Annotated in this window: 41 protein-coding genes and 1 pseudogene (2 of these 42 running past the window's edge); 21 read left to right on the top strand and 21 right to left on the bottom strand. The window is 63.1% G+C overall.

Annotation, left to right across the window (positions count from 1 at the left end):
• On the bottom strand, positions 1-912 hold the beginning of the coding sequence (locus tag GGD61_RS21745; protein WP_092261591.1) for a diguanylate cyclase. 993 nt of this gene lie to the left of the window's left edge; 912 of the gene's 1905 nt are visible here — the first part of the coding sequence; the start codon lies at positions 910-912; the stop codon falls past the left edge of the window.
• A gap of 172 nt (positions 913-1084) precedes the next feature.
• Positions 1085-1300: a hypothetical protein gene (locus tag GGD61_RS21750; RefSeq protein ID WP_177237414.1), complete on the bottom strand. Its 216-nt coding sequence runs from the start codon at positions 1298-1300 to the stop codon at positions 1085-1087.
• A gap of 106 nt (positions 1301-1406) precedes the next feature.
• On the opposite strand from GGD61_RS21750, the gene hemE reads away from it, so the two are divergent.
• A complete protein-coding gene (gene hemE, locus GGD61_RS21755) occupies positions 1407-2441 on the top strand; it encodes a uroporphyrinogen decarboxylase (protein WP_092261592.1) in 1035 nt (344 codons plus the stop codon).
• A 164-nt stretch (positions 2442-2605) separates the two neighbouring features.
• Here the strand turns inward: hemE and hemC are convergent, their stop codons facing one another.
• From hemC to GGD61_RS21770, 3 genes are read right to left on the bottom strand one after another with little or no spacing between them, the layout of a single operon-like run.
• Complete coding sequence (gene hemC / locus GGD61_RS21760) at positions 2606-3586, bottom strand: hydroxymethylbilane synthase (RefSeq protein ID WP_092261593.1); 981 nt, start codon at positions 3584-3586, stop codon at positions 2606-2608.
• A gap of 25 nt (positions 3587-3611) precedes the next feature.
• Positions 3612-5237, bottom strand: a complete 1626-nt coding sequence (locus tag GGD61_RS21765) for a GMC family oxidoreductase (RefSeq protein WP_183231098.1) — start codon at positions 5235-5237, stop codon at positions 3612-3614.
• 55 nt (positions 5238-5292) lie between these two features.
• The gene (locus GGD61_RS21770; RefSeq protein ID WP_092261595.1) at positions 5293-5883 is read right to left on the bottom strand and encodes a TetR/AcrR family transcriptional regulator; all 591 of its coding nucleotides are present in this window, start codon (positions 5881-5883) and stop codon (positions 5293-5295) included.
• A 100-nt stretch (positions 5884-5983) separates the two neighbouring features.
• Between GGD61_RS21770 and GGD61_RS21775 the strand changes: the two genes are divergently transcribed.
• Together GGD61_RS21775 and GGD61_RS21780 are read left to right on the top strand one after the other, a co-directional pair.
• Positions 5984-6349: a nuclear transport factor 2 family protein gene (locus GGD61_RS21775; protein WP_092261596.1), complete on the top strand. Its 366-nt coding sequence runs from the start codon at positions 5984-5986 to the stop codon at positions 6347-6349.
• A 327-nt stretch (positions 6350-6676) separates the two neighbouring features.
• Positions 6677-8638: a bifunctional diguanylate cyclase/phosphodiesterase gene (locus GGD61_RS21780; protein WP_092261597.1), complete on the top strand. Its 1962-nt coding sequence runs from the start codon at positions 6677-6679 to the stop codon at positions 8636-8638.
• 103 nt (positions 8639-8741) lie between these two features.
• On the opposite strand, the gene GGD61_RS21785 is transcribed toward GGD61_RS21780, so the two are convergent.
• From GGD61_RS21785 to pgm, 4 genes are all read right to left on the bottom strand, one after another.
• Positions 8742-9722, bottom strand: a complete 981-nt coding sequence (locus GGD61_RS21785) for a PDR/VanB family oxidoreductase (protein WP_018323222.1) — start codon at positions 9720-9722, stop codon at positions 8742-8744.
• 11 nt (positions 9723-9733) lie between these two features.
• Positions 9734-10486 (bottom strand): GntR family transcriptional regulator, encoded by a 753-nt coding sequence (locus tag GGD61_RS21790; RefSeq protein ID WP_092261598.1) that lies wholly within the window; start codon positions 10484-10486, stop codon positions 9734-9736.
• Positions 10487-10489: 3 nt separating this feature from the next.
• Positions 10490-11539: an aromatic ring-hydroxylating dioxygenase subunit alpha gene (locus GGD61_RS21795; RefSeq protein ID WP_092261599.1), complete on the bottom strand. Its 1050-nt coding sequence runs from the start codon at positions 11537-11539 to the stop codon at positions 10490-10492.
• A 315-nt stretch (positions 11540-11854) separates the two neighbouring features.
• Complete coding sequence (gene pgm, locus GGD61_RS21800) at positions 11855-13501, bottom strand: phosphoglucomutase (alpha-D-glucose-1,6-bisphosphate-dependent) (protein ID WP_183231099.1); 1647 nt, start codon at positions 13499-13501, stop codon at positions 11855-11857.
• A 128-nt stretch (positions 13502-13629) separates the two neighbouring features.
• Between pgm and GGD61_RS21805 the strand changes: the two genes are divergently transcribed.
• From GGD61_RS21805 to GGD61_RS21815, 3 genes and pseudogenes are all read left to right on the top strand, one after another.
• Entirely contained in the window at positions 13630-13833 is a 204-nt protein-coding gene (locus GGD61_RS21805) for a hypothetical protein (protein WP_143109112.1), read from the top strand.
• Positions 13834-13918: 85 nt separating this feature from the next.
• A pseudogene (locus GGD61_RS21810) lies at positions 13919-15063 on the top strand (alpha/beta hydrolase family protein).
• 50 nt (positions 15064-15113) lie between these two features.
• Positions 15114-15920 carry a lytic transglycosylase domain-containing protein gene (locus GGD61_RS21815; protein WP_177237415.1) on the top strand — a complete coding sequence of 269 codons (807 nt, stop codon included), beginning with the start codon at positions 15114-15116 and terminating at the stop codon, positions 15918-15920.
• 11 nt (positions 15921-15931) lie between these two features.
• Here GGD61_RS21815 and GGD61_RS21820 read toward each other — a convergent pair whose 3' ends face one another.
• A complete protein-coding gene (locus GGD61_RS21820; RefSeq protein ID WP_092261602.1) occupies positions 15932-16747 on the bottom strand; it encodes a response regulator transcription factor in 816 nt (271 codons plus the stop codon).
• Positions 16748-17042: 295 nt separating this feature from the next.
• Between GGD61_RS21820 and GGD61_RS21825 the strand changes: the two genes are divergently transcribed.
• Both GGD61_RS21825 and GGD61_RS21830 read left to right on the top strand, forming a co-directional pair.
• Entirely contained in the window at positions 17043-18200 is a 1158-nt protein-coding gene (locus GGD61_RS21825; RefSeq protein ID WP_092261628.1) for an acyltransferase, read from the top strand.
• 91 nt (positions 18201-18291) lie between these two features.
• Complete coding sequence (locus GGD61_RS21830) at positions 18292-19140, top strand: MBL fold metallo-hydrolase (RefSeq protein WP_092261603.1); 849 nt, start codon at positions 18292-18294, stop codon at positions 19138-19140.
• A 28-nt stretch (positions 19141-19168) separates the two neighbouring features.
• Here the strand turns inward: GGD61_RS21830 and GGD61_RS21835 are convergent, their stop codons facing one another.
• Positions 19169-20044: an aldose 1-epimerase family protein gene (locus GGD61_RS21835; protein WP_092261629.1), complete on the bottom strand. Its 876-nt coding sequence runs from the start codon at positions 20042-20044 to the stop codon at positions 19169-19171.
• A 179-nt stretch (positions 20045-20223) separates the two neighbouring features.
• Between GGD61_RS21835 and GGD61_RS21840 the strand changes: the two genes are divergently transcribed.
• The 5 genes from GGD61_RS21840 to GGD61_RS21860 all read left to right on the top strand — a co-directional run bounded on the left by GGD61_RS21840 (position 20224) and on the right by GGD61_RS21860 (position 26879).
• Positions 20224-21327, top strand: coding sequence for a glycosyltransferase family 1 protein (locus GGD61_RS21840; RefSeq protein WP_092261630.1), 1104 nt, complete (start codon positions 20224-20226; stop codon positions 21325-21327).
• A gap of 274 nt (positions 21328-21601) precedes the next feature.
• Complete coding sequence (locus GGD61_RS21845; protein ID WP_092261604.1) at positions 21602-22741, top strand: glycosyltransferase; 1140 nt, start codon at positions 21602-21604, stop codon at positions 22739-22741.
• 161 nt (positions 22742-22902) lie between these two features.
• Positions 22903-24183 (top strand): hypothetical protein, encoded by a 1281-nt coding sequence (locus tag GGD61_RS21850; protein ID WP_244550778.1) that lies wholly within the window; start codon positions 22903-22905, stop codon positions 24181-24183.
• Positions 24184-24213: 30 nt separating this feature from the next.
• Positions 24214-25491 carry a glycosyltransferase family 4 protein gene (locus GGD61_RS21855; protein WP_018323207.1) on the top strand — a complete coding sequence of 426 codons (1278 nt, stop codon included), beginning with the start codon at positions 24214-24216 and terminating at the stop codon, positions 25489-25491.
• Positions 25488-26879: a hypothetical protein gene (locus GGD61_RS21860; protein ID WP_092261606.1), complete on the top strand. Its 1392-nt coding sequence runs from the start codon at positions 25488-25490 to the stop codon at positions 26877-26879. The genes GGD61_RS21855 and GGD61_RS21860 overlap by 4 nt, the downstream gene beginning before the upstream one ends.
• A gap of 128 nt (positions 26880-27007) precedes the next feature.
• Here the strand turns inward: GGD61_RS21860 and GGD61_RS21865 are convergent, their stop codons facing one another.
• A complete protein-coding gene (locus tag GGD61_RS21865) occupies positions 27008-27211 on the bottom strand; it encodes a hypothetical protein (RefSeq protein ID WP_092261607.1) in 204 nt (67 codons plus the stop codon).
• Positions 27212-27438: 227 nt separating this feature from the next.
• On the opposite strand from GGD61_RS21865, the gene GGD61_RS21870 reads away from it, so the two are divergent.
• Positions 27439-31347 carry an RHS repeat protein gene (locus tag GGD61_RS21870; protein WP_183231100.1) on the top strand — a complete coding sequence of 1303 codons (3909 nt, stop codon included), beginning with the start codon at positions 27439-27441 and terminating at the stop codon, positions 31345-31347.
• Positions 31348-31609: 262 nt separating this feature from the next.
• Positions 31610-32731 carry an acyltransferase gene (locus GGD61_RS21875; protein ID WP_018323203.1) on the top strand — a complete coding sequence of 374 codons (1122 nt, stop codon included), beginning with the start codon at positions 31610-31612 and terminating at the stop codon, positions 32729-32731.
• A 24-nt stretch (positions 32732-32755) separates the two neighbouring features.
• Here the strand turns inward: GGD61_RS21875 and GGD61_RS21880 are convergent, their stop codons facing one another.
• Both GGD61_RS21880 and GGD61_RS21885 read right to left on the bottom strand, forming a co-directional pair.
• Positions 32756-34117 carry a polysaccharide pyruvyl transferase family protein gene (locus GGD61_RS21880; RefSeq protein ID WP_312012689.1) on the bottom strand — a complete coding sequence of 454 codons (1362 nt, stop codon included), beginning with the start codon at positions 34115-34117 and terminating at the stop codon, positions 32756-32758.
• Positions 34118-34136: 19 nt separating this feature from the next.
• Positions 34137-35594, bottom strand: a complete 1458-nt coding sequence (locus GGD61_RS21885) for a lipopolysaccharide biosynthesis protein (RefSeq protein WP_183231102.1) — start codon at positions 35592-35594, stop codon at positions 34137-34139.
• Positions 35595-35862: 268 nt separating this feature from the next.
• Between GGD61_RS21885 and GGD61_RS21890 the strand changes: the two genes are divergently transcribed.
• Positions 35863-36960, top strand: coding sequence for a glycosyltransferase (locus GGD61_RS21890; RefSeq protein ID WP_312009961.1), 1098 nt, complete (start codon positions 35863-35865; stop codon positions 36958-36960).
• 21 nt (positions 36961-36981) lie between these two features.
• Here the strand turns inward: GGD61_RS21890 and GGD61_RS21895 are convergent, their stop codons facing one another.
• The 4 genes from GGD61_RS21895 to GGD61_RS21910 are packed head-to-tail and all read right to left on the bottom strand — an operon-like array spanning position 36982 to position 41733.
• Positions 36982-38073 (bottom strand): acyltransferase, encoded by a 1092-nt coding sequence (locus GGD61_RS21895; protein ID WP_183231104.1) that lies wholly within the window; start codon positions 38071-38073, stop codon positions 36982-36984.
• A complete protein-coding gene (locus GGD61_RS21900; protein ID WP_183231105.1) occupies positions 38070-39176 on the bottom strand; it encodes an acyltransferase in 1107 nt (368 codons plus the stop codon). Before GGD61_RS21900 ends, GGD61_RS21895 begins: the two co-directional genes overlap by 4 nt.
• Positions 39177-39185: 9 nt before the next feature.
• Positions 39186-40523 (bottom strand): hypothetical protein, encoded by a 1338-nt coding sequence (locus tag GGD61_RS21905; protein WP_020508829.1) that lies wholly within the window; start codon positions 40521-40523, stop codon positions 39186-39188.
• Positions 40524-40530: 7 nt separating this feature from the next.
• Positions 40531-41733 carry an acyltransferase gene (locus tag GGD61_RS21910; RefSeq protein ID WP_183231167.1) on the bottom strand — a complete coding sequence of 401 codons (1203 nt, stop codon included), beginning with the start codon at positions 41731-41733 and terminating at the stop codon, positions 40531-40533.
• A 702-nt stretch (positions 41734-42435) separates the two neighbouring features.
• Here GGD61_RS21910 and GGD61_RS21915 point away from each other — a divergent pair.
• From GGD61_RS21915 to GGD61_RS21925, 3 genes are all read left to right on the top strand, one after another.
• Entirely contained in the window at positions 42436-42930 is a 495-nt protein-coding gene (locus GGD61_RS21915; RefSeq protein ID WP_018323195.1) for a hypothetical protein, read from the top strand.
• 32 nt (positions 42931-42962) lie between these two features.
• The gene (locus tag GGD61_RS21920) at positions 42963-45194 is read left to right on the top strand and encodes a Wzz/FepE/Etk N-terminal domain-containing protein (RefSeq protein WP_092261617.1); all 2232 of its coding nucleotides are present in this window, start codon (positions 42963-42965) and stop codon (positions 45192-45194) included.
• Between the two features lie 402 nt (positions 45195-45596).
• Positions 45597-45884: a hypothetical protein gene (locus GGD61_RS21925; protein ID WP_028141809.1), complete on the top strand. Its 288-nt coding sequence runs from the start codon at positions 45597-45599 to the stop codon at positions 45882-45884.
• 42 nt (positions 45885-45926) lie between these two features.
• On the opposite strand, the gene GGD61_RS21930 is transcribed toward GGD61_RS21925, so the two are convergent.
• Positions 45927-47357, bottom strand: coding sequence for an undecaprenyl-phosphate glucose phosphotransferase (locus GGD61_RS21930; protein WP_018323192.1), 1431 nt, complete (start codon positions 47355-47357; stop codon positions 45927-45929).
• 615 nt (positions 47358-47972) lie between these two features.
• Between GGD61_RS21930 and GGD61_RS21935 the strand changes: the two genes are divergently transcribed.
• Positions 47973-48710, top strand: coding sequence for a metallophosphoesterase family protein (locus tag GGD61_RS21935; RefSeq protein ID WP_092261618.1), 738 nt, complete (start codon positions 47973-47975; stop codon positions 48708-48710).
• 60 nt (positions 48711-48770) lie between these two features.
• Here GGD61_RS21935 and GGD61_RS21940 read toward each other — a convergent pair whose 3' ends face one another.
• Positions 48771-49049 (bottom strand): hypothetical protein, encoded by a 279-nt coding sequence (locus GGD61_RS21940; protein ID WP_177237416.1) that lies wholly within the window; start codon positions 49047-49049, stop codon positions 48771-48773.
• Positions 49050-49621: 572 nt separating this feature from the next.
• On the opposite strand from GGD61_RS21940, the gene GGD61_RS21945 reads away from it, so the two are divergent.
• Positions 49622-49888 carry a hypothetical protein gene (locus GGD61_RS21945; protein WP_092261620.1) on the top strand — a complete coding sequence of 89 codons (267 nt, stop codon included), beginning with the start codon at positions 49622-49624 and terminating at the stop codon, positions 49886-49888.
• Positions 49889-50066: 178 nt separating this feature from the next.
• Here GGD61_RS21945 and GGD61_RS41265 read toward each other — a convergent pair whose 3' ends face one another.
• Positions 50067-57671 carry the 3' portion of a VCBS domain-containing protein gene (locus GGD61_RS41265; RefSeq protein WP_183231106.1) on the bottom strand. It continues 5823 nt past the right edge of the window, so only the last 7605 of its 13428 coding nucleotides appear in the window; its start codon lies off the right edge, out of view — the gene reads right to left on this strand; it ends in the stop codon at positions 50067-50069.

Genomic DNA, 57671 nt, shown 5'->3' on the forward strand with positions numbered 1-57671 from the left:
GACCGCAATCAGCATCACTAGCGCGGTGACGTAGAGCATGCGGGAGATTGCCGCGGCGCGCCAGGGCGCGAGCAACTCGTCCTTGTCGACTGTGGCAAGCAGAAGGAGCGGGAAACGGCCGCTGCGCTTGAAGAAGCTGACGCGCTCGGCGCCGTCCAGGGGAGACTTGAAATAATAGGCCCCGCTCGGCCGTTGCAGGCTCGCGTCGCGGAATAACGGCTTGTCGGAAACGCTGCGTCCGACAAATGTCTCGTTGCTGGGGTTGCGAGCGATGATCAGGCCATCGCCATGCGTGAGCGACACCGAGCTGTTGCGGCCGATCTCGAACTGCTCGTAGAAATGCGAAAGATATTTTGAGCTGATGGTCGCGAGCACTACCCCGCCGAAGCTGCCGTCGGGCTTGTTGAAGCGGCGCGACAGGGTGACGACCCATTCGCCGTCCAGGAGGCTCTTTACGGGACGGCCGACATAGGGCTCTCGTTTCGGGGAGAGCTGATGATAACGGAAAAACGCATCGTCGCTGAGCGTTGAGCCGATCGTGCCGGGCGCGGTCAGCCAGTTGCCTTGGTCGTCGATGATGGCGAGGCTGTGAACGCGCTCGATGGCCTTTTTGCGTACTTCCAGCAGGGTGCGCAGTTTGGCGATCGTGGCCGGTGCAGTGCCGTCCATCTCGAGCCGGCTGACGACGCCGACGACGCCGGAATCCAGCAGATCGAGGCTGTCCTCGGCATGCTGGGTCAGCGAGCGGGCGACGTTCGCCATCTCGGTCTCGGCACCCCTGAGCACCGCGTCGCGCGCAGCCCATTCGCGCCAGCCACTGACGCCGAGGATGGTCGCGCAGGTCAGCACGACGAACGCCGCCGCGCGCAGCGGCAGGCGGCTCCATCCGGCTCTTTGGGTCGCAAGGCTCATGCGGCAGAATTCTCCGATCGTCGGAAACTCTGCTGCTTCTATTATTGAACTCTGAAATCACTACTGGAATACGCGGCCATCTCCCCGGTTTCCAGTAGTCCTACGGACACCGCGATCAGCACATCGCTAACAAGGTATTAGCAAGCCGATCGGAATCGGGCCTCGCCTGCCCTTAGCTGAATATCGCCTTGACCTTGTCCCAGAGCGAGGGGCTGTCGGCTTCCGCATCAGCCTTCGTGGGTGTTGGCTGGGTGGCGCTTACGGGATCAGACGCTGGGAACGTGTCCTTTAGCCCGGCGTCGAGCTTGGATTGCCGATCAGCGGCGAGCGCCTCGTGCGGATCGACGGCGTGCTTGTCGTGCGGGGCGGGATTGAATCTCTCAGCCATGATCTCCTCCATCGGCTGGACAACGCGGCCCTCTTGCGCTGGTTCCCCTGTTCCGCTGAGGGCCGGAGCGGTGTATCAGAGGCCATAACCTTGCTCAGGACCATTCGTGCCCCAATCTGCGACGAAACCTTTCATCGACGTGCTCTCCGGCCAGCGCCAGAGCATCCCGCCCATGTGGATGATGCGGCAGGCCGGCCGCTATCTGCCGGAATATCGCGAGGTCCGCGCCAAGGCCGGCGGCTTCCTCGACCTGTGCTTCAACCCGGAGCTTGCGGCCGAGGTGACGCTGCAACCGATCCGCAGGTTCGGCTTCGATGCGGCGATCATCTTCTCGGACATTCTCGTGATCCCCTACGCGCTCGGACGCTCGGTGCGGTTCGAGGTCGGCGAGGGCCCGCGGCTGGATCCGCTGGATGATCCTGCGAAGGTCGCAACGCTTGCCGCGCGCGCCGACTTTGGCAAGCTCGAGCCGGTGTTCGAGGCGCTCAGGATCGTGCGCGGCACGCTCGATCAAAAGGTCGCGCTGATCGGCTTCTGCGGCGCGCCGTGGACGGTCGCGACCTACATGGTCGCGGGCCAGGGCACGCCCGACCAGGCGCCGGCGCGGATGATGGCCTACCGGCATCCGGAGGCGTTCGCTGAAATCATCGACGTGCTGGTCGAGAACTCGATTCAATATCTGCTGGCGCAGCTCGCCGCCGGCGCCAATGCCTTGCAGATCTTCGACACCTGGGCCGGCGTGCTGCCGTCGGCCGAGTTCGCGCGCTGGTCGGTCGAGCCGACGCGCCGCATCGTCGAGGGCGTGCGGGCCAAGGTGCCGGATGCGAAGATCATCGGCTTCCCCCGCGGCGCCGGTGCGCAATTGCCGGGCTATGTCGAGGCGACCGGCGTCAATGCGGTCAGCATCGACTGGACCGCGGAGCCCGGTTTCATTCGCGAGCGCGTGCAAAGCAAGGTCGCCGTGCAGGGCAATCTCGATCCGCTGGTGCTGATCACGGGCGGCGCCGCGCTCGACCGCGCGGTCGACAACACGCTGGCCAATTTTGCCCAAGGACGGCTGATCTTCAACCTCGGGCACGGCATCCAGCCGGAAACGCCGATCGCCCATGTCGAGCGGATGATCAAGCGCGTGCGGGGCTAGTTCGCCCGCCCCCAACGGGGCGGAAACAAAAAACGCGAAAACAACCCCATGCACAGTAGACAAGTCATTGAAAAAGCTGGGCCGGCAAGATCCGACTCACCAGCCGCGTTTGACACGTCGGGCAAAACAGGCGCACGGCCGCATGATCTCGTGATCGCGGCAGCCTAGCGCGGCCGGCTGCGCTCGATGATCTCGGCGGCCCCCTTCGTCAGCAGATCCAGACCCACGGCACGGCCGAGCTCGCGCGGGCGATTGGCGGGGCCTGCGCGCGAAGCCTCGATAATGATGTTGCCGGAAAGATCGAGCACGGATGCGGTGAGCGACATCTGATCGCCCGTGATGGTCGAGAAGCCCGCCACCGGCGAATTGCAGTGGCCGTTCAGCACCCACAGCACCTCGCGCTCGGCGTCCGCGCTGGCGTGCGCGGCGGGATCGTCGATCGACGACAGGATCTGCCGCGTTTGCCAGTCCTGCGCGGCGCATTCGACCGCAACGATGCCCTGCCCCGCCGCGGGCAGCATCTCGGCCGCGGTGAACTCATAGGCGATGCGGCCGGCGAGGCCGACACGGTCGAGCCCCGAACGCGCCATGATCAGCGCATCGGCCGGTCCCACCGTGCCGCCATCCGGCAGGCGCTGCTTCTCGCCATTGTCGAGCTTTCGCACGCGCGTGTCGGCGGCGCCGCGGAAGTGGATCACGTCTACATCCGGAAACAGGCGTCGCGCGTAAGCGGCGCGACGGACCGCATTGGTGCCGATTTTGAAACCCTTGCCGCGGGACTGGCGCAGCGCCTCCAGCGTCACGCCGTCGCGCAGCACCAGCGCGTCGCTCGGCGGATCGCGGGACAGCGTGGCGCCGATGACGAGGCCGGGCGTGTCCTCATTGCCCGGCATGTCCTTCAGCGAGTGCATCGCCGCCTGCAATTCGCCCGACAGCACGGCGGCGCGGATCTGCGCCACAAAGGCGCCGCCCTTGCCGCCATGGGGCAGCAGCTTGCTGGTCTGATCGAGATCGCCCGTGGTGTCGAACTTGACGATCTCGACGTCGAGACCGGGCACGGCGGCGGTCAGGCGGCGCGCGATCTCTTCCGTCTGTGCCAGCGCCATTGTGCTCTTGCGTGTGCCGATCCGAAATCGAGTAGCCAAGTCCAAACCCTCTCAAGACGCGAATTTATCGCGCATCCTCCAATATCATGTCGGAGGCCTTTTCGGCGATCATGATGATCGGCGCGTTGGTGTTCCCCGAGACGAGGTCCGGCATGACCGAGCCGTCGACGACGCGAAGGCCTTCGAGCCCCCTCACCTTCAGCCGCTGGTCGACCACCGCGAGCGCATCATTGCCCATACGACAGGTCGAGGTCGGATGGTAGATGGTGCTGCCGCGCTCGCGGCAATATTCCAGCAGCTCGGCGTCCGTGGATACCTTCGCCCCGGGATCGTACTCATTGACCACGAATGGCTTCAGCGCCGGCGCATTCAAGATCTTGCGCAGGATCTTCAGACCTTCGACGTTGGTGGTGCGGTCGGTCTCGGTCGACATGTAGTTGATGCGGATCTCCGGCGGCACCGTCGGATCGGGGCTTCGGATGCGCAAGGTCCCGCGGCTTTCAGGACGGAGCTGGCACACAGAGGCGGTGAAGCCGGAGAAATCGTGCAGCTTCTCGCCCATCTTGTCGGTCGAGAACGGCAGGAAGTGCACCTGGATGTCGGGCGAGGCCAGCCGCGGGCTGGTCTTGAAGAACGCGCCCGCCGTGCCTGCCGCAATCGTCAGCCACCCCTTGCGAAACAGCGCATAGCGCGCGCCGGCCATGGTGCGCCGGAGCGGATGATTGACGGTGTCGTTGAGCGTGATCTTCTGCGAGCAGCGCATCACGATGCGGACCTGCATGTGGTCCTGGAGGTCGTGACCGACGCCCGGCGCGTCCAGCACGACATCAATGCCGTGCTTGCGCAGGAGATCGCCAGGGCCGACGCCGGAGAGCTGCAGCAGTTGCGGCGAGTTGTAGGCGCCGCTCGACAGCACGATCTCTCTTCGCGCGCGGGCCCGGCGCAGAGCTGCGCCTTGCCGATATTCGACGCCGACGGCGCGGCGGCCCTCGAACAGCACGCGCTGGCCGAGCGCGGAGGTTTCCACCTTGAGATTGCTGCGGGTCCTTGCCGGGCCGAGATAGGCCACCGAAGTCGAGGCGCGCCGGCCGTTGCGCGTCGTGGTCTGGAACAGGCCGACGCCTTCCTGCGTGGCGCCGTTGAAATCAGGATTGTAGGGCAGACCGGTCTCGACCGCGGCGTCGATGAAGGCCTTTGACAGTGGATCGGTCACGACCATGTTGGAGACAGGCAGGGGCCCGCCGCTGCCATGATATTGGTCGGCCCCCCGCGACTGATTTTCGGCCTTCTTGAAATAGGGCAGCACGTCGTCGTAGCCCCAGCCGGTGTTGCCGAGCTGGCGCCAGCGGTCGTAGTCTTCGTGCTGACCGCGGACGTAGAGCAGGCCGTTGATCGAGCTCGATCCGCCCAGCGTCTTACCGCGCGGCTGGAACACCTGGCGTCCCTTCAGCTCGGGCTCCGGCTCGGTCTGGTACATCCAGTTGACAGACTTCTCCTTGAACAGCTTGCCGTAGCCGAGCGGCACGTGGATCCAGATGTTGGAATCCTTCGGGCCGGCCTCGAGCAGCAGCACGCTGTGCTTGCCGTTCGCCGAGAGCCTGTCGGCGAGCACGCAGCCGGCGGAGCCGGCGCCGACGATGATGTAGTCGAATTCGGGATCGGACGGCGCGAGGGAGGAGTTTAGGGTCATGTCTTGTCAGTCTTCTTGTTGGTTGGGGCGTTTCCGTCTGCGTGGCTTAGCACAATCATTCCCGCAGGCGCAGCGCCTCGACCAGCGACTTGAACGCACGGGCATATTCCGCGCCTGCCCTTGCGATATCAGCGCGTCCGGCGCAGGCGACCGCGGCCTCCGTCACCGCGCCGAGCAATAGCCGCGCCAGCGGCTCGACCGGTTGCTTTGCGATCAGGCCAGCCTCCATCGCCGCCGCAATCGCGCGCGGCAGCTTGCCGCCAAAATGCTGCGCGTCGATCTCGCGCCAGCGCTCCCAGCCGAGCACGGCCGGGCCGTCGCGCAGGATGATCTGGCCGGTCGGGCCCTTGGCGGTCGCCGCGAAATAATGCTGCGTGCCGGCGACCATCGCTGCGAGCACGTCCTTCTCGGCGCGAGCCGTGCCATCGATCTCGACGACGAGGTCGCGCGAGACCTGGTCGAACACGGCTTCGAACACCGCCTCCTTGGTCTTGAAGTGATGATAGACCGCGCCCTTGGCGACGTGGGCTGCTTCCGCGATCTCGTCCATGGTGGTAGCGGCAAAGCCTTGCGTCCCGAACAGGCGGCGCGCCGCCGACAAGATCGCTTCCGATGTCGCCGCCCGCCGCTCCGCCTGTTTCGCCATGAGTCTCGTCTAGTCGAATTCGGCAGGGGCGGCCAGTTGACTTTTTGACCCTCGGTCGGTATTTACCGACTATCAGTCGGTTTTAATCGCGAGGTTTGCCATGCCGAGCCGTGACGTCATCGAAGCTTTTGCGCAGCGGTTGGAGGCCGGGGATTTCATCGGCGCAATCGAGCAGTTCTGCACGCCCGACGCCGCGACCTATGAGAACAACGGCGCCCCGACGATCGGCCGTGACAAGCTCGTCGCCAAGGAGCGTGCCGTGCTGGCGGCCTCGAAAGAGGTCAGGGCCGTCCGCATCGGACCGAGCCTGATCGACGGCGACCATGTGGCGACGCGCTGGACGTTCAGCTTCACCAACGCAGAGGGTGTCTCACGGACGCTGGACGAGATCGCGTGGCAAACCTGGCGCGGCGACCAGCTCATCGAAGAGCGGTTCTACTACGATCCGAAGCAGCTGGGGCGGTGACGACGTCTCTCCACACAGGTGTCATCGCCCGGCTTGACCGGGCGATCGAGTATTCCAGAAACGGTTGGGATTCCTCGATAGGCCGCGGCGTACTGGATGCCCCGGTCAAGCCGGGGCATGACGGCGAGCTAGTGGGGAGCCCCTGCTCTCATTACAGCCGTAATCCGAAGTCTGCATTTGTATCGATTTGTTATCGATATCACGTCACGAACACGCAGAAGTGGTCGCGGCGAGCGCCGCAGTCAGGGATAATTCATAGTTCGTCAAAGGTTTGCGGCGAATTTCCCTGAAGGAGCCGACCAACGGCCCGTCCTGCTAGGCTCTGAAATGCGGACTCAAACGACCAGCTATGTCGCGCGGCTGTTCGCGGGCGATTTATCGGCCTTTGGCGGTCCCGCAACCGACGAAGCCGTGGCCGGCCATATCCGCGCCGAGCAGATGTCGATGGTGCTCGGCTATTCAGTCGGCATCATGCTCGCCAATGCCTGCAACGCCATCGTGCTCGCCATTGCGCTTTGGCAATCGCCGGACAGGATAGCCGCCCTCATCTGGGCCGCCGCCGTCGCCAGCGCAGCGATCGCATTCGGCCTGCAATCCCGCGCGGCCCGCCGCATCACCAAGCCGCAATTCGTCTCGCGCCGCGCCATGCACCGGCTGGTGCGCAACGCCTTCGTCCTCGGCACCGCCTGGGGCATCGTCCCCGTCGCCTTCTTCGACAATGCTTCGACCGGCGGCCAGCTCGTCATCACCTGCCTGTGCTCGGGCATGCTGGCCGGCGGCGCGCTCGCCTTCGCCACCATCCCGATCGCAGCGATCGCCTTCACCGCCCCGATCTTCGTCGGGATCGCGATCTGCCTCGGCAGGAACGGCGATCTGGCCTTTCTGCTGATCGCCTTCCTCGTCGTGGTCTATGGCAGCGTGCTGATCCGCGGCGTGTTCGTCAATTCCTTCTCGTTCGCGCGGCGCGTGATGCGGCAGATCGAGGCGGAGCGCACGGTGCGGCTGGATCCTCTGACCCACCTGCCCAACCGCGTCGCCTTCAACGAGACGCTCGAGGCCGCGCTCAAGCGACTGGCATTGTCCGGCGAGGAGTTTGCGGTGCTGCTGCTCGATCTCGATCGCTTCAAGGAGGTCAACGACAAGTTCGGCCATCCCGCCGGCGACGAATTCCTGGTCCAGGTCGCAAGCCGCCTGCGACGCTGCACGCGCGCCGCCGAGCATGTCGCGCGCATCGGCGGCGACGAGTTCGCGCTGGTGATGGCCAATCTGGCGCGTCCCGAGGATGCCCTCGAAATCGCCGAACGCTTCGTCGCGGCCTTCACTGAACCGTTCCGCATCGAGGGCCGCCAGATCGGGGGCGCGACCAGCGTCGGCATCGTGCTGGCGCCGCGCGACGGCACTACACCGCTTGACGTCATGAAGAATGCCGATGCCGCACTCTACCGCGCCAAGAAGGTGGGACCTGGCACGATCCGCTTCTTTGACGCCAGCGACGACAGGGTGTCACGCGATCGCAAGGCGCTGCAATCCGACCTCGAGGGCGCGATCGCGCGAGACGAGCTGTTGCTCGTGTTCCAGCCGTTCCTCGATCTCGACCAAAGCCGGATCACCGGTTTCGAGGCGCTGCTGCGCTGGCAACATCCTGAGCGCGGACTGGTGCCGCCGAGCGAATTCATCCCGATTGCGGAAGAGACCGGGCTGATCCACGAGATCGGCGAATGGGTCGTCCGCCGCGCCTGCGCGACGGTTGCCGAGTGGCCGGACGAGATCAGGGTCGCCGTCAACTTCTCGGCCGCGCAGTTTCATAACGCCGGCATCCTCCAGATCATCGTGCAGGCGCTGGCGGACGCGAAGATCGCGCCGCACCGGCTCGAGATCGAGATCACGGAATCGATGCTGCTGTCGAAATACGGCTCGGCCGAGCCGGTTCTGAACGCGCTGCTGCAGCTCGGCGTCACGGTCGCGCTGGACGATTTCGGGACGGGTTTCTCGTCCCTCACCTATTTGCGCAAGTTGCCGTTCAGCCGCATCAAGATCGACCAGTCCTTCATCCGCGACATGCTGGTGCAGCCGGACTGTGCCGCCATCGTCAAGTCGGTGATCTCGCTCGCGCGCGACCTGCGCATCGCCGTCGTCGCAGAAGGCGTCGAGACTGCCGACCAGCTCGACTATCTCAGGCAGATCAGTTGCGACGAGGTCCAGGGCTATCTGATCAGCCGGCCGGTGTCGGTGGATGGCGTGCTGGCGCTGCTGGACAGGAAGAAGCTTCGGGCGACGTTTGCGGCGTAGTTTGCGGTAGATCCTGAGTGCAGGCAATGAGGGAGGTGAGCCCCCTCCCCCGCAAGCGGGAGAGGTTGGGGAGCCTGCCGCCCGACTTCCCTAAGCCATTCCCTCAGATCGCATCCGCCCGCAGCAACGTATCCACCGTGATCGTGCCCCGCGCGCGGGAGACGCAGGCGCAGATCTTCTGGTTGCTTTGCTTCTGATGGTCGCTGAAGAAGACGTCGCGATGGTCGATCTCGCCGTCGACCTCGACCACGTCGATGGCGCACAGGCCGCATTCGCCGCGCTTGCAGTCGTACATCACGTCGTGACCGCTGGCGTTGAGCACGTCCAGCATCGAGCGCTCGCGCGGGATTTCGAGCTCGACATCGGAGCCCTTCAGGCGCACGCGAAACGTCTCGGTCGGCAGCGTGCCGCTGGAGCCGAAGGTCTCGTAGCGGAGATCGGGCAGCGGATGGCCCGCGCCGATCCAGGCGTGGCGTGCGGCATCGAGCATGCGCATCGGGCCGCAGAACAGCGACAGCGTGCCTTGCGGCAATGACGCGAACACCGCATCGAGGTCGAGCCGTTTGCCTTCATCGCTGGCATGAACGACCAGGCGATCGCCGAGAATTCCGGCGAGATCGTCGAGATAGGCAGCCTCGCCGCGCGAGCGCACCGCATAATGCAGCGTGACGTCAGCCCCGCGCCGCGCCAGCGCCTGCGCGGCGCCGAGGATCGGCGTGATGCCGATGCCGCCGGCGATCAGGCAATAATTTTCACGGGACCAGTCCACCGCAAGCAGCGAAGCGGGCTGCGTGATGTCGAGCCGCGCGCCCGGCGCGAGCTGCCACATGTAGCGCGAGCCGCCGCGGGAATCATCGGCACGGCGCACCGCGATCTTGAAGCCGGTCGAGATGGCTTCGCCGACCAGCGAATAGGACCGCGTCTCCGGCAGGCCGTCGATGGTCACGCTGACATTGATGTGGCTGCCGACCGGATAGGCGGCGGCGTCGAACTGATCCGGCCGGATCAGGAATTCGCGGATGCCGGGGGCAAGATCGCGCGTCGAAACGAGCGTTGCCGGAATCCAGGTTTCGATGAAGCGCATGATGATTGCCCTCAATCGGTTGTGGTCTTGATCAGTGCGAGCGCCGGCAAGAGGTCGAGATGGGTGCGGTTGCGCAGCGCGAGGCGCAGATTGCGCACCGCCAGCCGCGCATGCTCGCGCATGACGGCTTCGGCACGCGCGCCTTCGCGGTTCTCGATGGCGTCGATCACGACACGGTGGTGCTCCTGCCCGATGATCAGGATCTGCTGCGCCTCGGGCAGCGCCGATTGCGCCATCACGAAGCCGCTTGGGGATGCGAACGGCAGCGCCGAGGCGCGGTCGATCTGGCGGATCAAGGGTGGGCTGCGCGACAATTCCGTGAGCAGGGCGTGAAAGCGCGCGTTCAGCGTGACATAGGACGAGAACGCTTCGATCGAGATCGGCACCTGCCGCAGCAGTTCGTCGATCGCGGCAAGGCACTCCTTGAGCGGCTCCAGCTCGCGCGCGGAGACGCCGCGCTCGGCGGCGAAGCGCGCAGCGAGCCCTTCCAGCGTGCCGCGCAGCTCGATGGAATCGGAGATGTCGCGCTCCGAAAACGCCTTCACCATGAAGCCGCCGGACGGGATCGCCTCCAGCAGGCCTTCCTCCTCCAGTCGCACCAGCGCCATGCGCACGGGGGTGCGCGAGGCCCCGGTGGTCTCTACCGCCTGGAGCTCGGAGATGCGCTCGCCCGGACGTAGGGAGCCGGACAGGATCTGGTCGCGCAGCGCAAGCTGCGCCTTGACGGTCTGCGAGACGGAGCGGTCGACCTCACGTTCGGCCATGATCTACTCCGCCGCCTGAAGGTGCTGCGGCCCGTTTTCCTTGGCCACCATCCTGTCGATCAGCTTGCGCGTCCACATCGCGCCGGCGTCGATGTTGAGGTTATAGAAGATGCGATCGGGGTTCTCGTCCATGGCGCGCTGCTGCGCCTCGAGGATCAGCTCGTCCTCGTGGAAGATGCCGGAAACGCCCTCGCGGATCTCGGAGGTGATGCGCTGCTCACCGAGCTGATAGTTGCGCACGAAGGCCCAGAAATAATGGCAGGTCTTCTCGGTCTCCGGCGTGATGGTGTTGAGCACGAAGCCGTTGACGCCCTGCGAGCGGTCGCCTTCCGGCGCGCCGGTGCCTGTGGGCGCCACGCCGACGTCGATCGCGATGGTGCAGGGAGCCTCGAAACGGATGATCTGCCAGCGATCGACGGGACCGGACTTGCCGAGTTGTTTCGCCCAGAACGGCGGCGGCTCGATGTTCCGCATCCAGCGCGTCACCGTGACCGTCTTCTCACCATGGGTGACGTCGAACGGCGCCTCCGCCACCGCCTCGTTGCCGATGGAGGAGCCGTGCACGAAGGTCTCGTGGGTGAGATCCATGAGATTGTCGAGCACGAGGCGATAGTCGCATTTGACGTGGATGGTCTTGCCGTCGCCGGCCCAGGCCGGATCGTGATTCCAGTGCATGTCGGGGACGAGCGCGGGATCGGCCAGCGCGGGATCGCCCATCCAGAGCCAGATGTAGCGGTGGCGCTCGACCACGGGATAGGCGCGGACGCAGGCCGACGGATTGATGGTCTCCTGCGAGGGCATGAAGGTGCAGCGTCCCTGTGCATTGTATTTCAGGCCGTGGTAGCCGCAGACGACGGTGTCGCCTTCGAGCCGGCCCTTGGACAGCGGCACCAGGCGGTGCCAGCAGGCATCCTCCAGCGCGGCGACCGAACCGTCGGCCTTGCGATACATCACGACATGCTTGCCGCAGATCGTCCGCGGCATCAGCGCAGCTTTCACGTCCGCGTCCCAGGCCGCGGCGTACCAGGCGTTCATCGGGAAGGGCTTTGTCATTGTCTCACTCCCACGGCTTGTGAATACGTTATGTATACAATAGCGGAGGCAAAGAAAGGTTCAAGTGGCAATTTAGCTGTACTATAATACCTTTATGTATTTTGATGTATACACACCAAGGTGGCGGGTCATTCCCCGCGAAAGCGGGGAATCCAGTACTCCGCAGCGGGCATGAGACTCACACAACTGGAGCCGCGGCGTACTGGATCACCCGCTTTCGCGGGTGATGACAGCGGTGGATGCGGCAAGCGGTCCGCTTCTGAGCGGCAGAGGTATCCCTGCGGGCAGCAGCGAGAGCCGTAAGCGTTCGGACCCTTAAGCCCCGAATACCTTGGCCAGGCCTGCCTTGGCCTCTTCCTGAATCCGCGTCAGGTGCTCGGTACTGCGGAAACTCTCGGCGTAGATCTTGTAGACATCCTCGGTCCCTGACGGCCGCGCGGCGAACCAGCCGTAGTCAGTCTCGACCTTGATGCCGCCAAACGGCTGGCCGTTGCCGGGCGCCTTGCTCAGCGTTGAGCGGACGGGGTCGCCGGCGAGATCCTTCAGGCCGAGCTGCTCGGGCGTGACGGACTTCAAGATATTCTTCTGCGGCCCGGTCGCGGCGACGTCGATACGCGCGTAATGCGGAACGCCGAACTCGGCGGTGAGATCATTGAAGAGCTGGCTGGGATCGCGGCCGGTCTTGGCCATGATCTCCGCTGCGAGCAGGCCAAGGATGACGCCGTCCTTGTCGGTGGTCCACACCCCGCCATCGCGGCGCAGGAACGAGGCCCCTGCACTCTCCTCGCCGCCGAAGCCGAAGCCGCCGGTGAGGAGGCCGTCGACGAACCATTTGAAGCCGACCGGCGTCTCGACCAGCTTGCGGCCGAGCTTCTTGGCGACGCGGTCGATGATCGAGCTCGACACCACGGTCTTGCCGATCGCGGCATCCCGGCTCCAGTTCGGGCGGTGCGCGAACAGATAGGAGATCGCGGTCGCCAGATAATGGTTCGGATTCATCAGGCCGCCGGTGCGCGTCACGATGCCGTGGCGATCGGCGTCGGTGTCGTTGGCAAAGGCGACGTCGAAGCGGTCGCGCATCCCTATCAGGCTCGCCATCGCATAAGGCGATGAGCAGTCCATGCGGATCTTGCCATCCCAGTCCACCGTCATGAAACGGAAGGTCGGGTCGATCGCCTCGTTCACCACGGTGGCCTTCAGGCCGTAGCGCTCGATGATCGGATGCCAGTAATGCACGGCGGCGCCGCCGAGCGGATCGATGCCGATCTTGATGCCGGCGGATTTGACGAGGTCGAGATCGACGACATTGCCGAGATCGGCGACGTAGGGCGTGACGAAGTCATAGGCATGGACGTTCGAAGACTTCAGCGCCTTGGCATAGTCGATGCGCTTCACGCCCTTGAGGCCGTCGGCGAGATAGGCATTGGCGCGCTTCTCGACGACACCAGTCACATCGGTGTCGGCCGGGCCGCCATGCGTCGGATTGTATTTGTAGCCGCCATCCTCCGGCGGATTGTGCGAGGGCGTGATGACGACGCCGTCGGCGAGACCGCTGGTACGGCCCTTGTTGTAGGTGAGGATCGCGTGAGAGATGACCGGCGTCGGCGTGTAGCCGCCGTCCTTATCGATCATGATGTCGATGCCGTTGGCGGCGAACACCTCGACGGCGCTGACCAGTGCCGGCTCGGCCAGCGCGTGAGTGTCGATGCCGATGAACAGCGGTCCGGTCAGCCCCTTTTCCCGCCTGTAGTCGCAGATCGCCTGCGTGGTCGCGAGGATGTGGCCCTCGTTGAAAGTGTTCTTGAACGAGGTGCCGCGATGGCCGGAGGTGCCGAACGCTACGCGCTGCGCGGGATCTGTGACATCGGGCTTGCCGGCAAAATAGGCCGTCACCAGCCGCGGAATATTGGTGAGCGCGTCCGGCGAAGCCTGCTTGCCCGCCGCGGGATGAACATCAGCCACTGAACTATCCTCGTCGTTGTCAAATTGAGGCCCTGCCGCACCATAGCATTGGGCTTGCACACGCCAACTCAAAAGCCATCGGCCGACGCCGGCAACAAATGGCCGCATTTGGGTCCATGAATGGGGACATGACCATTCTCGCAACGGCCCTGCTGCTCGCCAGTTCCTTGGTGCTATCGTCTCCCGGATACGTCGAGCAAACCGGCGTCGAACGCAACCCGATGCTGCGCAACGCAGCCGTGGATCATGACCTCGCCAAGGTGAGGCGCCGGTTCGAGCGGGAGCTCCGTAGCGACACCACGGACACCTCTGGCGCATCCACCGGGCGCTAGCGCCGCGCGTCGTGCACGTAGGCACCGCAATGCAAATTGCGGGATCGTGCTATGGTCGAGGCCTTCCGGCTGTTCGAATCGCCTCATGGCTGTCCTGCGCAAGCTGCTCCCTCTGCTGATCGCCTGGCTGATCCCGGCGGACGGGCCGTCGTCTGCGGTGGCCGCGGAGTTCTACACCGAGGATCTCCGCATCCCCATGGCGGAGGCCGGGCCGCAGGGGCTCGAGGCCTTCCTGGTCCGCCCGGCCGGGACGAAGCGCTATCCGCTGGCGCTGCTCAGCCACGGCTCGCCGCGCAGCTTCGACGACCGCGCGACGATGTCCGCGCACAAATATTACGGCATTGCGCTGGAATATGCCCGGCGCGGCTTTGCCGCGCTGATCGTGATGCGGCGCGGCTACGGCAGCTCGCCCGGCGGACGCGTCGACAGCGTCGGCGGCTGCGCGAAAGCCGCTTATCTGCCCGCAGTCGCGGTCGCGGTTGCCGACTTACGGGCCGCGATCGATGCGATGGCGCGCCGCCCTGACGTCACAACGACGGGCATGATCGCGGCCGGCCATTCCGCCGGCGGGCTCGCCACGATCGCGCTCTCTGCGCAGGCGCCGTCCGGTCTCGTCGCCGCGATCAACTTCGCCGGCGGCCGCGGCTCGCGCGACGACGACGACGTCTGCAATCCCGATGGGCTGGTGCAGGCCTTCGCCACCTTCGGCAAGACCTCGCGCGTACCGACGCTGTGGGTCTATGCGACCAACGATTCCTATTTCGGCCCCGACCTCGCGCGCCGCCTCCATGACGGATTTCGCACCAGTGGCGGCAATGCAAAATTCATCGCGGCGCCGCCGTTCGGTGACGACGGCCACTACATCTATGCGGTGGCGAGCCGTGCGCAATGGACGCCCTATGTCGACGCTTTCCTGCGCGAGCGCGGCCTCGTCAGCCGCGACATCCTGAGCCCGCCCGATCCGCTGCCGCCGCCGCGCCAGCTCAATGAGGCCGCGCGGGCCGAGTTCGCGCGCTATCTCGCCAGCATGCTGCCGCACAAGGCGTTCGCGGTGTCGCCGAATGGCGGCTACGGCTGGCGCTCGGGGCACATCACGGCCGACGACGCCGGCGCGAGTCACTGGCGGCCTGCATGAAATGGTCGCCGACCTGCACGCTCTATGCGATCGACGACCGGCTGGCTGAACCTGCGCAAGCGACGTCCACCGATCAGAGCGCCCGCGCGCGCTAGTTGCCGCAGCGGAGGCCGGTTTATTAACTCCGGAGCTCTATGACGGACCGATGCTGTGGGATCGGGCAGGCTTCAATCTCGGCGCGACGTGGAGACACCTGGCGGTCGTCCTGCTGTTGTCGGCCCCGATCTGCGCGCACGCCGGAGACGCCGAGATGGACGGGCCGCACGCGACGTCGGCGATCTCCACCGGCAGGACGGAGCTCGGCGCCGGCGAAACGCCGTCATCCCGGGCCATGATCCGGAAGATCATCGAGCGAGAAACCGCAAACACCAATTTACCGGCCGATGTCGCCGAAGCGGTCGTGTTCGTCGAAAGCGGCTACAATTCGGCCGTCATCGGCAGCGTCGGCGAGATCGGCCTGATGCAGGTGCGGCCCGAGACGGCGGCGATGCTGGGCTTCCGGGGCAGCGATGCGGAACTCACCGAACCCGACATCAACATCCATTACGGGGTGCTTTATCTCAGCCGGGCCTGGCGCCTCGCCGGCGGGGATCTCTGCCGGGCCCTCATGAAGTATCGGGCAGGCCATGGCGAAGAAGATATGACCGCGCGGTCGCAGGTCTATTGCAATCGGGCCCGCAACCGTCTTGCCGCCATGAATTCGAAGGCTCTTGAGACCGAGGTTGCGGCCGCTCCGAATCCGGCGCCCCGGCCCACTCCCGCAGCACCTACGGCAGCTCCGGCAAATCCGGCGAGCCGCCCGAAGATGGCTGCGCAACCCAAAGCCGTCTATGCCCGCTATCGTCAAGGCACCGCGGCCGCCAGCCGCGCCTATTGGGCCGCGCACGAGGCCAGGGTCAGCCAGATCAAGGCTCGCATCGCAGCGCGATGGAAGCGCGTCGCATCGCGCTGACGACAAGTGCCCTAGAGCCGCTCGCTGAGCGCGAGCTTGTAGCCGACGCCGGTGACGGTCGCGATCACGGGCGTGCCGCTGCCGACGAGCTTGCGGCGCAGCCGCGCCACCAGCGCATCGACCGTGCGGATGTCGACCTCGGCCTGGCGGTTGCTGACGACCTCGATCAGATAGTCGCGGCTGAGCGGCCGTCCGTCGGCACCGACCAGCGCCGCGAGCAGGTCGAATTCGGCGCGCGTCAGCGCCACCGGCTTGCCGTCGCTGCCGAGCAATTCACGCCGGGTGAGGTCGATGATCCAGTCGCCGAAGGCGATCGAATTGTGGTTGCGCGCCGCCTTGCGGTCGAGCGAGCGCCGCCGCAGCACGCTGCGTGCGCGCGCCAGCAGGTCGCGCAGATTGATCGGCTTGGTGACGTAGTGGTCGCCGGCGATCTCGAGGCCGAGGATGCGATCGACGTCGGTGTCGCGGCGCGTCACGAAGATGATGCCCGCGTTGCTGGTCGCCTGGATCTCCTTGGCGAGCTCGAAGCCGTCACCATCGGGCAGTTGCACATCGAGGAAAATGAGATCGGTTCGGGCGCGCAACGCCTGGCGGCACTCCGCGCAGGAGCTGGCGCCGACCACGTCGAAATTGTTCTCGCTGAAATAGCCGACCAGCATGGTCCGCGTCACCGAATCGTCCTCGACGACGATCAGCCGCTCGCGGCCGGCGGGACGCAATTCCTTAAGTGCGGGATCAACCACTGTCTTGGATGTCCTGTGTGCCTGGGACCCGACCTGGAAATTCAAGTCACCGCGCAATGCGCTGTCATGTGAACGGACATTCACGACTTGTTCGAGCCCCCGAAATTGCTTGCTGGAATATTAGGCGCGTTGCGACGCGCAAACAATATTGCTCATGGTCTCCAGGGATTAAGTATGAATTGGCCCACAATTCTCATTCCGCGCATCGTACCGCAGGATGGCCCCTGGGAGGCCTTACGCCGGCCCCGGGGCCGGCGACCCCACACATTCAGCTTTGGACTCAACCGGCGGTTAACGTAAAGACAGCCTTCGGCTTCGGAAAGCCCACCTGCGCCTCTATTGTCCCGCCTGCACAATACGAAACCACGGAGCAGGCGTGATGCAGGGGCAGGCCCGGTTGGCTGCCGGTCGAATCGAGCAAGGCATAGCGCCGTTCGGCCGCTCGCACACGCTCGATGTCCTGCGCGGCCTGGCCATCGCCGGCGTGATGGCCATCCACGTCTCGCAGTCGTTTCCATCAAATATCCACGCCGTCGATTACGCCTTCATGTGCGGCTGGACCGGCGTCAACGTCTTCTACTTCGTCAGCGCCATGACGATGTGCCTGATGTGGACGCAGCGTGTCGAAACCAGTCCGACGCGCAAGTTCTACATCCGCCGCTTCCTGCGCATCGCGCCGCTGTTCTGGCTCGCGATCCCGATCTACCTCGTCATCAACGGCACCGGCCCGAGCGCCAATGCGCCTGGCGGCATCGGGCCAGCTCAAGTGATCCTCACCGCGACGTTCCTGCACGGCTTCTGGCCGGACAGCGTCAACAGCGTCGTGCCCGGCGACTGGTCGATCGCGGCCGAGATGACCTTCTATCTCGTCTTCCCGCTTCTGATCACCGCGTTCGGTTCGCGCCGCCATCTCTATCTCGCGCTGGCGATCGTGCTGCATCTCGTCAATGTCTGCCTGTTCAAGCCGTGGGCTTTCGCGCTGTTCTCCGCCTATTACGGCCCCGGTCACGAGGCATTCGTTTGGACCACGCTGCACATCAGCTTCCTGAACCAGCTTCCGGTCTTCCTGGTGGGATGCGCGCTGTTCTTCGCGCTGCGCGACAGATTTGCCAAGTCGGACGCTGCGATCTACGCGGTCTTCATTGCGCTGTCCTTCGCCGCCGACCGCGTCACCGGCTCGCACGAATTCAACTATCTCATGATCAACCTCGTGCTCGGCGCGCTGGTTACAGGTTGCATCAAGCTTGCCATCCGCTTCCAGCCGCTCGAGGCGCTCGGCCGCAATTCCTATTCGATGTACCTGTCGCACTTCGCGGTGATCTACGGCCTGCATCAGCTCTGGCCGCTCGCCGATGGACTGGTCTCGCTGCTCATTGCCTACGTCGTCACTGCCGTGCTGAGCTATCTCGTCGCGCGCGCGACCTGGCATCTGGTCGAACGGCACGCGCAGGATCTGGCGCATCGCCTAACGAAGGCAGGACCGGACCGGTCAAGCCTCCGGCCAGCCGTCGCCGCCACCGCGGCCAGCATCCCCTAAGTCCCCCGCTGCATGCTCCGGGCCTGATGCGGCTTGCCTCGCTGCCGCCTCCGAATCTACTGTGGAGACTCTTCACGCTGGAGAAGGCTCCATGGAGGTCATACTGCTCGGCACCGGCGGCCCGCGGCCGGACCCGCGCCGCATGGCGACGACCACCCTGATCAGGCTCGGCGACGAGAACATCCTGTTCGACGCCGGCCGCGGCGTCGTGGTGCAGCTCAGCAAGGCCGGCGTTCCGCTCGGCTCCATCAACACGGTCTTCCTCACCCATCACCATTTCGACCACATCGGCGATCTCTACGATGTGATGCTGAATTCATGGATGCATGGTCGCAAGGACGATCTGCGCATCTATGGACCGCCGGACACCGAACGGCTTGTCAACACGCTGGTCACGCAGGTCTACGACAAGGACATCGCCTGGCGCGATCAGGGCGAGCCGACCTTCGGCGGCTGGAAACCGGTCGTGGCGACGGACATCATTCCCGGACCCGTGCTCGACACCGCCCGCTGGAAGATCAGCGCCGAGCTCGTCTCGCACGGCGACGGCCTCGACATGTCGCCGGCGTTCCTGGCGCGCTGGATGTGTCTCGGCTACCGCTTCGAGGCGGAGGGGAAGGTCATCGCGATCTCCGGCGACACGGTCCCCTGCCCCGGTCTCGAGCGGCTGGCCGAGGGCGCCGATTTGCTTGTCCAGTGCTGTTTTCTCGCAACGCCGGAGATCAACAACGAGCACCTCCGCCGCCTTGCGAAATTCACGATCGCCTGCGGCGACACCGTCGGCAAGGTTGCGGCCAAGGCCGGCGTCAAAAAGCTCGCGCTGACTCATCACCGGCCGCGCGCCGACGATGCCATGCTGAAAGCGCTGCTTGCGGATGTCAGGCAGGATTATGCGGGGCCGGTCGTGCTCGGCGAGGATCTCACGCGCATCGAGATCTGAGGGCCGACGCTCGGCTCGCCCTTCGGCTTCAGGACGATCCGACCTCGATCCGGAACGACAAGCGCTCTTCCGCACCCGGCGCGATATGCATCAGCCCCGGCTTGTCCGCGAATTCGCCGTCAAAGCCGGCGGGACTGGCATAGCCGCGCCAGGGCTCGATGCAGAGGAACGGCGCGCCCGACGGTTTCGACCAGACGCCGAGTTCGCGAAAGCCGCGCCAGGACATTTTGAGCCAGGGGCCGCTGGACGCGGCATAGCGGACCGCGTCGCTTTCGATTCGGTCGAAGATGACGGCGTCATCGACGAACAGGGATTCCGACAGGGGGAGCGCGGCACCTTTGACTGGGCTCGGCTCCGTTGCCGGGCGCAGCAGCCCGCCATCGAGTCGGCGGACGGGAGAGGATTCCACCTTCGCAAAAGCCAGCGCGTAGTCCTCTTTCGCGCTTCCGAGCCGGAGCGGCCAGTTGAAGGCGGGATGACCGCCGATCGAGGCCGGCAAAGTCTCCTTGCCGGTGTTGGCGATCGTGAGCGTCAGGTCGAGGCCGGCCTCATCGAGGACATACGCGGCCGTCAGACGGAACGCGAACGGATAGAGCGCGCGGGTCGTCTCGCTGTCTTCGAGCACCAGCGTGCAGCGGCTCTCGCCGCGCTCCGCCCATGCAAAGCGGCTGTCTCGCGCAAAGCCGTGCTGGGTCATCCGGTATGTCTTGCCCCGGTGCCGCAATTCGTCCCCGGCGAGGCGCCCCACGATCGGAAACAGCAGCGGCGCATGGCGCGGCCATTCTGGCCCGGCCTGCCAGACGAATTCGGTGACATTGTCCTTCAACGAGCACAGCTCGGCGCCGTGCGCCTTGATGGTCGCGGTGAGCCCCCCGCTGCGGAGGGAGTGGGTGTCGTCACTCATGGCGGACATCTACACCGCGACCTCACACGCAGCAAGGCAACGTCAGCCATGCAGGCGGAACGTCTCCACCGTGCAGGGCTACGTCATATTTCTGTACCTAACGGTTGCTCCTTTGCGGTTCGTCCCCCGCCAGCTTGCTGCAGGGCGGCCCGGACTCCGATCAACACTATGGTAGCCAATTGAAATTCTTCATCAACGGTCGTTTTCTGTCGCAAAAGCTCACCGGCGTTCAGCGTTATGCCGCCGAGATCGTCAAGGCGATCGACGTGCTTTTGGCGTCGGAGCAAACTCCCGCCTCGCTGCGGAACGCAGACTGGCAGTTGCTGACGCCCGTGGATGCAAGCGAGCAGCTCCAGCTGGAGCGAATCAAGATTCGCGCCGTCGGCCGCTTGCGCGGGCACGCCTGGGATCAAATCGACCTGGCGCGCGCCGCTGCGGGTGGCCGCTTGATCAGTCTCGCCAATTCCGGCCCCGTGTTCCATCGCGACCACATTGTGGTGATCCATGACGCACAGGTCTTTCGCAGGCCCGACTTCTTCAACTGGCGCTATCTGGCAGTTCACCGAACCATGGGCCGGCTGCTCGCCCGGCACGCAAGCATCGCAACCGTATCGGCCTTTTCGCGCAAAGAGCTTGCCGAGGTGCTGAATCTGTCAGCAACGGCGATCCCGGTTTTCCCCAATAGCGCCGAACACTTTGCCAGGACGAAGCCGGATCCCGACATCATTGCCCGGCTCGGCGTTCAGCCGCAAAAGTTCTTCCTCTTCGTGGGCTCAAAGACCAAGAACAAGAATCTCTCCATCGCGATCCGCGCTGTCCAGCTGCTCGATCGAGCCGACGTTCCCCTGGTCATCGTCGGAGGGGATAATAGCAAGGTCTTTCAAGACAATTCGGGCGACGGGGTTTCCGGCCTGCTGCTCGCCGGGCGTCTGACGGACGGCGAGATCGCCGCTCTCTACGCGCATGCATCGGCATTCGTGTTTCCCTCGCTGTACGAGGGCTTCGGCGTGCCGCCACTCGAAGCCATGATCTTCGGTTGCCCAGTCATTGCCTCGACGGCCGATGCGGTCGTGGAGACGTGTGCCGACGCCGCTGCGTATTTTGACGCCAATGATGCCGAATCGTTGAAGCAGCTGATGCTCGAAAGATTGGCAATCGGCGCCATCTCCGATCAGGAACGGCGGCGGCAGCAGGAACGCGTTGCGTTCTTTTCGTGGCAAAAGTCGGCGAAGTCGTTGCTCGATCATCTCGCACCATCGGCAAACGTTGCCAGCGCTGCTTGAAGTTCGATGCACTTCGCTTATCCCGCGCATCGGTTTTCGCACAAACAATTTGCAACTGGCTGCAACTCGCACACCTGCGCATGGTTCCACGAAAAGTTTTCGTTCTTCCCATGACAATCACGCGCACAAAGAGCTTGGCGCAACATCACCACATCGCTGCCCCAATATCGCTACGTATTCGAGGAACTGTCTCTCGCACTAGCGAACACTAGCGAACTCAGAACAGGGATACAGGATGTCCGGCTCTCCAACGCGGCCCTACGGAAGGCAAACGATGAAAGTGCTGCACATCGCCGAGACGATCCGGGGCGGGATTGCCAGCTACCTGAACGAGTTGCACCCACAGCAACAGGCGAGCTTCGGCACCGGGAACGTGCACTACGTCGTGCCGTCGGATCATCGCCGCGATCTTCCGGCGATCAATGACAACCAGATTACGACGTTCGAACGATCCGGTCGCGGCATCTCTGGGCTATTCCAGATGCTGCGCGCAAGCATGCAGGCGCTGGATGCCTTTCGCCCTGATGTCGTTCACCTGCATTCCTCGTTTGCGGGCCTGGTGCTGCGCCCGGCGCTGGCGGCCCGCTCCGACGGTCCGCGCGTCGTCTATTGCCCGCACGGCTGGGCGTTTTCACGCGAGACCGGCCGCCTCAGTCATCTCGTGACGAAAGCGGCGGAGAACCTCCTTGCCCGCACGTCGGACCGAATCATCTGCATCTCGAGCGACGAGTTCAACGAAGCCGTCCGCGCCGGGATTCCCGCCGAGCGCCTCACCCTCGTCCATAACGGCATCTCGAAGAGCCGCACACCGCAGCCTGTCGCGGCCGACTGGACGTCCGAAAAGGTCAAGGTCCTGTTCATCGGACGGCTGGACCGCCAGAAGGGCTTTGATCTCCTGATCGAAGCGGCACGCTCGCTCGAGGACGTGCTGGAGATCCGCATGATCGGCGCCTCCGTCGTCAACAAGTACGAAGGCCCGAGCGTCCCGTCCAACGTGTCCCTGCTGGGCTGGCTCGATCGCCCGACCATTGAGACCCAACTCGAGGCCGCCGACCTCGTCGTGATCCCGTCACGATGGGAAGCCTTCGGCCTCGTTGCCCTGGAAGCGATGCGCGCGGCCAAACCCATCCTGGCGTTCCGCAGCGGAGCATTGCCCGAGATCGTCGTCGATGGCGTGACCGGCGTGCTTTGCGAGCCCGTCGCGGTCCAGCCACTCGTCGACGGTTTCCGGCGAGCACTCGATCTCGACCTCAAGGTGCTCGGACAGCGCGGTTACGACCGGTTCAAGCAGTTTTATGACGTTCAGAAGACGCATGGGCAATTGCAGCAGGTCTATGCCGAGCTGCTCCATGACGACCGGACACCGATCGACGCGAAGGCGGGGCTGCAGTCGGACCTCTCCAAGAATTTCTGATGGCTCGACGTTCACACTTGCCCTCGCAGATGCAGGAGATCGCGATGGCGATGTCATGGACCGGACTGGGTGTCACCGCGAACGCAGCACGCGCGAGCATGAACTAGCCGATGATATTCTCACGCACCTTGGTTCGCGGCAGCTTCCGCCTCGCGGGCATCATGGCATCGATTTTTCTGCCGGTCTCCGTCTGCGCACAGCAGGCGCAACCGCTCGATGCCCGATTCCTGCTGGGCGTCGGCACCCATCAGGGGCTGGGTGGCCCGGTGAGCGCGCGCGGATACGTTCCTTCGGAAAACGTCGCGCAGATCAAGCAGCTCGGCCTCAACGCCTTCCGCGATGACTTTCCCTGGTCCGATTTCGAGGTCGGGGGACGCCGGATGGGCTTCACGCCCAGGCTCGGCCGGCTCGAAGCGCAAGTCAAATCCGGCGTCGCGCGCCCCCTCCTGATCCTCGCCTTCGGCCATCATCTGGTTCCGAATTCCTCACCGCCGACCACCGATGAGGCCCGGCAGCGGTTCGCCGATTATGCCGCGGCGGCGGCGCAATCGGTCGTGGCGCAGCATCCGGTCTTCGAACTCTGGAACGAATGGAATCTGGCGGCGAAGAAGGATCCGGCGTTCTCACCGGAGAACTATCTGGCGCTCGCGCAAGTCGCGCGGCCGGCGGTCAAGCGCGTTGCACCGCATGCGCCTTTCCTGGTCGGAGCTCTCGGCGACGATCCGGGCTGGACATGGACGGAGAAGATGCTGCGAACCGGCATTCTTCAGCATGCGGACGGTGCTTCGATCCATCTCTACAATTTCTGCATGGGCCCGAGCAAACGCACGTCGGCCGAGATCATCGACCGGCTCACGGCGTTTCACCGTCTCGTCGGCCAGGCCAGCGGAAATCCTGACTTCCCGATCTACGTCACCGAGACGGGCTGGACCACGGCCACCAACAAGTGCGGCGTCAGCGAGCAGGCCCAGGCCGACAATACGGCTCAGCTCATCCTGTGGGCGTCGACCGCGACACGCTGGCTCAAGGGCATGTGGCTCTACGAGCTCAAGGACAGCGGAAAGAACCCGTCGGAGCTGGAGGATAATTTCGGGCTCTATCGTTTCGATAATTCGCCAAAGCCGGTTGCCTGCGCGGCCCAGGGGGCCTGGGCCTTCATTCGCCCCAGCCTGAGTGCCGAGCGCCGCGAACTCGCTAGCGGTGTCGTGTCGATCAATGCATCGACGGCTTCCGGCGGCAGAGTTGCAGTCTGGTCCGAGGCCCCGGACCGACGTTACGAGATCCGGCTCAAGGGCGATCAACAAGGCGCAAGCTTTGCGATGCCGTGCGACCAGGCGGCAAGGCCTGCGTCCGGGGTCTGGATCCCGGTTTCGAGCACACCGGTTTTGATTGCAGCCAATGACAGTGCCGTTCCCGCCCTGGAGATAAGGCCGGCGCGGTAGACGCGATTTTGCAGATATGAGGTTGATGCGATGAAAGTTCTTTTGACGTCCACGCTTTATCCGACGCCTCAGGCCCCAAAGATCGTCGGCGGCGCGGAGATTTTCGCCCGTCGTTTCGCCGAAGGTCTGGTGCAGCGCGGTGATGAGGTGGAAGTGATCCGGGCCGCATCCACGCCTCATCAGGCTCCGGAAACCTGCGACGGCATCAACGTCTACTCCGCTCCGGTGCGGAACGTGTATCTGCCCTTCACGGAGCAGAAGAACGTCGCGCTCCGCAGCATCTGGCACGCGGTGGACGACTGGCAGATGCAGGCCCCCCTGATCGCGGAGCGCATCCGGGCCTTCAAGCCGGACGTGCTGCACTCCAACAATCTGTCGGGCCTCACCACCGCGATCTGGCGCGTTGCCGCCCAGCTCGGCGTTCCCGTGCTCCATACGCTTCACGACTATTATCTGACTTGCCCGCGCTGCTCCCGCTTCAACAATGGGCGATCCTGCGAGCACACCTGCACGAGCTGCGGAATTCTGAGCTTTCATCGCAAGCGCGCCACGCATTGGCTCAGCGCCGTGGTCGGCGTGAGCGAGCGCGTCCTGTCCATTCATACCGACATGGGCATGTTCTCGGAGACGCCGATCCGCACCGTGATCCGCAACGCCTCGACCGAGCCGCCGCGCGAGCCCTACCCTCGGCCGGTCTGCACCACGGAAGTGACGTTCGGGTTCATCGGCCGCCTCACGGAGGAAAAGGGCATCGACAATTTGATGCAGGCCCTTGCTCAGCTGCCCCGTGATCGGATTCGAATGATGATCGCCGGACGGGTCAGCGAGGAGGAGCAACGGCGCCTCAGGGCGCTCGCGCCCGATGCGCGAATCGAGTTCATGGGCTTCGTGGTGCCGGACGATTTCTACAAGCAGGTCGACGTCGTGATCGCGCCCTCCATCTGGCACGACCCCGGTCCGCTCGTCGTCGCAGATGCCAAGGCTGCGGGCAGGCCGCTGCTCGGCACGCGCTTTGGCGGCATGCCCGAGGTCATCGAGCACGGCGTGACCGGCTGGCTGACCGAAGCCGATCCGCAATCCCTGGCCAGGAGCATGCTCGCGGTCGCAGCCGATCCGCACAAGATCGACGAGATCAGCCGGCGCCTGATCGCAGATACCAACAAATGGATATTCTCCGACGTGCTGTCTTCATACAAGAACCTGTATGAACAATTGCGCGAGCAGCGGATGTCGCACGTGCGCGCAGCAACGGCCGAAGCGTCGCAGGGGCCATCGATCGTCGGCAAGGAGCGCCTCATTCCGCGATGACACGCCTCCTCGCGATGGCGGGCTACGTCTATCAGAGCGCCGCGGCGATCATCCTGATCTTCGCGATCAGCCATCTGTTGCCCGCCGCCGACTACACCAACTTTTCCCTCGCGCTGGCCTCGAGCCAATTGCTCTGCGTCCTGATGTTCGAGTGGCTGCAGCTGGCCGGACTGCGGTTTCTGGCGGCAGCCAAGGAAAACGAGGCGGCGCGGCTGAGGTGGTCGCTATTTGCCGCCGGCCTGTCGAGCGCAGCCGCGCTCGTCGTGGTCGGGAGCTGCGCGTCTGTGGCCAGCGTGCTCCCGACCGGGATCGTCGCGTTGGGTCTCGGCATATCCGTGCTCCAGGGCTTGACGGATCTTTACTTCCTGTCGGTCCGCCTGTCCGACCGGCTGGGCATCGCATCCTTTCTGCTCGCGCTGCGTGCCACCGCCCTTCTGATTGGAGCCGCCGCGGGCGCGATGATCTCGGGGACGGCCGAAGCGGCGCTGCTCGGCATTGCCTTGGGTCACGCCCTCGGCCTCCTCGCCGGCCTTGTCGCCTATCGCACGCCGATGGAGCGCGTGTCGCCGCAAACGATGCTGGCCGACTGGAAGGAGTTCTCCCGCTACGGCATGCTCGCGGCAGGCGCGTCCGTCATCCATCTGTCGGTGCCGGTGCTGCTCCGTGTCATCGTCGTCGGCCAGCTGGGTGCGACCGGGGCCGGGGCTGGATTTTCGATTGCGCTCGACCTCCTGCAACGTCCCTTCTGGGTTCTCAATGCGGCGATCCACACCGTGAGCTATCCGGAAGTGGTCAACGACTTCGAACACGGAGGCAGCGCAAAGTCAGTGCAGTCGGCGCGGCGGATGTTCGAATTCATGATCTGCACGACCCTCGTGCTGCTCGGTGGTCTGATTGGATTCATTCCAGATGCCGCCCGTATCCTGGTGCCGCAGGCGAGCCTGGATGGCTTTCTCGAGACGGCACCAACGGTCGCCGCCTTCTATTTCCTGCACACCCATCTGCAGGCGACGATCGCGGTCGTTCCCCACCTCGAGAAGCTGGCGACCAGGCTCGTCGTCGTCGCGGCCTGCCAGCTCGCCATCGTTGTGTCCCTCTCCCTGGTCGCGGTATCGGCCGGCCTGTCGCCGCGGGGGGCGGTCGGCTGCGCTGCGGTCGCCACGCTCGCGACGATCCTGGTCGCACTCGGTCCCACGCTGCGGTTCGAGGCGTTCCCGCGCTGGCCGTTGGTCATGCAGGCGGTCGTGGCCGCAATCCTGATCGGATCGCTCGGTTCGATACCGACGGAGCCCGCGGCATGGCTGGCCGGCAAGATCGCGGTCGCCGCGATGGCAACGGCGGTCATCGGATGGCGCGGAGACTTTCTGATGCTGGCCCGGCGCAGCTGATTGGCTGCATCAGCGGTGTGCGAAGCAGATCTGGTTCCGATACGGAACCGGGTCTTCATCAGCGGTTTCCGCGGCGAAAGCTGCACCATCCCTGAGCAGCCACAACCATTGCGAGTAAATCGATTGGTTTAACCGCCCATGGAAGCGGCATCTGCGAACTTCCCGTGCAGGAAGGCGCGAGTAGCGCGAAGGAATGAGACGAAGATGCTTTGATCCACGGCCAGCGAGAAAATGTCTTGCTGCTCCTTGCCGACCTCGCGCGCCGCGCGCGCGCCAACCGCTCTTTCAAAATCTGTCATATAAAATCCAATTCGCGCGATCTGCGCATACATTCAGCAGTGCAAATCACGAAAATCTTGAAAGCGCCTTCCTCACGCCATGCTGCCCGGGCATCGCATGAATATTCTGCTGCAACACAGAGCAAGTCTGTTCCTGCACAAGGAACCTCGTTTCGCTCGCGATTTGTAGCTTCCATTTTTATCTGAAATTCACACTCGACAGAGAAGCTTGAACGCAATCCCTGCGAGCAATTTCGTTCGCGCTGAAACTCGAGTGTGAAATGTCCGATCAAACCATCCTATCCGCCAGCGGCTTCATCGACTCTATCGGCGTCAACACGCACGCCGGCTTCGGCTGGACCGGCTACAACAATCTCGCGCTGATGGTCGATGACCTCGAGTATCTCGGCGTCACCCATCTCCGCGACGCCATGGGGACCAGCCCGGCCGCGCAACCCGTCGTCGACGGTCTGGCCGCTGCCGGCTACAAGTTCGACTTCCTGGTGTCATCCGCGCTGCCCCAGACCGGCACAACCGGGCTGCAGAACTACATCGCCTCGCTCCAGAAGTTCGTGACGAGCCACCCGGGCAGCATCAGCGCCATCGAAGGGCTCAACGAGGCCAATCACCAGCCCTTCAGCTACAACGGCAGCTCGAGCCTTACCGCCGCAGCTCAGTTCCAGAGCGCGCTCTATCAGGCCGTGAACGCCAACGCCGCGCTCGGCAGCATCCCCGTCTACAATCTGTCACTGGCCTACAACGATCCGCAAGGCTACAGCCAGCTCGGCGACATGTCGGGCTCGGTCGACTACGCCAACGCCCACGCCTATGTCAGCACCAGCCTGACGACCGGCAGCTCGATTTCGGCAACGCTGAGCGCCGTCATGGCCGCGGCACCGGGCAAGCCTGTCGTCATCACCGAGACCGGCTACACCACGCAAGCCAACACCCAATATCTCGGCGTCAACGAGACGGTGCAGGCCAAATCGATCCTGAACACCCTGGTCGATGCCTACAAGGCCGGCGTGAGCGCGACTTATCTCTACGAGCTGTTCGACCGCGATTCTTCCGCCGGCAATACCAATCCCGAGGCCAATTTCGGACTGTTCAATTCCGACGGGACGCCGAAGCTCGCCGCCACCGCCATTCACAATTTGACGACCATTCTGGCCGACGACGGCAAGGGCGGCCTGCAGCCGACTGATCCGTTGAACTACACCCTGAGCAACATGCCAGCCACAGGCAACAGCATGGTGCTCGGCAAGAGCAACGGCGCTTACGAGCTCGTCGTTTGGGCGGAGCCGAAGCTCTGGAAGGACTCGAACGACACCGAGATTTCCAATCCGACCGAGACCGTCACGGTGAACCTGGGCGGCGTGCATCATTCGGTGAAGGTGTACGACACGCTGACAGGGACCACGGCGATCGCCAGCTACACCGACGTCAGCACGATCACGATCCCGGTCAGCGATCACCCGCTGATCATCGAGATCGACGCGCCTCCGACCACCACGACTCCGCCGGACACAAGGACCACTGTCAGCGGCACCGCCGCCGAGATCGTGCCGCAACTGTCCGACCTCAGCGACTCCACGGCCCTGCAGACCATCACGCTGACCGATTCGCACGTCCTGCCGGTCGCCTCGAAGGCGACCATGGACTACATGATCGCCCACTACGGCAGCGCCCTCTCCAAGATCCAGGGCGGTTACTCGTTCTCGGTGACGAACTCGGCTGCGACCTGGAGCAGCACGAAGACCTATAATTCCAGCGGAACGCTTGTGTCGAAGTCGGACACCGGCCTGAATGCAAGCGGACAGCCGACCTCGACCACCGTCGCCTACACCGACGGTTCCAAGGACCTGATCAGCTACACCGGCGGCGTGAAGACGAAGTTCGTTCATGTCGGCACCGACGCAACCAGGACGACCGACACCTACAACACGGCCGGAACCCTTCTGAGCGAAGTCGTCCAGAAGTCGGACGGCTATTACTCCACCACGCTCTACACGAGCGGCGTGAAGACGGCCGCCTACGTCAAGAATGCCGACGGCTCGCAGGACAATTACACCTACGGCATCACGGGTAAGAGCTTCACGACCCAGGTTCAGCATCTCGATGCATCCGGAAAGGTCACCTCGGTGACCCGCAGCCATGCCGACGGCTCGCTGGACTCGACGCAGGTCTACAACGCCGACGGCAGCAGCGTGATCACCACCTACAGCGCCACCGGCGTCAAGCTGGTCGAGACCGCCTATCATGCCGATCACAGCAAGGATGTCTGGACCTACAACATCACAGGCCAGAACTACACGACCGAGCACGACGTCTACAATTCGACCGGCTTCCTCACCAGCCTGACGCGGCTGCACAGCGACGGCAGCCTCGCCTTCAAGCTTACTCAGACGACCGACGGCACCAAGACGACCGATTGGTACAATGCCGCCGGCAGCCTCACCAGCGAGGTGGTCCAGAAGGCCGACGGCTTCTCCTCGACCACGCTCTACAGCAACGGGGTCAAGACCAACGCCTATGTGAAGAATGCCGACGGCAGCCAGGATAATTATGCCTACGGCATCACCGGCCAGAGCTACACCACGCTGATCCAGCACGTTGATCCCACGGGCAAGGTCACCGCCGTGACCCGCAAGCATGCCGACGGCACGCTCGACTATACCCAGGTGATCAACAGCGACGGCAGCAGCGTCGTCACCAATTATGATGCCGCGGGAACGCGAACCAAGGAAACCGACTATCACGCCGACGGCAGCAAGGACGTTTTCCTCTTCAACATCACCGGCCAGACTTACACGACCGAACACGACATCTACGACGCGACCGGCTTCCTCACCACGCTGATTCGCAAGCACGCTGACGGCAGCATGGCGTTCAAGCTGGTGCAGAGCGCCGATGGGGCCAAGACCACGGACTGGTACGACGCCAGCGGCGTGCTGACCAGCGAGGTGGTCCAGAAGCCGAGCGGTTACAGCTCGACCACGGTGTACACCAATGGCGTGAAGACCGCGGCGTACATCACCAACGCGGACATGAGTCACGACAACTACAGCTACAACATCACCGGGCAGAGCTATACCACGCAGTACCAGCACCTCGATCCATCCGGCCAGACCACCGAGGTGACCCGCTGGCATGCCGACAACTCGCTCGACTACACCCAGATCGTCAACAGCGACGGCAGCAGCGTGGTGACCAACTACGATGCATCAGGTGTCAAGAAGACGGAAACCGACTACCACGCCGACGGATCGAAGGACGTCTTCCAGTTCAACGTCGTCGGCCAGAACTACACGAACGAGCACGACAGCTACGATTCGACCGGCTTCCTCACCAACATCGTGCGCACCCATGCGGACGACAGCCTGGCCTTCACGCTGGTGCAGAGCGCCGACGGCACCAAGACCTCCGACTGGTACGATGCCAACGGCGTCATCACCAGCGAAGTGACCACCAAGAGCGATGGTTACAGCTCCACGACCGTCTATACCGGCGGCGTGAAGAGCGCTGCCTACATCAAGAACGCCGACGGCACATCCGACAACTGGAATTACAACATCACCGGGCAGTCCTACACGACCCAGCATCAGCACCTCGATGCCTCGGGCAAGTTGGTCGAGCTCACCCGAACCCACGCCGACGGCACCCTGGACTATACCCAGGTCATCCATGACGACGGCAGCAAGCTGACCGACATCTACAACAGCTCCGGGACCAAGACCCAGGAGATCGCCAACAACGTTGACGGCTCGAAGGACGTCTTCCTGTTCAACTTCAACGGACAGACCGGTACGACGCAGCACGAGAACTACAACTCCGCCAGCGCGCTGCAATTCTTCGATCAAACCAAGGCCGACGGCACCCACAATGTCACAGCCGTCGCCGGCGGCGTGACGATCCAGGGCGGGGCCGGCAATGACGTGTTCTCGGCCGCGCCAAACTCGACCACGGTTGCCTACGATCACGGCCAGGACCAGATCCTCAACTTCCAGGCTGGTGACGGCACAACCCACGACGTCGTCCAGATCTCGAAGCTCCTGGCCGCGGACTACAGTCACCTGCAGATCACGCAATCCGGGACGAATGCGCTCATCACGTTCTCGGCCAATGATTCGATCCTGCTGAAGAACGTGTATGTCAGCAGCCTGACGAGCCACGATTTCTTGTTCGTCTGAGCAAGGCGAGCTGACGACAAGTCCGCATCAACGTTGACACGGGCCGGGACCAGCCAAGGTCCCGGCCCGCTCGTTAGGCGTCTGCCTCATCAGAAGGCAGAGTTGGGACGATGAAGACGTTCACTTCCCCGGCAAGATGGTTTCGAGGAACTCGAGGCCGACCGATCCGCGATCACGCCACCTTCCCCGCTCCATCCAGCGAACTTGCGTCACAATTCGTCTCTAGAAGCGAGACGAAACCGCGCAAGGACTCTGAGGCCCGATGGAAGCCAGTGAAGCAAGACGTTTTGTCGTTCTCGACTTCTACCGCTTCGTCGCTGCGCTCGGGGTCTTCATCTTTCACCTGAAGCTGATCGACACGGGCATTTCGCCGGCCTGGAACGGATCCTACGGCCTGTTCGTGGACATGTTCTTCATCCTGTCCGGCTTCGTGATCTCCTATTCCTACCCGTCCGACGCACGTGGCGTGGCGGCCTATTCCCGGTTCATGATCCGTCGCATCGCGCGGATCTATCCGCTACATCTGTTGAGCTTGCTCATCTTCGTGGTGCTCATCGGCGTCGGCCTGGAGCGCACGGCCCGCTCGACCTCGCTGGACTTCCTGTACAATCTTCTGCTGCTCCAGGCCTGGGGCGTCACCGACCATCTCAGCTTCAACTCGCCGTCCTGGTCGATCAGCGCGGAGTTCTTCTGCTATCTGATCTTTCCGCTGCTGATGCTGCTTGCACGCAAGGTGCAACCGTTCGTGCTCGGCGCGATCGTCGCCGCGCTCTATCTGGTCCTTGCTCACGGCCATTTGCCGATCTGGCAGGAACGGTCGCAGATGTATGGCGCCAATTTCGACTACGGGATGCTCCGCGCGCTGCCGAGCTTTTTGAACGGTATCCTGCTCGCCATTCTATTCCGGATGTCGCATCCCTACCGGCACAAGCGGATGATCTTCGCCGGCATCGGCATGTTCGGCCTCTCCGTGCTCGTCCTCAACGTCTTCGCCAAGCCGGACCTCGCCATCCTGCTGTTCTCATGCGCCATCCTGCTCACGGCGGTCGGCGAGAGCGCCTTCAAGGAGTTTCCGGGCGCCCGCCTGCTCGGACGGCTCGGCAACACCTCATATGCGATCTACATGCTGCACGATGCCATTCTCATTGCCGTGTTCAAGCCGCTGTGGATTTGGCTCGGACTGCGTCCTGATCAGTTCGGCCTGTTCGCTCTGGCGTGCTGCGCGGTCCTGACCATCGCCGCGGACCGCACCTACGCCTATTTCGAAAATCCGGCGCGGCGCTTCATCAACCGCTGGGCCGACATTGGTGCCACGTCCTCGCGCAAGCCGGCCGCAGCCGACACCTCCGTGCGCTTTGACAACACCGAGCGGGCGGTCAACTGACGCCTGCCGGCGACGTGAGGGCGTTCAGGCGACCTTGCCGCCGGCCTGCTGCACCGTCCGCATCGCACTGTCGCCCAGCAACGGTGCGATGTTGGCGCGGGACAGCTCCATGACATCCGGCAGCATCTGTCGTACCTTCTCACCGGCGGCTTCGTGTGCGCCAAGGAACTGCAGCACAAACTTCTCAAAGCTGTCGTCGACCAGGAACTGGGCCGGCGACAGCAACAACGATTCGCTGACGCCAAAGTGCGCGAACAGGCCCTGGAACTTGTCCTGATAGGTAATCGCCGCGACAGGCGTTCCCTGCCCCAGCGCCGCAATCGCGAGATGCATGCGGCCGGTGATCACACCGTCGACCAGACCGACAACGGCCTTGATCTCGCCCGCCGACAGCGCCTGATCGACATGATGCACGTGATCGACGAGCGTGGGCTTCAGGCGGTCGGCCAGCGGCCGAAGGCAATTGTCGTCGGCGATCTCTGGGCGGTAGTCATGAGCGAGCAACAACCAGCTTGCATTGTGCTCGCGAGACAGCCGCTCCATGGCGCCCGCGGCGAGCTCTATCATTTGCCGCAGCTTGGCCGGCTCCGGCTTCCTGAACAACATCGGATGAATGTTGAAGACGAAGACCTTGCGACCCTGCTCGCGTTGTCGCGCGATCGTGGCCGCGATCTGCTTCACTGCGGCCGTATCCGCCCGCGGGGTCAGCATGAACGCCGCGTCGGCGACCAAATGGGCACGTTTCCGCGCGAAATCGTCGAAACGCTGAAGAGATATTGCATCACGCAGATTCAGCACCACGCCCGGGTCCAGCAGCCGGAACACCTCGCGCAGCGCTTTCGCCGGGCGGGAGTTGAAACTGAAGCCGAGCACGCTGACCTTGGCGCCGAACGCAGCCATCAGATCGGCCACGAGCAGCATGCGCGCGGCATCCACCGGCGAATAGTAGCCATCGAGCACGTCGGCCCCCAGGACCAGCCCGAAATCCGGCCTGGTGAGCGACAGCTCCTGCGCGACCGTCTCGTATGAGAACGGCTGTCTCCAGAGTTCGAGCGGCTTGAAGCCCATCGCGCGCACGTCCGCGCTGGCCGTTGGCGTCGCGGTGACAATGTAGACCTCAAGGTTCGGATAGGTCTTCTTCACCTCCCCAGTGGCCGCTTCGATCATCGCCTCATCGCCGCGCGATTGACGAACGCTCCAGGGATCGGAGGGGAGCACGACGAGCCGGCGCGGAGTGTTGCGCGGCGCGGCGTTGACGCCGACGTCCCTCCTGGCGATCTGCCATCTGCGCAGCTCGAGCAGGTCGAGCGCCAACGGCGTATTCTTCGCGCTGTTGAGCCAGCCTCGGAGCTGCCTGCGTACGGGCACCGGGATCAGTTGCTTCACGACATCCTCCTCGTCTTCATCAAGCGGTCGCACCGCGCTTCACGACGAAATCAATCAGGGAAAGGAGCTGCTTCCGCCAGAACAGCAGAATGCCCGTCAGATAAGTCGCGCCAAAACAGGACGACAGCAGTCCAATCCGCAAATAGGGATTCATGCCCGGCGTCGCCTCCCGGCACAGCACGACTGCGCCGTAGGCCAGAGCGATGGCGCAAAGACATCCCGCAATAGGGCGCAGAAACTGGCTCCAGCTCAAGCCGAGCAGCCGGAGCGCCAGCGCAAACGTGACGGGGGTCACCACGAGCTGCGAGAACGCGAAGATCGTGGCCAGTTGACCAATGTCGCGCGAGGGAAGCAGGAACATCGCCGGCACGACCGTACAGAATTTGAGGATGTTGAGCAGAAAGACGTAGTTCGGTTTGCCCAGAGCACCAAAATAGGCGCTGTTGACGAACTGCACCGTCTGGACCGCGCCAATCAGCATCAGCGGCCGCATCACCGCCTCGCTGCCACCCCACTTCGCGCCGAACAGCAGCAGCGAGAACTCCGGCGCGATTGCCGCGAGGAGCACGAAGACCGGAGATCCGATCAGTGCGCCGAGACTGACGCTGCGCAAATATGCACCTGCGATGCGGTCCCGCTCGTGCGCGATTTTGGACAAGGCGCTCAGCGCCACGTCCATGACCGCCTGCGTGAGCAACTGCATCAGGATGATGTAGACCCTCGCCCCGACCGTATAGATGCCAAGCGCGGCGACGCCATAGAGCGACAGGATGATCATGTCGATCGTCCGAACGATGGCGAAGTCCAGCAGCCTGTTCAGCATGACGTGGATGCTGTAGCCGGAGAGCTCGCGAAAGCTCTTCAGATCGTAGCCGCGCATCGGCAACCATCGCGGCTGGCTCCAGAGCCACAAGCCGCTGATCGCGCTCTGAACGACCACCTGGATCACCAGGCTGAGGGCGCCGAACCCTGCATAGGCACAGGCGATCCCCACGACGCCGGAGACGGCTGTCGCCACCATGGTCCTGACCGCGAGCACCCGAAAATCCATCTGGCGCTTGTAGAGCGCCTCCTGGAACAGCGTCGCGGTGCCGATCGGAAGCGAGAGACTGGCGGCCGTCAGCAGCGGCGCCAGCCCCTTCACGTCGAACCAATGCTCGATATGTGTCGCGAGCAATGCGATCAGAACGGCCAGGAGCGCTGAGGCTGCAAACGAGCAGAAGAACGGCAGCGTCACATCGGCGGGCTCGAGCGTCCGCCGCTGGATCAACGCATCACCGAAGCCGAATTCCGCGATGGAGCTCAAAAGCAGCAGGATAAAGGCGACCAGCGCCGCAAGACCGAAATCGGCGGGATCGAGCAGCCGTGCCAGCACCAGGAACAGCACGAACGACAATGCGCGGCCGCCCCAATTCTGCGCGAGCGACCAGAACAGCGCCACCACGACCTGATGTTGCCTGCCTCGAGTGACGTTCATCAACAATTCGACCCAATTCCGATCCAGACGACGCGGCAATGATGAGGACACGCCACCGCTTGTCGCCGCTCACAACGGCGACTGATTGCTCGCTACAATACGACGGAGTGATGGCAATCAGATGAGCGCCATCACGATTCCGATTTAGAGTGGAAGTGAGTTCAAATCGTGGACTACACTCCCATCGCTCTCTGCGATGTGATGCAAAATGGATGCCTTGATGAATTCGCCGGCCCCGCGTTCTTTTCCCAATTCCAGGCGCTTGCGTGTGGCGATCTACGCCCCGCATTTTGCGGAATATTCCTACCGGCTCGCTTCGGGATTGGCTCACCATTGCGACGTCAGGCTCGTGCTCAACCGCAAGGACGCCAACCAGCAATGGGAACTTGCCGACATCGCCGTGGCGGCTCCCTTCGAGACCCGGATTCGCGATCTGAGCCTGCGCCGCGGCGGCGTGATCGGTATCCCGGCTTCTTTTCTCGACATAATTTCGTTTCGTCCGGACGTCGTTCATTGTCACGAAGTTCCGGAGATCTATACGTCCAAGCTGATCCAGTTCCTTCGTCCACTCGGCATTCCCCTGGTGCTGACCGTTCACGATGCTATCCCGCATTCGGAAGGCGGCTCCGGCACCTCGCCACGTGAAGACGGTTGGCGCGGGCACATGCGTGCCGCCGCGTCGATCGTCACGACGCATGGCGAGAGCTGTATTGCCGATTTTCGTCGCGCCTCGCCCGACTTCAAGGGCGGAACGGTCTCCAGCATGCACGGCGTGCTCATGGTTCCACCGGCCCGACATGCGGTCACCGCGCCCGAAGCCGCACGCATCCTGTTTTTTGGACGAATGTGGGCCTACAAGGGCCTCGACGTCTTCATCGACGCGATCGACATGTTGGCCCGGCGCGGTGTGGCGCATGAGGCGATCGTCGCCGGGCGCGGTCCCGAGATGACACGGCTCGGCGCGCGGATGGAAGCGATGCCGACGGTCAAGACCATCAACGCTTACATTTCGCCTGCGGACACCGGACAGCTGTTTCAATCCGCCACCGTGGTCGCCTTGCCGTACAAGGATGCAACACAGAGCGGCGTGCTTGCCTCCGCTTACGGCAATTCTCGTCCCGTCGTTGCCAGCGCCACCGGGGGCATTCCCGATGTCGTCACCGACGGAGTCAACGGGCTGCTGGTTCCTCCCGGGGATGCCACTGCATTGGCCGATGCACTCGAACGCGTGCTGACCTCCAAGCCACTCGCCGCGACATTGACCGATGGCGCACGGCAGACCGCGGCCGGCATTTTGAACTGGGACCACATCGCCGAACAGCTGCTGGGGTCCTATCACAAGCTCGTCGGCCGTACCGTGAGCTGACCGCGACGGGCACGCGGCCGCTCAAACCGATTGCCCGACCTTCAGCGGTCGAAAGAACGTGCCGCGGATCGCGCCGTCCAGCAGGCGCCTGAGCCTGACCTCGATCAACTCATAACTGATCGCGCTTGCGACCAATGACATCACCAGCCCGAGCACGATGAAGGCGGCCCACAGCAGCCAGCGGTCGACGCCGGCGGCGACCAGCTTCAGGCCGATCACCTGCAACGGAAAGAGCACAAAGGGATGCACGAGATAGAGGCTGTAGCTGATTTTGCCGACATATTGCAGGGCCGGGGCACTCAGAGCCCTGCCAAGGCCGGATTCCGGGGCAAGCACCATGCCGAACAGCAGGAATCCGGGAAGGAGCCCCACGAACGGGTGAAACAGCACGAGGCTCGCATACAGCGCGGCTCCGCAGGCGAGGCCCGCGAGTAGGCCGACCCGTCCGGGGATGGAGATGCGAAACCCGGTGGCGCTGAACAGCATGCCGATGCAGAAGAACGCCGTGATCGGCCAGTGCATCAGGCAGGCCAGACCCAGCAGGATCAGGGGCGCCGCCAGCAGCTTGCCCCCGCCGCGCCACATCGAGAATGTCAACGCAAACCAGATGTAGAACGCCCACTCATAGGTCAGTGTCCAGGCATTCTGCTGGGCAATGGGCACGCCAAGCGCGTCCTGCACGAAGAACAGATTGGCCGCGAAAATCCCGAGATAGCTCGTCAGATCGATCCCACGGAAGAACTTGTAGCCGACGATCGGACCTATCGCGAACAGCGCAAGATGCAGCACGACGAACACCGGCATGATGCGCAGGACGCGGTCGAAGAAGAACCGCGGCAGCGAGCCGTGCCGCACCAGGCTCGCCGGAATCAGGAAGCCGCTGATCATGAAGAACAGCTCGACGCCATGCCCGCCGACATTGATCACCGATTGCAGCCAGAGCCAGAGCGGCGGCAGGAAGCCGGGATCCGGGATGTCGTACATGCCTCCCTTTGGCATGTCGTAGAAATGATCCATCAGCACGCTCAGCGCCGCAATTCCCCGAAGCCCCTGGACCGAGGGAACGAACGATCCGTCGTAGGCGGCGCCCGGCTGGTGCAGCGCGCCACTCACTCTGCAGCACCCTGAGTACTGAGGGCGGGCTCGAGAACGACCTTCTTTCTCCGTGCCGAACGGAACCTTTGTCCGAAGGCGATGCTGGGCTTCTCGACGAATGTAAACGTCATCCAGCTGACGAGGATCGACAACGCCAGGATCAGGGCCATGAAGATCGACCATCCGAGCGGCCCGTCGCCGAACCAGACGAGGCGGTGGATGAAGACGAGCACGAACGGCGACATCAGGTAGACCGAATAGCTGATCACGCCGACGAACGCCATCGGGCGCCACGCCATTCTCTCACCGAACACGGCAAAGCCGATGAAGACGATCGCCGCGCAGACATAGGCCGATGCGATCGAATAGCTGTAGAAGAAGTTCTCGTGGTAAACGCCTCCGAACCGCCGGTCGGCCAGGGTGATGGCGAAGATCGCATACAAGAGCGTGCAGACCGCCACGTGAGACCATCGCAGCTTTCCGCCGATGACGGTGTCGCGGATGATCTTGCCCAGGAACATCGCCGACAGGTTCAGCCCGACCTCCATCACCGAGGAAACCGCCCTGTTCTCCACCAGGAGCGCGGCGGTGGTGCCGACCAGCGCGGCCGCAACGACGATCATCACCGCCGTGAAGCGCCGATTCAGCAGCCCCATCGCAAACAGAATGGTGCATCCGACATAGAACAACAGCTCGATCGCCAGCGTCCAATAGAACACCCAGAGATTCGGGACGTTCACGAAGGTCTGCAACATCGTCACGTTCGCGGCGATCTGTCCGAGCGGATAGATCTTCGAATCCAGCAGCTGCATCGTCACGAGCCCGACCACGAGCGAGGTCCAGTAGGCCGGGTAGAGCCGGAAGAAGCGGCTGATCGAAAAATCCCGCACGGGCGTGGCGCTGTCCGGGAAGCTGAACGGAATGACGAAGCCGCTGACGAAGAAGAACAGCACCACGCCGAACCGGCCAAAGTTCATGTAGTAGCCGAACAAATCGTGGATGGGCCAGTAATAGGCGCCCGTCGGGTGCTTCTCGACGATCACCTCGAACACATGCTGGACCAGGACCGACAACACGGCAATGCCGCGCAGCGTGTCGATGAATGCGAGCCGTTTATGCATTATTCGTTCTCACCTGCTTCCGCTCGCCGCCGGCATGTCCGGGCGGAAGCCTTCCAATGACGGCATCGGCGGCCGCATGACAATCGGCACGGCGTCGCCCGCCCGTGCAGAGGCCGCGCGGCGCGAAAACACGTCGCTGAAGCTCAATGCGATGATCAGGAGGCCGGACGCCGGGCCGTAGTTCAACACCGTGATCGTGAACAGGTTGACGACGAAGATCAGCGTCAGCTTGTACACGTCGGTCGCGCCGAATGTCGCCCTGAATACCATCACCATGAACGCCACGAACGGCAGACCGAACATCAGGTAGGTCCCGATGTAGAAATTGTCGACGGGCACCCAGAAGTGCGCGAGCGGCGAGAACAGCTTCTGCGGATAGTTGAAGCAGCCCGCGCCGCAGCCCGTCACCAGACCGATCGGCATGAGCTGATTCATGTAGACGAACGGCAACTGCCAGCTGTTGTTGATGCGATCGACGATGCTGAACAGGGTCGAGTGCGGGACGGCGGCGGTGCCGGAAGCGATCACGATCATGAAGAACGGAACGAAGATCGCGGCAAAGGACCATTGCGCAATGCCCCTGATTGCGGGAAAGCGCGACTTCTCCGGCAGCATACGCACGAACACGAGCAGGAGCAGATAGAGCACGAGGACGATCATCGTCGTCTTGCTCGTGGTCAGCTTGATGACATAGACCGCGAGCGAGCCGAACAGAAGGCACCACGTCGTGCTCTTGCGAATCGAGGTGATCGCAAACGACACGAGAATGAAGAAGGCGGCCATGGTGTTGTCGGCCGCAAAACCCATGAGGCGCTGGTCGTCGCCGCCATAGGCCCACCACAGCCGGCCCGCCTCTCGAACTGCGCCGAAGGACTCGTATTTATACCCGACCCAGGGCATGAGGTAGAACTTCGTCAGCAGCACCCCGATGACCGAGAGGTAGAAGGTCACGGCGATGACCGACAGCAGCTTTTTGTACGAGCCGAGACTCGAATCACAGAAGCAGAAGCCGACGAACACCGGCAGCATCATCTTGAAGGACGAGATCGCCGCGTTTGCCGTTCCCATCATGAAATAGCCAAGCACGAGCGACAGCATGATCTGGACCAACACCAACAGGGCCAGGGTGCTGCGATTGCGCAGGATGCAATGCACGATGAACTGGATCAGGCACGCAAGCGCGACCGCATCGGGCAGATACCAGAGCGCATCCATGTGATAGATGCTGGTATAATAGCGGATCACGCCGCCAAAGGCGTCGCGGACCAGATAGACCCCGAGCGCGATCGCCTCGATGCTGAGGCTGATCAGGATCAGACGCGGCCGTTGCATTGCGAGGATGCTCATGCCCGACTCAGTTCGTCAGCCGCGCCGACGGCGCGGGGGATGGCGCGAAATCCCGACGGCTTCCCAGCACATTTCGCATGAACTTGCCGCCGGGAATTTCGATGTAGAGATAAGTGAAGTGCGAGACCGCTAGCACGGCGGCCAGCGAAACGACGAGATTCAGCGTCGCCGGCAGGCCTGCCCAGACCGAATCCAGGGCGGCGATCCGCCCCGCCCCCACTGCCCGCACGAAATATTCAGCGAGCAGCACCACGAGCGCGTGCACCATGTAGATGGAGTAGGAACGTTTCCCGAGCCAGACCAGCGGCCCCGCCACCAGCATCCGCGGCACCAGCAGCGCATCTGGAAAGGCCAGCAAGCTGCCGAGGAAGATCGCGAACGTCACCGGCGCGAGGAAGGTTGCCGCGGGATTGGTCTCCGCCAGGGACACCAGAACGATGCTGGCGATCATGGCGGCGAACTGCAGTACGCCCTGCGCGGCAGGGCCCGGCTTGGCCGGCAGGCGATCGACGATCCTGACCGTCAGCACGCCGAGAAAGAAGCTCACGAAGCAGCGCAGGATGCCGAAGTCGGTCTGAAGCCCGAGGCTCCTCTTGTCGAGCACGAAAATGATGACGACCAGACTTCCCACCGCGAGCAGCCCGCAGAGAACGTAGAACCACAACAGGGAACGCATGCGCTGGGCCAGCAGCACGATCAGGCCAAATACCAGATATGTGTAGAACTCGACGCTGATGCTCCAGCTCGGCGCATTCCAGCTGAGATAGTCGATGAATCCCATCGAATGCAGCAGCAGGACGTTGAGACCGAAGGAATAGACATTGTTCACTTCGAACGCCGCCGGCGCGGCCACCACGACACCGGCCATGACCAGACCGATCCGCAGGAGGCGAAACAGAAGATTTGCCATCAGCATGACGATGTGCAGCGGATAGACCCGCGCCAGGCGCCGCACCATGAACTCGCGCAGCGAGAAGCGCCCGAAGTCGCTCTCGACGTAGCTGAGCGACATGACGATCCCGCTGAGAACGAAGAACAAGTCGACCAGCAGCCAGGAGCTTCTGAAGAACGAGCAATTGATCCACGCATTGCGCGGGAACGCCGCGAGGAAAGTCGGCATCAGCAGGAGATGGTGAATCACCACCGACGTCGCGGCGATCCCCCGAATGCTATCGAGCGGCAGGACATGCGCCTTCTCACGATGGACCATCTCCGTCACATCAACATTCCGTAGCTATTGCACCGCAGCAGTGTGTATCAGGTCTTGCGCGTGTTCAATCTCTGCGATCGCGGACTCGCATTCGACGCATGAGGGTCGACGATAATTTCAACGCTCGCAGATCATTCGGACATGCGAGCGCCAAGATCACGCCACTTTTTGCCTGAGATCGACATGCGTCGGCGCGCAAATCAATTCGGTCGTGATGATTGCGAGTATTTGCGTGGAAAGTGTGCGCGAAATTCGGCGCTGTTGCGATCAAGCCGACCGCGAAGACGTCGATCTCTTCGCATGCAGGATGCCTGCACATATCGCACTGATAATTTTTCGCAAGCGGGGAACAATGAGTCGCGTGACGACTTGTGTCGGTTTTGCGACGCATGCTCGCGACACTTCGACGTTCAACGCCTCTTATGTTTTCAGTTTGCAACATTCCTAGGCGCCAGCGTGCCGATCTCGCAGGCATTGCATATCTTCATTTTGCAACCGACCGGGAAACAGACAATGCACGCGTTGTCTCGCCGAGTACTCGCACGCAGCTTTTGCATCGCACAAAAATTGACACAGTTGCATGCCAGGTTTCGCGTGTTCTCCTATTGCAACAGGGAGCAAGGGACACGGATGGGTTGCGGACTAACACGTCGTCTTGCGAGATCGCGATGGCTACCGATCATCTTGGCAGGTTCTGTCTTGATGGTGTCGAGCATCGATGCTTGCCGCGCCCAGTGCGTCGAATTTACGGATCGTGCCTCGCAGCTCCAACTCGACACGTTCGTAAAATCGCCGTCCTCGCTTCTGGAGCAGCTGCGCAATGACAAGGAGAAGCTGAGATATCGGCTCGCCACATTTATCGCCACGAACCCGTCGGTGTTGCCGTCCGTGCAGACCCTCATCTCGGCGTCGACTTCAACCGACCGTTCAGCCATTGGCGCCGCGTTGAGGATCGCCGAAGGGCGGTGCACGTCGACGAAGCCAGACGCTGCGCGCAAGATCAGGGATTTCACGCAGCGGATCGGCGATCTCAACGTGCAAGCAGGTTATTCTGCCGCCGGAGAGGACGCCTCCGGCGCCCAGGCCCAATCGCAAGACAAGGGCCGTGCGCAACCGCCCCGAGGCGGGGCGCTGCTCGACGGCGAGTGGAAGACCAAGCTGGCCAACCCGTTCAAACCCGTCCCCCTTCCGAATTGATCAGCGATCGTCAAAAGGCAGCGAATTAACAGATGTATCAGCCTAGAGAACATTTCCCGTCGGGCCACAGATTCGGCATCGAATTCGGCGGAGCGGTCCTGAGCTTCGAACGCGTAGCCGATGTCCTGCGCCGGCAATGGCCGATCATCGCGGTGTGCACCGGCGCTTCGCTGGCGCTGGTGATCGTCTATCTGATCATGGCGCAACCCATGTACACGGCGAATGCCCGCATCATGATGGATACCCGTCAGGCGCAGGTGCTGGACAAGGACAGCAACGCCAACAGCGCCCTCATCGATACCGGATACGTCGATAGCCAGGTCGAGGTCATCAACTCGGACGACCTGATTCTCTCGGTCGTCCGCCGCCTGAAGCTGACGGACGATCCGGAGTTCAATGGCTCCAATCCGGGTTTGCTCTCCATCGTCCTCGGCAAGTTCATGGCGTTGTTCAGCTCCGGAGAACCGGCGTCGCAGGAACGACTCGAGCACGCCGTGGTCGAGCAGGTTCAGAAGAACCTGAGGACGGAACGCGTCCTGACGACCTATGTCTTGTCGCTGAACTATCGCTCGCGAAGCCCTGACAAGGCCGCCAAGATCGTCAACGCCATCGCCAGCGCCTACCTTGTCGGCGCCCTGGAAGCCAAATATCAGTCCACCAAGCGGGCGACCGAATGGCTTCAGCAGCGCAGCATCGAGCTGAGCGAGCAGGCAACGGCCAGCGACCGCGCCGTGCAGACCTTCAAGGCCGAAAACAACATCGTCGGAACCAGCCGCGGCCTGATGTCCGAACAGCAATTGTCGGACCTCAACACCCAGCTGGTTCAAGCGCGGGCGTCGACGGCCGAAGCCAAGGCCCGGCTCGACCGGATCACCGCAATTTCGGACCAGGACGTCGCACAATCGACGGTGACCGATGCTCTCAACAACTCGGTCATCACCCGCCTGCGCGCGCAATATCTGGACCTCCAGGCCCAGTATGCCGACTGGTCGAGGCGCTATGGCAAGCAACATCTTGCTGCGGTCAATCTGGCCAACAAGATGGAGGAGCTGCGCAAGAACATCGCCGACGAGTTGCATCGGATCGGCGACGCCTATCGCAGCGACTATGAGATCGCAAAGAGCCGAGAAGCCTCGCTCGAGAAGAACGTAAAGGAACTCGTCGCCCAGGCCGGCGATACCGGCCAGGCTGCAGTCAAGCTGCGCGATCTCGAAAGCGCCGCCGACACCTACCGCAACCTCTACAACAACTTCCTCGAGAAGCTGCAGAGCGCGACGCAAAATCAGAGCTTTCCGCTCAGCGAGGCGCGCCTCATCAGCACCGCCACCAAGCCGGATCGCAAGAGCTCGCCGCGCACGGTCCTGGCGCTGGTGGGAGGCCTGGTGGGCGGCCTGTGCCTCGGCTTCGGCGCCGCCTTCGCCCGCGAGCTGCTCAGCGACGTGTTGCGGACTCCCGGCGAGGTCGAGGACGAGCTCGGCGTGAAGTGCCTCGGGGTCCTGCCGGACATTCGTCCGCCGACGAAGACCGGCGCGTTGCTTTCGACGTCCGCGAAGACAGGTCCACCCGATCTGTCCCGCTACGTCGTCGATCATCCATTCTCGCGGTTTGCCGAGACGTTGCGCAACATCAAGGTATCGATCGACGTTGCGCGCCTGACCCGCGAGATCAAGGTGATTGGCATCGTGTCGTCCCTTCCCAAGGAAGGAAAGACGACGGTGGCGGCCAACTTCGCCCAGTTGATCGCCCTCACCGGACATCGCACGGTGCTGATCGACGGCGATCTGCACACGCGTTCGCTCACGCGAGAGCTCGCGCCGAACGCCAAGAGCGGACTGGTAGAGGCGCTCAGCGATCCAGCCAGCCTCGGCTACCATGTGCAGCGAAGCAAGGAGACAGGGCTGGATTTCCTGCCGTCCGTCGTGGCCTCCCGCATGGTCAATTCGGCAGACGTCATTGGATCGAAGGCGATGGCCGATCTGCTCAAGGTGCTGAAGGAGCACTACGAGTATATCGTGATCGATCTTGCCCCGGTGATGCCGGTGGCGGATTCAAAGGCCGTCAGCTTCCTGATCGATGCCATGGTCTATGTAATCGAGTGGGGGCAGACGACACGAAGCGCCCTTCAGGAGTCGGTTTCCGGGTCGGAAGTCCTGCAGAAGAAATTGCTCGGCGCCGTGCTCAACCGCGCCAATCCGAAGATGCTCAAGCGCATCGAGGCGTACAAGGGCAAGCACCACAACAGCTATTACGTCGAGCATGCCTAAAAGGCAGAGGCGCGGCGCCGCGCCCAGCCGAATTGTAAAGACGTCGGGCCCGCTGCCATTTGGCAGCGGGCCTTTTTTCGCGTCTTGCGCAACTGTCGCCTGAAGAGGAACGAGCGCGCCTTCGCACCACGAGACGGAAGATTGCGCCGAGCCCACCTCCGACTGCTGAGGCCTCCGTATTCGTCCGGAATCCACAACTTGCAGTTATTGCTCTAGCCAAAAGCAAGGATTGACGAAGGCGACGATGGCGAGGACAGTGCGCCAATTGGCAATCATTCATCGGTAATGCGAGACAATCCGGTCCTCGATGCTTCAAACTGCTGAAACTTTGGGCATCTTTCTTTCTGGGTTCCCTGAGGCTAACCTCGGCTGATATTGTCGTTCATTTCCGGCGGGCTCGGAATGCTGATCGTCCTGACGATTTTGACTATTTGGGTTCTGCTCAACATCCTGTTCGTGTTGATCGTGGTTCCCCCCCGTAAACCGCGTCCCCAGCCGATGGCGACGACACTCTCACCCGCGCCCATCGACCCGAGTCAAAGGGAAATCGAGCAGGACGAACCCTTCTCGATCCGCCATGTCATCGTTTCCGTCGCGATGGGAGCTTTCTTCGTGCTGGTGCCGCCGTTGCTTGCCTTGCGCGACGCGATCATGCGGCTCTTCAGCAGGTCGTCGAGAGACGGAACCTGATCCCTCGAGGATCCGGTTCCGGACAGTGAAGAAATTGAACGACTAATATGCTTCCTGGAACATCACTGCGGACGCCGTCCGGGCCATAATCTTCAGGTCGAGCCAGATACTCCAGTTGCTGACGTACCAGACGTCATATTCGACCCGCTTCTCCATCAGATCGATCGTCGGCGTTTCCCCCCTGAACCCGTTCACCTGGGCCCAGCCGGTCAGGCCCGGCTTCATGTGATGCCGGTAGACGTACTTGCTGATGATCTCGTCATAGTAATTGTCATGGGCCAGCGCGTGGGGGCGCGGCCCAACCAGCGACATATCCCCGCGCAGCACGTTCCAGAGCTGCGGCAGTTCGTCGATGCTCGTCATGCGAAGGAAGCGCCCGATCTTGGTGACCCGAGCATCCCTCTTGGTCGCCTGGGCAATCGTTTCGCCGTTCTCGCAGACTGTCATGCTCCGGAACTTCCAGATCTCGAACGGCCTGCCATTGAAGCCGCGGCGCGACTGGCGAAATATGACGGCTCCCGGGGAGTCCAGCTTGATCAGCACGGCAACGGTGAGCAGCAGCGGCGTCAAGACTACGAGCGCGAACAGGGCCACGCCGACGTCGAGACAGCGCTTTTGCAGCCGCTCGAGAATGGTGAGAGGCGGCCGCTGGATTTCGACCGCTACGGTTCCACTGACCGGCAGGAAAGGACGAGCCACCAGATCCGCGACCGGATCGTCCGGCAGCAGGCGTATCGGCTGCGGGACCGCGCGCAGATATGGCCCGAGCTTGCGGAGCATCGGCAATTCGTTCCAGTCGATCGCAAGCAGATATTCATCGACGTCGGCCGAGCGCGACTGACGGATCACGTCGCGAATCTGCCGCTCCCAATGGCCGTCATCCCGGTCGTCGCCAAGCACGAAATGGCGCATGACGTCGAAGCCATTTCTCCGCAGGTCCTTGAAGCGGCTGGAGGTGAAGTCGAGCGGCTTGAGGCTGAGCAGGATCACCTTGCGATCGACCAATCGGCTTCGCGCAAAGCTCGTACCGAACACCGCCTGCCAGACGAAGCGGAGGCTGACCAAACCAAGTCCGCCGATCACGGCAAATACGATGACGGTGCCGCGGGAGAGGTTGTCGGTTGATTTCAGCAGGAAGGCCGCAACGGCAAGGATCGTCAGCGACGTCAGCCAGATAAACACCGCCTTTCGAAGCTGCCAGACGATGTTGAGCAAGCGGTGGGTGGCGTAGACATCCCGGAAATAGGCGACTGCGACGAACACCACGCCGACAAACAACCCCGCTCCCACCGAAGCGCCGTCGGCGGGTGAAGCGACGGCCGCGCCGTACAGCGAAGCCCCGGCGGCATAGCTCAACAAGATCAGCAAAAAGTCAGCCGCCATGACGACGATCTGAAATGGCCTCTGAAGAGCGCTGCCGCGCATCGACGACAGCGTGTGAGTGTTTTCAGAACCATAAGTTGCAACAGCCATTCGTACCTCTGTCTATCGAGAGAGTGTCTGACGCTCATCGTGATGCTGAAGACTCGTCACTTCCCCGCACGGAAAGTGTTGAGTGATCGCAGCGACATTGTGGCGCTGCACGCAAAACTTTTGCGGCGCACGGATCATGCGTCGTGTTGAAATGCGCAGCGAAATTCGACGCGCTGAAAATGTCGTCACAGTGATGACATATGAGCGAACGCGTTGCCCTATTTTGAATCAAGTTCCACGTCCACCGCGATGCTTTGCCGTCGTGTGAGCGACTCCTCGCTCATCTTTCAGGCGATGGAATCCCTCGGCGAAGCACAATGAGTCATTTGCGAGAATTTCGATGATTTTCTATCTGGGCGTGCGATGCGAAATTGCGCCAAGGCATGCATCTTTGCTGCACTCTCGCCTTGAGCGATGCAATCCTGCGGACCGACCATTCGCACCGCCGGTCGCATACCCCAGGTGGGCAAAAAATGCCGCGCCCTTCTTTTGGCGTGATCGAGCCGGAGAACAAGGACGCTCCCTCGCCAATTTCACGTCGTTCGTGTTGGATGGAAGCTCTCCGGTGCCGGCGACTTGGGGAAATTTTTTCGACCACCCGATCGATTGAGCGCCATGATATCTCTCGCCCGACCACGCCCGCCTATGCCCAAACCGCAATTGCCGGAGGGAGTCCGCATCTATGCGATCTCGGACATTCATGGATGCGCACATCTCCTCCAGCCGATGTTGCGGGTGATCGACGCCGACATCGCCTGCAGCCGGCCGCGCTACGCGATCGAGGTCTTCATGGGCGATTACATCGATCGCGGCCCGGATACGCGCTCCACCCTCGACGTCCTCGTCGAACGGAGCCGCCGGGGCAACGCGGTCTTCCTCAAAGGGAATCACGAGGCATTTCTGGTGAGGGTGTTCGAAGACCCTTCACTGTTCGAGGATTGGATTGCCGTCGGCGGGACCCAGACGCTGATGTCCTACGGGCTCGCGCCGCCGGACCTGAAGCGCGACGAGCCGGCATCGATCATGCGCGATCTGATTCGGGCGATGCCCACCGAGCATCTGGAATTCCTGGACAATCTGCGGCTGAGCTTCAGTTGCGGAGACTTCTTCTTCGTTCACGCCGGCGTTCGCCCCGGCGTTCCATTGGCCGAGCAGACGGAGCGCGATCTACTCTGGATTCGCGAAGAATTCCTGCGCAGCGAGGAGCAGTTCGGCAAGTACATCGTGCATGGCCATACGCCGGTCCGCAGCGCCGAATTCATGGCGAACCGCGTCAACATCGACACCGGCGCCTATGCGACCGGCAACCTCACCCTGATGAGCATCCAGGGCAGCCGCATGCTCGCGGTATGACGCGGAGCCTTGGTTCGCGACGGCTAGCCCACCGGACCATGGCATCGACCTCGACCGGATCTAGTTGAGCAAGCGGGGCTTTTCCAGCCGCGCGCGTGTTTCGGCCATCCAATCGTTCCAAGCTCGCTCGTGCTTGACGTAAAGCTCCAGCCAGCGCTCCCCATGTCTGTCCTGTCGGACACGGCGCGTCTCGACAAGCAAATCGGCCCCGGGGCGGGAGCTCGGATTATCCAGCGCTTCGAACTCGACCGTCTCCGAGATCGTCAGCCCGACAAGCACGCGTTGTCCGGCGCCATCGACGATGTAACGCCGCGGCGCATCCTTCTTGGGTTCGCTCATCTCGTCATGCCCCATCGTACCAGTGAGATCCCGCCAGCGAATCGGACGTTGCCTAAAAGGCTCGTCGAGGGTGGCCGAACGTCGAGGTGGGAGTCGGTCCGGTCATTCGGCGCGAGGCGCCGCGGGACGGGTTCGCAGGGCTTCGTTGCACGCGCCAAGCGCGTAGCGCGTATCCCAAGGTGAGGCCAGCGCCGAAAATGAAAGCGGAGAGGAATGTAGAAGTCATGGGAGTCGCCCTAGATAGTCCGGGACTCATCAAGAGCGAGCAGTGTGTCGACATCATGGTTCTTGCCGACTTCGGGCGCCGAAAGATTGTTCATACCTGACCTCTTACGTGCATGCAGCACAATCCCGTGCATTGATCGCTGCGATCAAGATCACTCATTAGAGTCACTCCATATAAAGAGATGTCCTCGCGATCCCGATCTGTCCGAAGGCTGCTGCCGTCGAACGGACCTGGCACGCCCTCCCACGAACAGGAAATTTCGGGCCAACCGGCCAATCCATGCCCTTGCAACCAGTCGGGACCCGTCGCATTATTTCGCATCTCATATTACGAGGGATTCAATCCAATGAACGTCCGCGCCCTTATTCCATCCATTGCCCTGTCCGCTCTCGGTCTCGCTTTGACAGCATCCGTAGCACCGGCCGCCGAGCTGGCGGTTGCTCCAGCACATCAGCGCGCGGCCTACGCGCAAACCGGGGTCGTACTGTGGGATGACGTTTATCCGCCCGCGATCTACGGCCCGCAACTTCGCTCCGTCGAAGAAGTCGCAGCCATGAAGGCGCAGGCGCGTCCGGTGTCCCAGCGCTGGTGGGGCTATTGGTACGTTCGGTGAGCGCGGGAGCGCTTAGCTAGGAGCCACCTTCGACCCAGCGACCTTCGACCACAGACCGCCGATCCACCGGATAGCTGGTGGCGGCGGTTTTTGTGTGGGCTCGCGCGCCGATTGCCGGACGGCGGCTCCGGAGACAGGCCGGCAGGCGGCCAACGCCTTCTCCGAAGCCGGTTCCCTCTCAGCTCAACAGGAAGTTGCTGTTGTGCAGCGTGCCGCTCGCATTCTGCAGGCTCACATCCATATCACTCGTTCCGTCGCCATCGATATCGATCTGAAGATAGTCGTTACCCGGCCCGAAGTTCTGCAGATGAGCCGAGGCATGATTGCCGCCGAGCAACGCCGCATTCTCCACGTACTCGATGTGACCGCCGGCGACGCTGATGCCTGAGAACGTAAAGCTGTCATTGTCGGCATCGAAACTGTGAATGGTATCCGCGGAACCGGCGGCGGAATCCGCCGTGCTGACGAAGCGGAAGTTGTCATGGCCCGCACTGGCGAAGATCTCATCCGCACCGGCGCCGGCAGTGATCGTGGTGTTACCCGACGCATTGCCGATCGTGATCCTGTCGAAATTCGCGGCGGCATTGACGGTTTCGACATTGGTCACCGTGATGTCATAGACATTCGCGTTGAAGTTCAGAGTGTCGTCGCCGCCGCCGAGATCGATCGCGTTCGCCGGGCTGCCCTGCAACGTCAGAATGTCGTCCGACGAGCTCCCGTTGAGCAGATTCACGTTCCACAGATTGTCGAACGAATTGCTGCCTGCGGCGAGATTCAGGACGTTGGCCGTCCCTTCACCGAGATTGACCGACACTCCGGACACGGTGTTCAGAAGCGTGACCATATCGTCCGACGGGTTGAGATTTCCGGTAAAATCACTGCCGTTGAGGTTTTCGACACCAGTGATGCTGACCGAATTCACCCCATTGGCGAGCGACACCAGATCGTTTCCACCGCCCATGTCGATGACGATGCCGTCGACGGTATTCGTCAAGCTGACTGAATTATCGCCGGAATTGCCGTTGATGTGCTCGACGCTGAGCGCGGCGAATGCCGCGAAGTTTCCGTTGAGAACGATCGTATCCTCGCCATCGCCGAGGTCGACCGCGACGCCGTTGGCCGCGGCGATCGCACCGGTCACGGTCAAGGTGTCGTCGCTCGCGGTTCCGTGCACGTGGTTGACGTCGTAGATGTTCACGAACGAGTTCGCGCCGGCTGCGAGATTCATCGTATTGTCGCCGTTGCCGAGGCTGATGTTCAGGCCTGTGACAATCGTCGATAAGGTGAGCACGTCGTTGACGCCGGGCGTCACGCCGAAATCGGACCCGCCGACTCCCTCGACACCGATCAGGCTGAGCGTGTTGGCGCCGCCCGCGAGACTGAGCTGATCATTGCCACCCCCGAGGTCAACGACCAGTCCGTTGGCGGTCGTCGTGAGGTTGACGAACTCGTCGTTGCCGTTGCCGACAAGGTTTTCAACACCCGAGAGATTGAGCGTGTAACCGTTACCGAAGGTGCCGTTGAGCAGGACGGTATCGCCCGTCCCGGCTCCCAGATTGATCCCGTGTCCGAAGATGTTGGCTCCGACGCGAAGATAATCATCTCCAGCCGTTCCGATCACGGGTGCCGTGTTAGAGAACTGTTGCGTCGAGAGGTCGATCGGACTGCCCGAAGCTCCCGACGACAACAGCACGATGGCGTCGCTGAACTGCAGCGCTTCGACATTGGTCAGACTGTCGGTGCCGTCGCGATTCACGACATTGTCTTGAACCTGGATGGTTCCCGCCGTCGTGACGGTGTATTGCGATTGCGTACCCGAGAAGATCACCATGTCGGTGCCGGCGCCGCCGTCGATCGTATCGTTGCCGCCCTGGCCGGTGATGCCGTCGTTGCCGCCGCCTGCGTTGATCGTGTCGCCACTACCGCCGCCGAAGAAGAACTCGTTATTCGAGCCGCCGACGAGCGTGTCGGCCTGGTTCGACCCCTGGACGCTGTTGACGCCTCCCGTGATGAAGTCTGCGCCGGCCGCACCGCTCACAATTCCCGTCGAAAGATCGACGGAAACTCCGCCCCCGCTCGCCTGAGAATACGAGACCCGCGTATTGCCGTTGCCGGTGATGGTGTCGTTACCGAGCAGGCCTTCGAACAGGTTGAAGGTGCCGAACGATCCGGCCGAAGTCACGCCGGTGAAGCCCGCGGCATTGTAGGTGTCGTTCAGGTTGCTGCCGGTCGCGCTGTTGACGCCCACATAGGTATCCGTGCCGATGGAGCCGCCGCCGGTCGCAGTTCCCGCCTGCAGGTTGACCGTCACCGCATCGGTCGCGCTGGAATAGATGATGCGGGTGTTGCCATTGCCGGTGATCCCATCGTTGCCGGCCAGACCTTCGAACTGGTTGAAGTTGCCGTTGTTGCCGACGTTGTTGGTTGCGGCGTTCTGGAAACCAACGGCGCCGAAATTCGTGGCCGTGAAGACGTCGTTGAACGTGGTGCCCTGGGCACCCTCGATTCGGCGGAACGTATCATTGCCGATCGAACCGTCACCGGTCGCGGTGCCTGCCGTGAAGTCGATGGTGACCGGGCCGGTGGAGAAGTAGATGTTATTATAGCTGATGACATCGAAGCCACCGCGGCCGTCGATGAAGTCGTCACCGGCAAGTCCGGTGAAGGTCTCCGTGGCCGTGGTGATATCGCTGCCGCTGATGGTGTCGTTGAACATCGAGGCCATCACGGCGTTGACGCCGCCGAACGTATCGTTGCCCGTGGATAAGTCACCGCTTGCAGTACCTGCCAGCAGATCGACCGTCACCGCGCCGGTGGCGTTGGTGAATGCAACGCGCGTGTTGCCGTTACCGGTGATGCTGTCGTTACCTCCCATGCCGATGAATTCGTTGAAGGTGAGGTTGGAACCGGCATTTTGACTGCCCCCGCTGAAGCCAACGGCGTTGAAGACGTCCGCAGCGTTCGAGCCGCGCACTGACTCGACCGATCGCAGCGTGTCGGTGCCGACCGTCGCGGCGTCGCCTGTCACGGTTCCCGAGGCCAGTTGAACGTTGATCCCGCCCACTGCGGCCGGGTCGAGCGCGTAGTCCGCCCGATCGAAGCCAGCCCGGCCGTCGATGAAGTCATCGCCGGCGCGGCCTTCGAAGATTTCCACGGTTCCGGCGCCGTTGGTGCTGCCGAGCAGTTGGTCGCCAAACCCAGAGCCGACAACTCCCCCAAAGCCCGAGCCCACCAGGATATCGGTACCGACCGAAGCATCTCCCGTCGCCGAATGGGCCGCCAAATCGACGGTCACGCCGCCCGTTGCGTTGGCATACGAGATGCGCGTCAGGAGCGCACCCAGGCTGTTCATCGCGCCCGTGATGCTGTCGTTCCCGCCGCGGCCTTCGAAGTCGTTGAAGCCCACATTGGTCCCGGCAATACCGGTATCGCCCGCAAAACCGGTCGCGTTGAACGTGTCGGCATAGTCGCTGCCCACGATCCCCTCAACATTCACCAGCGTGTCAGTGCCGACCCCTGGACCTGTCACGGACCCTGCCGCGAGATTTGCGGTAACGCCTCCCATTGCAGCGACATAGTCGGCGCGGTCGAAGCCGAGGCCGCCATCGAGCAGATCATTGCCATCGAGGCCCTTGAGGCGATCGTTGCCGCCGAGGCCGCTCAGGCTGTCGGCATAGGCGGTGCCGACCAGCGTATTTGCGCCAGCGTCGCCGACGAGATTCACGCCTTGCCCCAGGATGAAGTCGGCAGCCGTGAGGTTCGACAGCGTCACGTTCAGCAGCGTGAGGGTGTCGCCATTGCCGAAGTTGATGACCGTGTTCGGCCCTTGTTGTGTAGAGAGCGCCTGAATGTCGGCAAGGGTCGAGACACCAGGGATCCCCGTGAGGTCGATCTTGTCGGCGTCCGTCTGCAGGAAGTCGCCGATGGTATCGGCGCCGCCGCCGGCAGCGTAGACAAAGGTGTCTGCACCGATGCCGCCGTTCATGCCGTCGTTGCCGGCACCACCGCTGAGCAGATCGTTGCCGCCGTTGCCGAACAGCTGGTCGTTGCCGCCAGAACCGGTGATCGTGTCGTTGAAGTTCGAGCCCGCAACGCTGGTCACCCCTCCAATGATGGTGTCATGACCTACCGAACTATCGCCGTCCACAGTACCGCTTGCGAGGTTAACGGTCACGCCGCCGGTCGCGTTGGCGAACAGCAGCTGCGTGCTGCCGTTGCCGGTGATGAGGTCGTTGCCGGCGAGGCCCTGGAAGGAATTGAAGCCGATGAAGCCGGTCGCGTCGTAAGTGTCGGCGAAATTGCTGCCATAGACGCTGTTGACGCCCGTGAAGGTGTCGTGCCCGACCGACACGTCGCCCGCGACCGAGCCAGCGTTCAGGCCGACGGTGACGCCGCCGGTGGCATTCGTGTAGAGCAGTCGCGTGCTGCCGTTGCCGGTGACCTGGTCGTCACCGCCGAGGCCCTCGAACTGGTTGAAGGTGCCGTTGTTGCCGATATTGAGCGCACCGGCCTGGCCGTAGCCCGTCGCCACATAGGCGTCGGCGTAGCCCGTGCCTTGAATGCCCTCGATCGAACGCAGGGTGTCGGTTCCGATCGACCCGTCGCCGGTTGCCGTGCCCGCCGCCATGTCGATCGCGACGCCACCCGTGACCGTGCTGAGGCTGTTGTAGATGGCAACGTCGAAGCCGGCGCGGCCGTCGATATAATCGTCGCCGCCAAGACCGGTGAAGTTGTTGTTGAAGCTGCTGCCCAGCAGCGTATCGGCGAAGGTGGAGCCCTGCACCGCATTGACGCCGGTGAAGCTGTCGGTGCCCTCGGTCGCACCTGTGGCGCTGCCGGCAACCGTAACCGCATTCGTGGTCCCGACGACGCTGGTCTCGAGGTCGACGCTGACGCTGGAGGCCGCGATCTGGTAGTTCAGGCGGGTGGAGCCGTTGCCGATGATGGTGTCGTTGCCGCCGGCGCCGGCGAAGTCGTTGAAGGTGCCGGAGGAGCCGACATTGGTCGCCCCGACCTGACCGAAGCCGGTCGCATCGAACGTGTCGTCAAAATTGGTGCCGCGCGCGGCTTCGACGTTGCGGATCGTATCGGTGCCGACCGTCGCATCGCCGTTCACGGTGCCCGCGGCGAGGTGAACATAGATGCCCGAGGTGGTCGTCGTATCCGAATTGTAGGTGACCTGATCGTAGCCGCCGCGGCCGTCGATATAGTCGTCGCCGCCGCGACCTTCATAAGTCTCGTAGGTGAAGGCCGCATTGTCGCTGCCGTAGAACGTGTCGTTGGAGGCCGAGCCCCAGATCGTCGAGACGTTGGAGAAGGTGTCGTGGCCCACCGAAGCATCGCCATCGGCGGTCCCTGCCCCGATGTCGACCGTGACCGCGCTGGATGCGCTCAGATAGGACAGTCGCGTCACTGCCTGCCCCAGGGTGTTGAGATCGCCGACGACGCTATCGTCGCCGCCGCGCCCTTCAAACTCGCTCTGGCCGGCGGCTACGCCGGGCAGACCGGTCGAGCCGGTAAACCCGGCCGCGTTGAACGTGTCGGCATAGTTGCTGCCAAGGATGCCCTCGACATTCGCCAGCATGTCTGTTCCGACGCCGGGTCCCGAGACGGTGCCGGCCGCAAGATTGGCGGTGATGCCTCCCGTTGCATCACCGTAATCGGCGCGGTCAAAGCCTACGCCGCCGTCGAGCTGGTCGTTGCCGCCGAGCCCTTGCAGGACGTCGTTGCCGCCGAGGCCGCTCAAATTGTCGGCATAGACCGTGCCGACCAGCGTGTTCGGATTGGCATCGCCGATCAGGTGAACGCCTGGCGCGAAGATGAAATCCGCCGCAGTCAGGTTCGCCAAAATCACGTTCTGCAGCGTCAGGCTGTCGCCATTGCCGAAATTGATGAACGTGTTCGGTCCCTGCTGCGAGGCGATCGCCTGCACGTCAGCGAGGTTGTAGATGCCTGCGCCCGAAAGGTCGATCTTGTCGGCTTGCGCATGCGAGAAGTCGCCGATGAAATCGGCGCCGCCGCCGCTCACATAAACAAACGTGTCAGCGCCGCCGTTGCCGACCAGATTGTCGGCGCCGCTGCTGCCCTTCAGCGTATCGTTGAAGTTCGATCCGGACACGCCGATCACGCCGCCGGTGATGGTGTCATGACCTACCGAACTATCGCCGTCCACAGTACCGTTTGCGAGGTTAACGGTCACGCCGCCAGTAGCGTTGGCGAACAGCAGCTGCGTGCTGCCGTTGCCGGTGATGAGGTCGTTGCCGGCGAGGCCCTGGAAGGAATTGAATCCGATGAAGCCGGTCGCGTCGTAAGTGTCGGCGAAATTGCTGCCATAGACGCTGTTGACGCCCGTGAAGGTGTCGTGCCCGACCGACACGTCGCCCGCGACCGAGCCGGCGTTCAGGCCGACGGTGACGCCGCCGGTGGCATTCGTGTAGAGCAGTCGCGTGCTGCCGTTGCCGGTGATCTGGTCATCACCGCCGAGGCCCTCGAACTGGTTGAAGCCGCCGGTGTTTCCGATATTGAGTGCACCGGCCAAGCCGTAGCCCGTCGCCACATAGGCGTCGGCGTAGCCCGTGCCCTGAATGCCCTCGATCGACCGCAGCGTATCGGTCCCGATCGACCCATCGCCGCTCGCCGTGCCCGCCGCCATGTCGACGGTCACACCGCCCGTGACCGTGCTGAGGCTGTTGTAAATCGCGGTGTCGAAGCCGGCGCGGCCGTCGATGTAGTCGTCACCGCCGAGACCGGTAAAATTGTTGTTGAAGCTGCTGCCGAGCAGCGTGTCGGCGAAGGTCGAGCCCTGCACCGCATTGACGCCGGTGAAGCTGTCGGTGCCCTCGGTCGCACCCGTGGCGCTGCCGGCAACCGTAACCGCATTCGTGGCCCCAACGACGCTGGTCTCGAGGTCGACGCTGACGCTGGAGGCCGCGATCTGGTAGTTCAGGCGGGTGGAGCCGTTGCCGATGATGGTATCGTTGCCGCCGGCGCCGGCGAAGTCGTTGAAGGCGCCGGAGGAGCCGACATTGGTCGCCCCGGCCTGACCGAATCCGGTCGCGTCGAACGTGTCGTCGAAATTGGTGCCGCGGGCGGCCTCGACGTTGCGGATCGTGTCGGTGCCGACGGTCGCATCGCCGTTCACGGTGCCCGCGGCGAGGTGAACATAAATGCCCGACGTGGTCGTCGTATCCGAATTGTAGGTGACCTGATCGTAGCCGCCACGGCCGTCGATATAGTCGTCGCCGCCGCGACCTTCATAAGTCTCGTAGGTGAAGGCCGCATTGTCACTGCCGTAGAACGTGTCGTTGGAGGCCGAGCCCCAGATCGTCGAGACGTTGGAGAAGGTGTCGTGGCCCACCGAAGCATCGCCATCGGCGGTCCCTGCCCCGATGTCGACCGTGACCGCGCTGGATGCGCTCAGATAGGACAGTCGCGTCACCGCCTGCCCCAGGGCGTTGAGATCGCCGACGACGCTATCGTCGCCGCCGCGCCCTTCGAACTCGCTCTGTCCGGCGGCTACGCCGGGCAGACCGGTCGAGCCGGTAAACCCGGCCGCGTTGAACGTGTCGGCATAGTTGCTGCCGACCACGCCTTCGATGTTGACCAGCGTGTCCTTCCCGACGCCGGGTCCCGAGACGGTGCCGGCCGCGAGGTTGGCGGCGATGCCGCCGGTCGCATCGGTATAGATGGCGCGGTCGAAGCCGGAGCCGCCGTCCAGGAGATCGCTGCCGCCGAGGCCCTGGAGGCGGTCGTTGCCGCCGAGACCGCTGATGGATTCGGCATT

It is taken from the genome of Bradyrhizobium sp. SBR1B, from assembly GCF_014198205.1.
In the GTDB taxonomy this organism is placed as follows: Bacteria; Pseudomonadota; Alphaproteobacteria; order Rhizobiales; family Xanthobacteraceae; genus Bradyrhizobium.

Excerpts from the sequence above, each read along its gene's own strand:
- GGD61_RS21780 (WP_092261597.1), top strand. The coding sequence starts at position 6,677 with ATGCGGACTCAAACGACCAGCTATGTCGCGCGGCTGTTCGCGGGCGAT.
- GGD61_RS21905 (WP_020508829.1), bottom strand. The coding sequence starts at position 40,523 with ATGAGCATCCTCGCAATGCAACGGCCGCGTCTGATCCTGATCAGCCTC.
- GGD61_RS21765 (WP_183231098.1), bottom strand. The coding sequence starts at position 5,237 with ATGACCCTAAACTCCTCCCTCGCGCCGTCCGATCCCGAATTCGACTAC.
- GGD61_RS21770 (WP_092261595.1), bottom strand. The coding sequence starts at position 5,883 with ATGGCGAAACAGGCGGAGCGGCGGGCGGCGACATCGGAAGCGATCTTG.
- GGD61_RS21940 (WP_177237416.1), bottom strand. The coding sequence starts at position 49,049 with ATGAGCGAACCCAAGAAGGATGCGCCGCGGCGTTACATCGTCGATGGC.
- GGD61_RS21920 (WP_092261617.1), top strand. The coding sequence starts at position 42,963 with ATGTATCAGCCTAGAGAACATTTCCCGTCGGGCCACAGATTCGGCATC.
- GGD61_RS21835 (WP_092261629.1), bottom strand. The coding sequence starts at position 20,044 with ATGAGTGACGACACCCACTCCCTCCGCAGCGGGGGGCTCACCGCGACC.
- GGD61_RS21915 (WP_018323195.1), top strand. The coding sequence starts at position 42,436 with ATGGTGTCGAGCATCGATGCTTGCCGCGCCCAGTGCGTCGAATTTACG.
- GGD61_RS21945 (WP_092261620.1), top strand. The coding sequence starts at position 49,622 with ATGAACGTCCGCGCCCTTATTCCATCCATTGCCCTGTCCGCTCTCGGT.
- GGD61_RS21925 (WP_028141809.1), top strand. The coding sequence starts at position 45,597 with ATGCTGATCGTCCTGACGATTTTGACTATTTGGGTTCTGCTCAACATC.
- GGD61_RS21790 (WP_092261598.1), bottom strand. The coding sequence starts at position 10,486 with ATGGCCGAACGTGAGGTCGACCGCTCCGTCTCGCAGACCGTCAAGGCG.
- GGD61_RS21860 (WP_092261606.1), top strand. The coding sequence starts at position 25,488 with ATGACACGCCTCCTCGCGATGGCGGGCTACGTCTATCAGAGCGCCGCG.
- GGD61_RS21870 (WP_183231100.1), top strand. The coding sequence starts at position 27,439 with ATGTCCGATCAAACCATCCTATCCGCCAGCGGCTTCATCGACTCTATC.
- GGD61_RS21830 (WP_092261603.1), top strand. The coding sequence starts at position 18,292 with ATGGAGGTCATACTGCTCGGCACCGGCGGCCCGCGGCCGGACCCGCGC.
- GGD61_RS21845 (WP_092261604.1), top strand. The coding sequence starts at position 21,602 with ATGAAAGTGCTGCACATCGCCGAGACGATCCGGGGCGGGATTGCCAGC.
- GGD61_RS21815 (WP_177237415.1), top strand. The coding sequence starts at position 15,114 with ATGCTGTGGGATCGGGCAGGCTTCAATCTCGGCGCGACGTGGAGACAC.
- GGD61_RS21910 (WP_183231167.1), bottom strand. The coding sequence starts at position 41,733 with ATGGTCCATCGTGAGAAGGCGCATGTCCTGCCGCTCGATAGCATTCGG.
- GGD61_RS21930 (WP_018323192.1), bottom strand. The coding sequence starts at position 47,357 with ATGGCTGTTGCAACTTATGGTTCTGAAAACACTCACACGCTGTCGTCG.
- GGD61_RS21855 (WP_018323207.1), top strand. The coding sequence starts at position 24,214 with ATGAAAGTTCTTTTGACGTCCACGCTTTATCCGACGCCTCAGGCCCCA.
- GGD61_RS21805 (WP_143109112.1), top strand. The coding sequence starts at position 13,630 with ATGACCATTCTCGCAACGGCCCTGCTGCTCGCCAGTTCCTTGGTGCTA.
- GGD61_RS21935 (WP_092261618.1), top strand. The coding sequence starts at position 47,973 with ATGATATCTCTCGCCCGACCACGCCCGCCTATGCCCAAACCGCAATTG.
- GGD61_RS21775 (WP_092261596.1), top strand. The coding sequence starts at position 5,984 with ATGCCGAGCCGTGACGTCATCGAAGCTTTTGCGCAGCGGTTGGAGGCC.
- GGD61_RS21785 (WP_018323222.1), bottom strand. The coding sequence starts at position 9,722 with ATGCGCTTCATCGAAACCTGGATTCCGGCAACGCTCGTTTCGACGCGC.
- GGD61_RS21850 (WP_244550778.1), top strand. The coding sequence starts at position 22,903 with ATGGCATCGATTTTTCTGCCGGTCTCCGTCTGCGCACAGCAGGCGCAA.
- GGD61_RS21900 (WP_183231105.1), bottom strand. The coding sequence starts at position 39,176 with ATGCATAAACGGCTCGCATTCATCGACACGCTGCGCGGCATTGCCGTG.
- GGD61_RS21875 (WP_018323203.1), top strand. The coding sequence starts at position 31,610 with ATGGAAGCCAGTGAAGCAAGACGTTTTGTCGTTCTCGACTTCTACCGC.
- GGD61_RS21825 (WP_092261628.1), top strand. The coding sequence starts at position 17,043 with ATGCAGGGGCAGGCCCGGTTGGCTGCCGGTCGAATCGAGCAAGGCATA.
- GGD61_RS21865 (WP_092261607.1), bottom strand. The coding sequence starts at position 27,211 with ATGTATGCGCAGATCGCGCGAATTGGATTTTATATGACAGATTTTGAA.
- GGD61_RS21795 (WP_092261599.1), bottom strand. The coding sequence starts at position 11,539 with ATGACAAAGCCCTTCCCGATGAACGCCTGGTACGCCGCGGCCTGGGAC.
- GGD61_RS21750 (WP_177237414.1), bottom strand. The coding sequence starts at position 1,300 with ATGGCTGAGAGATTCAATCCCGCCCCGCACGACAAGCACGCCGTCGAT.
- GGD61_RS21885 (WP_183231102.1), bottom strand. The coding sequence starts at position 35,594 with ATGAACGTCACTCGAGGCAGGCAACATCAGGTCGTGGTGGCGCTGTTC.